Below are 57671 nucleotides of genomic sequence, written 5' to 3' on the forward strand. Positions count from 1 at the left end.
CCGCCCGAAGGCATCACCCACCCCTCGGACACCGCGCCGACAAGGGCGAAGACCGTCACCCCGCCCGCTGTCGCCAGCGCCACCGTCATGGACGGAACCGAGCGCGACATGCGCCGGGTGACAAGGTCACGCACCGTCACACAGGCCACAGCCAGCAGCGCCATGAGGGCGTAATGGTCGAAACCATCGGCATCCGGCCGCACAATCAGCAGCACACCGACGAAACCCACCATGATCGCCAGAAGCCGCCGCCAGCCCACCGGCTCCCGCAGGAACAGGGCGCCTGCCAGCGTGATGGTCAGCGGCAGGGCCTGCAGGATGGCGGTCACATTGGCCAGCGGCATGTTGAACAGCGCCGTAAGAAAGAAATAGGCCGAGCCCGCTTCGGCAAGCACCCTGAGCACGATCAGCACCCGGTCGCGCCGCCCAAGCGTATGGCGCAGCGCACCAAGCCGCCGGGTGATGACAAAGAACACCAGCGTCGTCAGCACCCCGCGCAGGAACATCGCCTGAAACAAGGGCAGTTCAGCCGACACCAGCTTCATCAGCGCGTCATTGATCACAAAGGCAGCCATGGCGCCCATCATCATCAAGGCGCCGCGCGCGTTATCGGTCAGCATGAAACGTCCTATGCAGCGATCCCGGAAGGCAGGAGCGGGGTATGGGAATGTGCCCGGCCCGGCCCGGCCGCAGGGCACAGCGCCCCTGCCCCTTGCGCAAGGGCAGAACGCGTGGCCTGACGGTATCGGGCAGCGCCCCTCCCACCGGGCAGGTTGGCGCATGCGCGCGGGAAAGGGAAGCCAAAGAAAGACCCCCGGCAGAAACTGCCGGGGGTCTGGTTCTTGCAGGCGGCATCGCGGCTTGCGCCACGGTGCCTATGCGGCCGGGGCGTTACGCCTCGGTGCTGTCGCCGCTGTTGAGGGTCACATCAACCTCGACCTGAGGCGCGGCAAGGGCCGCTGCGGCCTCTGCCTCGGCCCGGCGGGCGTCAATGACCGTCTGGTCACGGTCCGTGGCGATCTTCTTCGTCGCGGTGGCAACACCGCCCGTCCCTGCCGGGATCAGACGCCCGACGATGACGTTCTCCTTCAGCCCGACAAGCTTGTCACGCTTGCCCTGAACCGCAGCTTCGGTCAGCACGCGCGTCGTCTCCTGGAACGAAGCCGCCGAGATGAAGGAGCGGGTCTGCAGGCTGGCCTTGGTGATCCCCAGCAGGATCGGCTCGCCGCGCGCCGGACGCAGGCCCATGGCCAGCGCCTTGTCGTTCATCTCGTCGAACTCGAACTTGTCGACGTTTTCGCCCTTGAGCAGCGTGGTTTCCCCGCTGTCCAGGATCTCAAGCTTCTGCAGCATCTGACGCACGATCACTTCGATATGCTTATCGTTGATCTTCACGCCCTGCAGGCGATAGACGTCCTGCACCTCGTCGATGAGGTAGTTCGCCAGCGCCTCGATCCCCAGAATGCGCAGGATGTCATGCGGCGCGGGGTTGCCGTCCATGATGTAATCGCCGCGCTGGACGAAATCGCCCTCCTGCACCGGGATGTGCTTGCCCTTCGGCACCATGTATTCGACCGTTTCAAGGCTTTCATCCACGGGCTCGATAGAGATGCGGCGCTTGTTCTTGTAGTCTTTGCCGAAGCGCACATAGCCGTCGATTTCGCAGATGATGGCGTGGTCCTTGGGCCGGCGGGCCTCGAACAGTTCCGCCACGCGGGGAAGACCCCCGGTGATGTCCTTGGTCTTGGCGCCTTCACGCGGAATACGCGCAACCACATCACCCTGCCGGATCTCCTGCCCGTCTTCGATCGACAGAACAGCATCAACCGACATCTGATAGATGACAGGGTTGCCCGCTTCGTTGCGCATGGGCTCACCGGTTTCGGCGTCCATGATGATGATCTCTGGCTTGAGATCACCGCCCTTGGGCACCGAGCGCCAGTCGGTCACGATCTTCTGGGTCATGCCGGTGGCATCATCGGTCTCGTCACGCACCGACAGACCTGCGACCAGATCCACGAATTTCGCCTTACCCGCCTTCTCGGCGATGATCGGCAGGGTATAGGGGTCCCATTCGTAGAGCTTGTCACCGCGCTTGACCTGCATCCCCTCACGCACGAACAACTTGGTACCGTAGGTCAGCTTGTGGCTGGCCCGCTCAATACCATTCTCGTCGATGATGGCGATCTGCATCGAGCGACCCATGACGATCAAGTCGTCCGAGGCGTTTTCCAGCACGTTGGTATTGCGGAACTCGATCGAGCCGGTCTGCCCGGCCTCCTGGAACGACTGGCTGCCGCCCTGGGCGATCCCGCCGATGTGGAAGGTCCGCATGGTCAGCTGGGTGCCAGGCTCGCCGATCGACTGCGCGGCAATGATGCCCACGGCCTCGCCCTTGTTGACCAGCGTGCCGCGTGCAAGGTCACGCCCGTAGCAGCGGGCGCAGACACCCTCTTCGGCCTCACAGGTCAGCGGCGAGCGGATCTTGATCGACGGAATGCCCGAGGCTTCGATCCGGTCCGCATCGCGCTCGTCGATCAGCGCGTTGCGCGCCATGACCAGTTCACCCGTTGCCGGATGGATGACATCCTCGGCCACGACACGGCCCAGAATGCGCTCTGCCAGGCTGGAGACAACCTCGCCATCGTTCACCGCAGCCGAAGCCGTGATGTAGCGGTCGGTGCCGCAATCGTCCGAACGGACGATGCAGTCCTGTGCCACATCCACCAGACGGCGGGTCAGATAACCCGAGTTGGCGGTTTTCAGCGCGGTATCTGCCAGACCCTTACGCGCACCGTGGGTGGAGTTGAAGTACTCCAGCACGGTCAGGCCTTCCTTGAAGTTCGAGATGATCGGCGTCTCGATGATCTCGCCCGAAGGCTTGGCCATCAGACCGCGCATCCCGCCCAGCTGTTTCATCTGGGCAGGCGAACCCCGCGCGCCCGAATGCGACATCATATAGACCGAGTTTGGCTCAAGTTCGCGGCCCTCGGCGTCGTGACGCACAGCCGAGATTTCGTTCATCATGGCACTCGCCACGGCGTCCGAACATTTCGACCAGGCATCGACCACCTTGTTGTACTTCTCACCCTGGGTGATCAGACCATCAAGATACTGCTGCTCGAATTCCTTCACCTGATCGCGCGTCTCGTTGACCGTGACCCACTTGGAATCCGGGATGAGCATGTCGTCCTTGCCGAACGAGATGCCGGCCTTGAAGGCCTCACGGAAACCCAGACCCATGATCTGGTCGCAGAAAATGACCGATTCTTTCTGACCGCAGTAGCGGTAGACATTGTCGATGACGTTCTGGACGTCCTTCTTGCGCAGCAGCCGGTTGACCAGCTCGAACGGTGCCTTGGCGTTCAGCGGCAAAAGCGCGCCCAGCCGCAGGCGGCCCGGCGTGGTTTCATAGCGCTTCATCACCTCGTTGCCGTGCTCGTCGATCTGGGCAATACGCGCCTGAACCCGCGCATGCAGATGCACTTCGCCCGCAGCCAGCGCATGTTCGACCTCGTCGATATCCGAGAAGATCATGCCCTCGCCGGTCATGCCTTCGCGCTGCATGGTGACATAGTACAGCCCCAGCACCATATCCTGCGACGGAACGATGATCGGCGAGCCGTTCGCGGGGCTGAGGACGTTGTTGGTGGACATCATCAGCACACGCGCCTCAAGCTGGGCTTCCAGCGAGAGGGGAACGTGCACGGCCATCTGGTCGCCGTCAAAGTCGGCGTTGAAGGCCGAGCAGACCAGCGGATGAAGCTGGATCGCCTTGCCCTCGATCAGGATCGGCTCGAATGCCTGAATGCCCAGACGGTGCAGCGTGGGCGCGCGGTTCAGCAGAACCGGGTGCTCGCGGATGACCTCGTCCAGAATATCCCAGACCTCGGGGCGCTCTTTTTCGACCAGTTTCTTGGCCTGTTTCACCGTCGAGGAAAGGCCCTTGGCCTCAAGCCGCGAGTAGATGAAAGGCTTGAACAGCTCCAGCGCCATCTTCTTGGGCAGGCCGCACTGGTGCAGCTTCAGTTCCGGCCCGGTCACAATCACCGAACGGCCCGAAAAGTCGACGCGCTTGCCGAGAAGGTTCTGACGGAACCGGCCCTGCTTGCCCTTGAGCATGTCGGACAGCGATTTCAGCGGGCGCTTGTTGTTGCCCGTGATCACCCGGCCACGACGGCCGTTGTCAAACAGCGCATCGACCGATTCCTGCAGCATGCGTTTCTCGTTGCGCACGATGATATCGGGCGCGCGCAGCTCGATCAGCCGCTTGAGGCGGTTGTTGCGGTTGATGACCCGGCGATACAGATCGTTGAGGTCCGAGGTGGCAAAACGGCCACCATCCAGCGGCACCAGTGGGCGCAGCTCGGGCGGGATAACCGGCAGAACGGTCAGCACCATCCATTCAGGGCGGTTGCCCGATTCCAGGAAGCTTTCGACAACCTTCAGCCGCTTGATGATCTTCTTCGGCTTCAGTTCCCCGGTGGCTTCCTTCAGCTCTTCGCGCAGCTGATCAGCAGTCGCCTGCAGGTCGATATTGGCCAGCATTTCGCGGATCGCTTCGGCACCGATATTGGCGGTGAAAGCGTCAGCGCCATAGGTGTCCTGCGCATCGAGGAACTCTTCCTCGGTCATCAGCTGGCCATAGTGCAGCTCGGTCAGGCCAGGCTCGATCACGACATAGTTCTCGAAATAGAGAACCCGCTCAAGATCGCGCAGCGTCATGTCCAGCATCAGGCCGATGCGCGACGGCAGCGACTTGAGGAACCAGATGTGGGCCACGGGCGCGGCCAGTTCGATATGGCCCATGCGCTCGCGCCGGACCTTCTGCAGCGTCACCTCGACACCACATTTCTCGCAGACGACGCCACGATACTTCATGCGCTTGTACTTGCCGCACAGGCACTCGTAATCCTTGATCGGCCCGAAGATACGGGCGCAGAACAGCCCGTCACGCTCGGGCTTGAAGGTCCGATAGTTGATGGTTTCCGGCTTCTTGATCTCGCCGAAGGACCAGCTGAGAATCCGCTCGGGCGAGGCCAGCGAAACGCGGATCTCGTCAAACGCCTTGGGCGCCGCGATCGGGTTGAACGGGTTGGTGGTCAGTTCCTGGTTCATCTTCAAATCCTTGCAAGCGTTCGGGGAGAGGCGGGGGAAGGCCCTTTTTCAAGGGCCTTCAAGGGCTTTGTGGAAAGCCCCATACCCCTTGGTCAGCCTTCCTCTTCCGAATCCAGGAGTTCCATGTTCAGACCAAGGCCGCGGACTTCCTTCACCAGAACGTTGAAGGATTCGGGCACACCGGCCTCGAAATTGTCCTCGCCCTTGACGATGCTTTCATAGACCTTGGTCCGGCCCGCCACGTCATCCGACTTCACGGTCAGCATCTCCTGCAGGGTATAGGCGGCGCCATAAGCCTCAAGGGCCCAGACCTCCATCTCACCCAGACGCTGGCCACCGAACTGCGCCTTGCCGCCCAGCGGTTGCTGGGTGACCAGGCTGTAAGGCCCGGTGGAACGCGCGTGCAGCTTGTCATCGACGAGGTGGTGCAGCTTGAGCATGTATTTCACACCCACTGTCACCGACCGCGCGAACTGCTCGCCCGAGCGCCCGTCAAAGACAACCGACTGGCCGGACATGTCAAAGCCCGCCCGCACCAGCGCGTCGTTGACATCGGCTTCCTTCGCCCCGTCAAAGACCGGCGTACCGATCGGCACACCGCCGGTAACGGCACCCGCCGCCTCGATCAGGTCTTCCTCGCTCATGCTGGTGAACGCGGCATCATAGACCTCGTCGCCATAGCCGAGGCGCAGCTTCTCGTGCACAGGGGTCAGATCGCCCGAGCGCCGGTATTCCTGCAACGCTTCGTCAATCTGCACACCAAGGCCACGCAGCGCCCAACCCATATGGGTTTCAAGGATCTGACCGACGTTCATCCGCGAGGGCACGCCCAGCGGGTTGAGCACCATGTCGACCGTCGTGCCGTCGGCGAGGAAAGGCATATCCTCGACCGGGACCACCTTGGAGATGACGCCCTTGTTGCCGTGACGCCCGGCCATCTTGTCGCCGGGTTGCAGCTTGCGCTTGATGGCAAGGAAGACCTTGACCATCTTCATCACGCCCGGCGGCAGATCGTCACCACGACGCACCTTTTCGACCTTGTCCTCAAAGCGGTGGTTCAGCGCGCGTTTCTGCTGGTCATAGAGGGCGTTCAGCGCCTCCACTTCCTGCGCACCGGCCTCGTCACCCAGCGCCAGCTGCCACCACTGGCCGCGGCTCAGCGATTCCAGCAGTTCCTCGTTGATTTCCGAGTTCGGGCGCACGCCCTTGGGCCCCTTCACCGCGGTCTTGCCGAGGATCAGTTGCCGCAGACGGGCGTAGATGTTGCGCTCAAGGATCGCCAGCTCATCGTCGCGGTCGCGCGACAGACGTTCGATCTCTTCCCGCTCGATCTGAAGCGCGCGCTCGTCCTTGTCCACACCATGACGGTTGAACACCCGCACTTCCACCACGGTGCCATAAGCACCGGGCGGCAGACGCAGCGAGGTATCGCGCACGTCCGAGGCCTTCTCACCGAAGATGGCGCGCAGCAGCTTTTCTTCCGGCGTCATCGGGCTTTCACCCTTGGGCGTGATCTTGCCCACCAGAATGTCGCCCGCCTGCACTTCAGCCCCGATATAGACGATCCCGGCCTCGTCGAGGTTGCGCAGGGCTTCCTCACCGACGTTGGGAATGTCGCGGGTAATCTCTTCCGGCCCCAGCTTGGTGTCGCGGGCGGCCACTTCATATTCCTCGATATGGATCGAGGTGAAGACGTCATCCTTCAGGATGCGCTCGGAGATCAGGATAGAGTCTTCGTAGTTGTAGCCATTCCACGGCATGAAGGCGACGGTGATGTTCCGGCCGACGGCCAGTTCACCCATGTCGGTGCAGGGGCCATCCGCCACAACCTGATCGCGCTCAACGGTGTCACCCACCTTCACCAGCGGGCGCTGGTTGATGCAGGACGACTGGTTGGAGCGCTTGAACTTGCGCAGGCGGTAGATATCCACCCCCGGCTCGCCCGGTTCCAGCATCTCGGTTGCACGCACAACGATACGCTGGGCATCGACCTGGTCGATGATCCCGGCGCGGCGCGCCATGATCGCCGCGCCCGAATCGCGCGCGACAATCCCCTCAATCCCGGTGCCCACCAGCGGCGCATCGCTTTGCAGCAGCGGCACCGCCTGACGCATCATGTTCGAACCCATCAGCGCGCGGTTGGCGTCATCATTCTCAAGGAAGGGAATGAGCGAGGCCGCGACCGACACCAGCTGTTTGGGAGACACGTCGATCAGGTCGATGACATCGCGCGGGGACAGAACGAAATCGCCCGACCTGCGGGTCGAAACCAGATCGTTCACGAAGCGGCCCTCTTCATCAAGGGTCGCGTTCGCCTGTGCGATGACATGGCGCTGCTCTTCGGTCGCGCTGAGATAGATCACCTCATCGGTGACCTGCCCGTCGATCACCTTGCGGTAGGGCGTTTCGATGAAGCCGTATTTGTTCACGCGGGCATAGGTGGCCAGCGAGTTGATCAGGCCGATGTTCTGGCCCTCCGGCGTTTCAATCGGGCACATGCGGCCGTAGTGGGTGGGGTGAACGTCCCGCACCTCAAAGCCCGCACGCTCACGCGTCAGACCGCCAGGCCCCAGCGCCGAAAGGCGGCGCTTGTGCGTCACCTCGGACAGCGGGTTGGTCTGGTCCATGAACTGCGACAGCTGGCTTGAACCGAAGAATTCACGCACCGCCGCCGCTGCCGGTTTGGCGTTGATCAGATCCTGCGGCATCACGGTGTCGATTTCCACCGAAGACATCCGCTCACGGATTGCACGTTCCATGCGCAGCAGGCCCAGACGATACTGGTTTTCCATCAGCTCGCCGACCGAGCGCACCCGGCGGTTGCCGAGGTGGTCGATATCGTCGATCTCGCCGCGACCATCACGCAGATCGACCAGCGCCTTGATACAGGCGATGATGTCATCGCTGCGCAGCGTCCGCTGGGTGTCAGGCGCATCCAGATTGAGGCGCATGTTCATCTTGACGCGACCCACGGCCGAAAGGTCGTAGCGCTCGCTGTCAAAGAACAGCGTGTCAAACAGCGAAGCGGCGGCGTCAAAGGTGGGGGGCTCACCCGGGCGCATGACGCGATAGATTTCCATCAGCGCGCCTTCACGGTTCCACACCTTGTCAGCGGCCATCGTGTTGCGAATGTAGGGGCCGACATTGACGTTGTCGATATCCAGCACCGGCAGTTCGGTAATGCCCTGATCCAGAAGCACTTTCAGCGAGCCGCCCTTGACTTCGCCGTCCTTGTCCAGATCCCAGGTCAGCTCATCGCCGGACTCAACCCAGATCTCGCCGTTTTCCTCGTTGATGATGTCGCGCGCCACGAAGCGGCCCACGATATTCTCGAACGGGACCAGCAGTTCGGTGACCTTGCCCTCGTCGATCCACTTCTTGACCATCCGCGGCGTGGCCTTGTCGCCCGCCTCAAGGATAACCTCGCCGGTCGCGGCATCGACCAGATCCATGGTCGGACGGGTGCCGCGCACACGCTCGGGGAAGAAGCGCGTGACCCAGCCGCGCCCCTTTTCCAGCCGGTAGGTGACGGTGTCGTAATAGGCATTCATGATCGATTCCTGATTCATGCCAAGGGCATAAAGCAGGGTCGTCACCGGCAGTTTGCGGCGACGGTCGATGCGCGCGAAAACCAGATCCTTGGGATCAAATTCGAAATCAAGCCAGGAACCGCGATAGGGAATGATGCGGCACTGGAACAGAAGCTTGCCCGAGGAATGGGTCTTGCCCTTGTCATGGTCAAAGAACACGCCGGGGGAGCGGTGCATCTGGCTGACCACCACACGTTCGGTGCCGTTGACGATGAAGGTGCCGTTCGGCGTCATGAGCGGCATGTCGCCCATGAACACTTCCTGCTCCTTGATGTCCTTGACCGATTTGCTGCCGGTATCGGGGTCCATATCGAACACGATCAGCCGCAGCGTGACCTTCAGCGGCGCCGAAAAGGTCATGTCGCGGGTCTGACATTCGTCGATATCGTATTTGGGCTTCTCAAGCTCGTATTTGACGAACTCCAGAACGGCGGTTTCGTTGAAATCCTTGATGGGGAACACCGACTGGAACGTGCCCTTCAGCCCCTCGCCATCCAGCGGCGTGTCGCTGTCGCCGGAGCGCAGGAACAGGTCATAGGACGATTTCTGAACCTCGATGAGGTTCGGCATTTCCTGGACTTCACGGATCTTGCCAAACATCCGGCGGATGCGTTTCTGGCCAACGTAGGTCTGAGCCATGCTCGGTATCACCTTTCAATCTTTCGCGGGCGCGCGTGCCGACGGGCCTCGGACGTGCTGCCGCTTGCGAAACAGAAGTGCTGGGCTCCATTCCTGCGGACCGTCCCACCGGTCTGCTCCCGAGCCCTGACTGCCTCTGGGCGAGGTTTCGCATGCGAAACCTCAGCCAGAAACAGCTTTGGCCGGGCCCGGAGCAATGCCGGACCCAGCCATGTCACGCGGTCAGGGTGCGCAGCACCCTGCCAATTACTTCAGCTCGACTTTCGCGCCAGCTTCTTCGAGCTTCTTCTTGATCTCTTCGGCTTCGGCCTTCGGAGCTTGCTCTTTCACGGCCTTGCCACCGGCTTCGACCAGGTCTTTGGCTTCTTTGAGGCCCAGACCGGTGATCGCGCGGACTTCCTTGATCACGTTGATCTTGTTCGCGCCGGCTTCCAGCAGGATGACGTCGAACTCGGTCTTTTCTTCAGCGGCTTCAGCCGGGCCAGCAGCCGGGCCAGCCATCATCACAGCGCCGCCAGCAGCGGGCTCGATGCCATACTCATCCTTGAGGATGGTTTTCAGTTCCTGAGCCTGCAGCAGCGTGAGGTTCACGATTTGCTCGGCAAGTGCTTTAAGATCAGCCATTTTTCAGTTTCCATTCTAACAGGGTGTTTCCGACATGGGACATGTGTCCACATGCGGGCCTTTGGTTGCTCAAGCGGCTTCCCGCTCCTCCAGAGTGGAGAGGATGCCCGCGATGTTCGAAGCAGGTGCGCCAATGGCCCCGGCGATGCTCGATGCAGGTGCGCCGATACACGCCACGACGGAAGCAATAAGCTCCTCGCGCGACGGCATCGATGCCACGGCCTTCACACCATCCGGCGTCAGCGCCGCGCTGCCCATCGCCCCACCAAGAATTTCAATCTTCTTGTTGATTTTGGCGAATTCGTCGATCACCTTCGCCGCAGCGACGGGATCTTCGGAATAGGCAAGCACGGTCATGCCCGTCAGAAGGTCGGCAATGCTTGCGCAGGGCTTTCCTTCAAGGGCGATCTTGGCGAGCTTGTTCTTGGCAACGCGCACGGCTCCGCCCGCTTCACGCATCTTAGCGCGCAGGCCCTGCATCTCAGCAACCGTAAGACCCGCGTAGTGTGCAACGACAACCACGCCAGAGCTTTCGAAGATCTGGCCGAGTTCCTCGACCACTTTCTCTTTTTGGGCTCTATCCACAGGTTTACTCCAAGGTTGGGGGTTGCCCCCCCGGCTCATGTTTGCCCCGATAGTCCGGGGCGTTCGGGTCCGCGAGGGAGCCGAGGCCAAAACCGCCCGAGGTGTTCCCCGGTCAAATTCGTCTCGTTCCCATCTCAGGCAGGAAATTAAGCCCGTCCGGAACAATGTCCATGGGGGCACCCGCCGTCTCGGACAGGACAGGGCGTTTCCGCCCCGCCATTCACCCGGCCCGAAGGCCGGGCAAATCTCAGTTGGCCGTCGCCGAGGCCAGATCGACGCTTACGCCGGGGCCCATGGTCGACGACAGGGATACCTTGCGCATATAGGCACCTTTCGCCCCTGCGGGCTTGGCGCGCGACACGGCATCCACGAAAGCACGGACGTTCTGCGCCAGCGCATCGGCGCTGAACGAGGCCTTGCCGACACCGGCATGGATGATCCCGGCCTTTTCGACCTTGAACTGAACTTCGCCGCCCTTGGCGTTGTTCACGGCCTGCGTCACATCCATCGTCACGGTGCCGACCTTGGGGTTCGGCATCAGGTTGCGCGGGCCCAGGATCTTGCCAAGACGGCCGACGAGAGGCATCATGTCCGGCGTGGCAATGCAGCGATCGAACTCGATCTTGCCGGACTGGATGTCCTGCATCAGGTCTTCGGCGCCAACGATATCGGCCCCGGCTGCCTTGGCTTCATCGGCTTTGGGGCCACGGGCAAAGACAGCCACGCGCACGGTTTTGCCAGTGCCGTTCGGCAGGGTCACAACGCCACGGACCATCTGGTCGGCATGGCGCGGATCGACACCCAGGTTCAGCGAGATTTCGACGGTTTCGTCGAATTTCGCATTGGCGTTGTCCTTGATCAGGGTGAGTGCATCCTCAACGGTGAGGACGGACTTGCCGGCAAAGGCTTCGCGGGCGGCGCGGGTACGTTTTCCAAGCTTGGCCATGGTTTACCCCTTAACCTCGATACCGCAGGACCGGGCCGAACCCAGAATGATCTGCATCGCGCCTTCGATATCGGTGGCGTTCAGATCCTTCATCTTGGCTTCGGCGATCTCGCGCACTTGCTTGACAGTCACGGTGCCCGCGACGGTGCGGCCCGGCTTGTCCGAACCCTTGGCGCGGTTGCGCTTGCCGACCGGCTTCAGCCCGGCCGCCTTTTTCAGGTACCACGAGGCAGGCGAGGTCTTCAGGTCAATGCTGAAAGACTTGTCCTGATAATAGGTGATCACCACCGGAACCGGCGAGCCGGGCTCCAGGTCTGCCGACTTCGCGTTGAAGTCCTTGCAGAACTGCATGATGTTGATCCCGCGCTGACCCAGAGCCGGGCCGACGGGGGGCGAGGGGTTGGCCTGCCCCGCCTTCACTTGCAGCTTCAGGCTGCCGATTACTTTCTTGGCCATCAGGCCTCTCCTTCTGTCACCGCCCCGCCGAGTGGGGCATGCTTAGTGGTCCGGTCTGGCAGCCTGGTGGCAACCGCGCCTCCCACGGACAACGCTCAGGTGTTTTTCTGCACCTGAGTGAATTCCAGCTCGACCGGCGTAGGCCGGCCAAAGATCGACACCATCACCTTGAGGCGATTGTGATCTTCGTCAACTTCCTCGACCATGCCCGAGAAACCCTCGAACGGGCCGTCGGTGACCTTGACCTGCTCGCCGGTTTCGAAGCGGATCAGGTTGCGCGGTGCTTCCTGCCCTTCCTCGACCCGGTTGAGAATCAGGTTCACCTCTTCATCACGCATCGGGCTTGGCTTGCCCTGCTGGCCCAGAAAGCCCGTCACCCGGTTGATCGAATGGATCAGGTGATAGGTGCGGGTGTTCATTTCCATGCGCACAAGAACATAGCCGGGCATGAAGCGCCGCTCGCTGGTAACTTTCTTGCCGCGCCGCACTTCAAGCACTTCTTCGGTAGGCACCAGCACTTCGCTGATCTCGTCCTCCAGCCCGGCTTCGGCCGTGGCCGTGCGGATCTGTTCGGCGACCTTCTTTTCGAAATTCGAGAGCACGCTCACCGAATACCAGCGCATCGCCATCCGTAATAACCTCGCACCAGGCGGAAGCCCCGCCGCTATCTTCATGTTCCCGCCGGTCCGCCAGACTGCCGACCACGATGTTCCGACAAACAAAAAATGTGCGCACCGAATCGGTGCGCGCCATTCTGTCGGAGGTTGATGCTGCGTTTATCGCCCATTCCGCAGTTTTTCAAGTGCGTGAAGCACAAAAACTTGCCGCGCAGGCAGGCCGCCGCCGCCCGGCCCGCTCAGAGGGTCAGCCCACCAGCCCCAGAATACCCGCCAGCCCGGTACGGATCAGCAGATCGACCAGAAAGAAGAAAACCGCCGTCAGGGTAGACAGCACCAGCACCATGATGGTGCTGATCGTCACTTCGCGCCGGTTGGGCCAGACGACCTTTGCGGTCTCCGCACGGACCTGCTGGATGAACGTCAGGGGGTTGGTCATGGCCATCGGGCACCTCTGGGCAACATTGCGGGCGGGGCCCGTTCGCGCTCAGATAGCCGCAAGCGGCCAGGAATTCAAGCCTTGCCGCGCGGCCCTGCGCCCTGAATCCAAAGCGCGCACACCCCGGGCAGCGCCGCAATGCGTGCGCAGTCGAGCGCATAGGCCTCGCCGGCGCGGCGCAGGGTATGGTCATCAAGGGGCTGATAGCCGGGGTGCTGCGCGCCTTTGGGCCAGAGCGCGCGCAGGGCCTTTACCCGCGCCCTGATCGCCTCCTCCCCCTGCACTGCCAGCGCCGGGGCCTCGGCCATCAGAATGCCATGCGCGCGCAGGGAAAGGCCGGGATGCGCCACACCGGGGCCCGGGCGGGCCGCTTTTGCCGCCGGGCCAAGCAGCGTATAAAGAACCTCAGGCGCATTGCCGGGGTAATCCTCATAGCGCCAGACATGGCAGGCGGCACCGGGCAGCGCGGCCTGCAAGCGTTCCAACAGATCCGTCCAGCGCAGGCGGGCGGGGTCAAGGCCCTGCGTATAGTCCATATAGCTTTCCAACTTGCCGCTCATCAGCCGCTGGGCATAGGCCGAGGCCAGAAAACCGGCCGGGTTGCGAATACCCAGCGCCAGCACCACCTGCCCCGGCGGCAGCAGCGCCGCCACCCGGGTCAGCCGCGCGGCGGCACGGTCATAGAGGCGCGCGGTGCGGATCAGCTCGACATTATGGGCATTGCCCAGCAGGTTCTCGTCGCTCAGCACCAGCCGGGCGCAGGGCACGGCAAGGGCGCTGCGGATGCGTTCGCCATGGGCGGTATCTTCGGCCTCAGCGCTCAGGTATTCCGGCACACCCAGCCCGCGGCGGCGCAACTCGTCAGGGCCGAAATAGGCCACCCCCTGCCCCTGCAATAGATCGCGCCCGCGCGCCATGGCCATCTGCAGATGCGTGCTGGCAGTCTTGTGAGCCCCGATATGGAGGATGATCTGCAAATCCCGCGCCCCTTCTCAGACCCCGCCTTTTCGCAAAGGCATGCCACGGATCGACCGGGCAAGGAAGCGCCATGAAAAGGCGCTTGCAACGCGATGAGCAATCGCGTTTGTCCGGCCCCCGGGCGGGCGGATCGCTTGATTCATGCGGTGCGGAAAAGGCCTGGCAGGGGCAGGGGGACTCGAACCCACGACCCTCGGTTTTGGAGACCGATGCTCTACCAACTGAGCTATACCCCTAGGCCTGCGCCGGGGGTTAAGCCAGCAGCGCCGGGAAATCAAGAGGGGTTTTGCGCGCGCCCGCGAATGTTACGCGGCACTCAGGCGGCCACCATCGGCTACCGCCAGCAACTGCCCCCCGGCCTGACCATGGATCTGCGCGGACACAATCCGGCCCTCGGGCTGATCGCAGTCAAACAGCACCTCGGCGAATTGCGCGGTGCGGCCCATGCGCGGGCTTTCCATCAACACCGCATGGCGCTGGCCCAACTGGGCTGCCAGATGCGCCCCCGCCCGCGCCTCACCCGCTGCACGCAACAGCGCCGCGCGGGCGCGGATATCAGCGCCCGCAACCTGCGGCATCCGCGCGGCGGGCGTGCCCTTGCGCGGCGAGAAGGGGAAGACATGCAGCCATGTCAGCCCGCATTCCTCCACCAGCTTCAGCGAATTGGCGAACATGGCGTAAGATTCGGTGGGGAAACCGGCGATGATATCGGCGCCGAACACCATATCCGGGCGCAGCGCGCGGACCTCCGCACAGAAGCGGATCGCGTCATCGCGCAGATGGCGGCGCTTCATACGCTTGAGGATCATGTCATCGCCCGCCTGCAGTGACAGATGCAGATGCGGCATCAGGCGCGGCTCGGTGGCGATGGCCTCCATCAGTGCCGGGTCAGCCTCGATCGAATCGATGGAACTGATCCGCAGGCGCGCAAGGTCCGGCACCAGCCTGAGGATGCGCCGCACCAGATCGCCCAGCCGGGGCGTGGCGGGCAGGTCAGCGCCCCATGAGGTCAGGTCAACGCCGGTCAGCACCACCTCGTTGTAGCCCGCCCCGACAAGCCGCTTGATCTGCTCAACCACCACGCCCGCCGGGACCGAGCGCGAATTGCCCCGGCCATACGGAATGATGCAAAACGTGCAGCGGTGGTCACAACCGTTCTGCACCTGAACATAGGCGCGGCTGCGGGTGCCGAAACCGTCGATCAGATGCCCCGCCGTTTCCTGCACCGACATGATGTCATCGACCTGCACCCGCTCGGTCGCGCCGATCAGATCAGGCACCATCCCCGCCCAGGTTTCCGGCTGCATCTTCTCATGGTTGCCGATGACGCGCGTCACCTCGGGCATGGCGGCGAAGGTTTCCGGCTCGGTCTGGGCGGCGCAGCCGGTGACGATGATCGGCGCATCGGGGTGCTCGCGGCGCAGGCGGCGGATTTCCTGACGGGCCTTGCGCACGGCCTCGGCGGTGACGGCGCAGGTGTTGACGATCACCGCGTTTTCCAGCCCGGCCTGCGTGGCCAGCGCCTTCATCGCCTCGGTCTCATAGGCATTCAGGCGGCAGCCAAGCGTGGTGAACAGGGGCGCGTTCATAGCGCGGCGTCCATCAACGCGGGCGACAAAACGCCCTCGAACACAAAAGCCACCGGGCCCGACAGCCAGACCCCGTCATCGCGCCAGTCCACCCGCAGCACACCGCCATCGACCACCAGATCCACCTGCCGCCCCGTCAACCCCCGCAGATGCGCCGCCACCGCCACCGCACAGGCGCCCGAGCCGCAGGCCAGCGTGATGCCAGTGCCGCGCTCCCACACCCGCATGCGCAGATGGTCCGGCCCCAGCAGGCTGGCGAATTCGACATTGGTGCGTTCAGGGAAAAGCGGGTGGTGTTCAACCCTTGGGCCAAGCGTGTCGAGCGCCACCGCGCCCGCATCGGGCACAAAAAACACGCAATGCGGATTGCCCATGCCGATGGCCGCCGGGTCGCCCTCGATGGGCAGGTGAAGGGTGTCCTGCGTATGGGCCAGCGGCACCTCGCGCCAGTCCGTCAGCGGCGCGCCCATGTTCACCCAGATTGCCCCGCCCCGCCGCTCGGCCCGCAACAGGCCCCGCGTGGTGCGGATGGACACAGTATCGCGGCCGCTCTCACGCATCACCAGATCAGCCACGCAGCGGGTGGCGTTGCCACAGGCCCCGGCGCGCGAACCGTCGCTGTTCCAGAAATCCAGCGTCAGGTCGGCATCGTCGCTGTCGCGCAGTTCGGCCAGCTGGTCATATCCCACGCCGCGATGACGGTCGCCGATGGCACGCGCCAGCGCAGCCGTCACCACCGCCCCGCGTCCGCGCGAGTCGATTACCACGAAATCATTGCCGGCCCCGTGCATCTTGCGAAAGGCCAGACCCTGGGTGCGGCCTGATGTAACCATGCGCGCGGATATAGTCGAATATCGATGCATCTGCCAGTGGCAGCGGCGCGCGATTGTGCACAGGGCCGGAGTAACGGCAGATGCGCGCTCTGGACAGGTGGATTCCCGCAAACTGGCGCTATGTCCGCCCGGCGCGCTGCCCTCAGAGTTGCGCCGTCGCGCAGACAGAAGCCCGATACAGGCCGCTGCGCCGATGGCTTGGCGATTGATCGCTGCATTATCGACAACAGGGAGAATACCATGAACCTTCGCAAGACAACCGCCACCGCCGCTGCCGCGCTCATGCTGTCCGGTACCGCCGCGCTGGCGGTGGATGAACTTACCGTGGCCTATTTCCTCGAATGGCCGACGCCCAACCAGTTTGCACAGGTCGAGGGCCTGTATGACGAGGCGCTTGGCGTGCGCGTCAACTGGCGCGCATTCGAGACCGGGGTGCAGATGTCAGCGGCCATGGCCGGGGGCGCGGTGCAGATCGCCTTCAGCCAGGGCGTGCCGCCCTTTGTCATTGCCGCCTCGGCGGGCATGGATATTGAGCTGGTGGGCGTCGCCGAAACCTATGACGACAATGACAATTGCGTGGTTCATGCCTCCGAAGGAATCACCGCCGCGAATGCCAGCGATCTGGAGGGTAAGCGTGTGGCTGTCCCGCTGGGCACTGCCGCCCATTACGGGATGCTGCGCCAGATGGAACATTTCGGCATCGATACCAGCACGCTTTCCATCGTCGATCTGTCGCCCGCTGACGGCGCGGCGGCAATGGCGCGCGGCGATGTCGCCATGGCCTGCGGCTGGGGCGGCGCGTTGCGGCGGATGATGGAGCATGGCGATGTGCTGATGACCGGCGCCGAGAAGCGCGAAGTCGGCATCCGCATCTTTGACGTGATCTCGGTCGATTCGAATTTTGCGGCTGCCAACCCGAACCTGATCGCCGGTTTCCTGCGGGTGACCGATGATATGAACACCCGCTTCGCCACCGACAGCGAGGCGATGCTGCCGGTGATCGCCGAAGCGGCGGGCATGGACATGGAATCCACCGTGGCAACCATGGACGCCTTCGTTTTCCCGACCATCGAAGAGCAGCTTGGCCCTGAATGGCTGGGCGGCAGCCTGCAGGCCTTTATCAAGGATGTCGCCGATTTCTTTGTTGCGCAGGGCACTATCGATTCGGCGCTCGACAGCTATGAGGGTGTGGTAAACCCCAGCTACCTTCAGGCCGCCGCCGATATGTGAGCAACGCTTCAGGCACCTCCGGCCGCCTGCCGGGGGTGCCCCCTTGACTGACGGCGGAGAATGCATGGCTGATCTGAAAATCAACGCTGTCTCGATGACCTTTTCGCTGCCCAACGGCAGCATCATCGAGGCGCTGAAGGATGTCTCGCTTGACATAGCCGAGGGTGAGCTGGTGTCGGTGCTGGGGCCTTCGGGCTGCGGCAAGACAACCCTCCTTAACATACTGGCAGGTTTTCTGGCGCCGACCGGCGGGCAGATCATGCTGGGCAAGGCCCCGGTCACCGGCCCTGACCGGGCGCGCGGCATGGTGTTCCAGCAGGGCGCGCTTTTTGAATGGATGTCGGTGGCGAAAAACGTGGGCTTCGGCCCGCGCATGGCCGGACGGCCCCGCAGTGAAATTGACGCGCGGGTGAAGGGCCTGCTGCAGTCGGTGGGGTTGCAAGGCTTCGGCGACAAGGCGGTGTATGAGCTGTCCGGCGGGATGCAGCAGCGCGTGGCGCTGGCGCGCTGTCTGGCCAACGACCCCGATGTGATTCTGATGGATGAACCCCTTGGCGCGCTGGATGCCCTGACCCGTGAAAAGATGCAGGGGCTGGTGCTGAAGCTGTGGAAGGAAACCGGCAAGACCATCATCCTCATCACCCATTCGGTGGAAGAAGCCCTGCTGCTGGGGGAGCGGCTGATCGTCATGGCCCCGCGCCCCGGCCGCATTCATGCCGAATACCGCCTGCCCTTTGCAGCGCGCGGCGTGGAAGAAGACCTGCGCGCCGTCAAACGCCTGCCTGAGTTCGCCGCAAGGCGGGAGGAAATTCTGGGGATGATCTGGGAGATGGAAGAGGAAATCATGGGCAAGACCGAGGCCCCGGCATGACCCTCCTTCTGATCTATGTTGCCCTGCTGGTCACGATCTGGGCGCTGACCGCCTGGCTGTCCACCCGCATCCGCAACCGGGACGGGATGGTCGCGCGCAAGACCGTCACCTTTGGCGATGAAAGCGCGGTGCGTCCCAGCCGGCTTGCCTCCATCGCGTCGGTCGCGGTGATCTTCCTGATCTGGGCGGCCTTCACCGGATCAAGCTGGTCCTTCATTCACGCGCCGCTTGACTGGCAGATGCGCCCCATCTGGCTGCCGCCGCCTGAAAACGTCTGGAGACGTCTGCTGGACATCGCCGCCAACGGCTATCGCAACTTTTCGCTGTGGGAGCATCTGTCGATCTCGATCTGGCGGGTGTTTGCCGGGTTCTTCTTTGGCGCGCTGATCGGCATTCCGCTGGGCTTTGCCATGGGGCTGAACAGCTTTCTGCGCGGCTGGTTCGACCCGATTGTCGAATTCATGCGCCCGGTACCGCCGCTGGCGCTGATCCCGCTGGTGATCATCTGGTACGGGATTGACGAAAAGGCCAAGGTCATCCTGCTGTTTCTGGCCGCACTCTGGATCATGGCGATTGCCGCGCGGGCGGGCGTGGCGGGCGTGACGCTCAGCAAGGTGCATGCCGCCTATTCGCTCGGCGCATCGAAATGGCAGCTCTTGCGCCATGTGATCATGCCCAACGCCCTGCCCGATATCTTCACCGGCGCGCGGGTGGCGATGGGGGTCTGCTGGGGCACGGTTGTGGCGGCAGAGCTGGTAGCGGCGGAAAAAGGGGCGGGTTTCACTATCATGGTCGCCTCGCGCTTCATGCAGACCGATATCGTTCTGATGGGGATCATCCTGATCGGCGTGATCGGCTATTCCATCGACGTGGCCATGCGCCTGCTGGAGCGCTGGCTGGTGCCGTGGAAGGGCCGGGGCTGATCTGGCCTTACGTATAGGTTCCGACTGGCCCTAACCAACCGCGTCGCGATTGGCGATTGTTCTGCCATCCGGCCCCGCGCAGGCGGGGCCGCTTTCCCCTGCCCTATTCAAGGAAACCCGCCATGAAGATGACCACCGAAGAAGCCTTTGTCAAAGTTCTGCAACGCCACGGGATTGAGCATGCTTTCGGCATCATCGGTTCGGCCTTCATGCCGATATCCGACCTGTTCCCAAAGGCCGGGATAAAATTCTGGGACTGCGCACATGAGGGTTCGGGCGGGATGATGGCCGACGGCTTCACCCGCGCCTCGGGCAGGATGTCGATGATGATTGCCCAGAACGGCCCCGGCATCACCAATTTCGTGACCGCCGTGAAAACCGCCTACTGGAACCATACGCCGCTTCTGCTGGTCACGCCGCAGGCCGCGAACAAGACCATCGGGCAGGGCGGATTTCAGGAAGTTGAGCAGATGGCACTGTTCAAGGACATGGTCGGCTATCAGGAAGAGGTGCGCGACCCGTCGCGCGTGGCCGAGGTGCTGAACCGTGTGATCATGAACGCCAAGCGCCTGTCAGCGCCCGCGCAGATCAACTTCCCGCGCGATTACTTCACGCAGGTGGTCGATATCACCATCCCCGACCCGGTCGATTTCGAGCGCCCCGCAGGTGGCGCGCAGGCGATCAACGAGGCTGCGAAGCTGCTCTCAACCGCCAAGTTCCCGGTCATCCTGAACGGCGCGGGCGTGGTGATCGGCGGCGCGATCCCGGCGTCCATGGCGCTGGCCGAACGGCTGGATGCCCCGGTCTGCGTGGGCTACCAGCACAACGATGCCTTTCCCGGCTCGCACCCGCTGTTTGCCGGCCCGCTGGGCTACAACGGCTCAAAGGCGGCGATGGAGTTGATTTCGCGGGCGGATGTGGTACTATGTCTGGGCACCCGGCTTAACCCGTTTTCGACGTTGCCGGGCTACGGGCTGGACTACTGGCCGAAAAAGGCCAGAATTATTCAAGTCGACATCAACCCTGATCGGATCGGGTTGACCAAAACTGTGGCTGTTGGCATCGTCGGAGACGCCGGAAGCGTCGCCGAGACGATTTTAGCGCGTTTGTCGGCCGACGCCGGTGACGAGGGCCGCGAAGAGCGCCGCGCCCTGATCGCGCAGAGCAAGTCCGCCTGGGCACAGCAACTTTCCTCGATGGATCACGAAGAGGACGACCCCGGCACCAGCTGGAACCAGCGCGCGCGCGATGACAAGCCGGACTGGATGTCGCCGCGCATGGCCTGGCGGGCGATTCAGGCGGCGCTGCCGAAAGAGGCGATCATCTCCTCCGACATCGGCAACAACTGCGCCATCGGCAATGCCTATCCCAGCTTCGAGGCCGGACGCAAATATCTGGCGCCGGGCCTGTTCGGCCCCTGCGGCTATGGCCTGCCGTCGATCATCGGCGCCAAGATCGGCTGCCCCGATGTGCCGGTGGTGGGCTTTGCCGGTGACGGGGCGTTCGGCATCGCGGTGACCGAGCTGACCGCGATCGGGCGCAAGGAATGGCCCGCCGTTACCATGGTGGTTTTCCGCAACTACCAGTGGGGCGCGGAAAAGCGCAATTCGACGCTGTGGTATGACGACAATTTCGTCGGCACCGAGCTGGATGAGCAGGTCTCTTATGCCGGGATCGCCAGCGCCTGCGGGTTGCAGGGCGTTCAGGCGCGCACGATGGAAGAGCTGACCACTGCCCTGAACAAGGCGGTCGAGGACCAGATGAAGCATGGCAAGACCACGCTGATCGAAGCGCTGATCAATCAGGAACTGGGTGAGCCCTTCCGCCGCGATGCAATGAAAAAGCCCGTGGCTGTCGCCGGGATCGACCCGGCCGACATGCGCCCGCAACGGGGATGACCCTGCCCTTTGAGCTGAGCCCCCTGGCCGCCGTCTGGATGGCGGCGGCCTTCTTTGTCGCGGCCTTCGTGCGCGGCTATTCGGGCTTTGGCTTTGGGGCGCTGGTCATTTCCGCCGGGGCGCTGGTGATGAACCCGCTGCAACTGGTGGCGATTGCCATCATCGGCGATCTGGTTCTGTCGGCGCAGCAATGGCTCGGCGTGCGCCGCCATATCGACTGGCGGCGCGTGCTGACGCTCTTTGGCGGCTCGCTCATAGGGGTGCCGCTGGGCCTCTGGGCGCTGACCACGATATCGGAGGACACCGCGCGCGCCATCATCGCGCTTTATGTGCTGGCGATGTCGCTCGCGCTGCTTCTGGGCTGGACATTGACCCGCCCCGCCGGGCCGAAAACCACCTTTGGCACCGGCCTGTTTTCGGGCGCTGCCAATGCGGCGGGGGTCGGCGGGCTGCCGGTGGTGGTGTTCTTTGCCGCGCAGACCATTGCGCCGGTGGTGTTCCGCGCCACGCTGATTGCCTACTTCACCCTGCTGGATCTGTGGACCATCCCGCTTCTGCTGCATCGCGGGCTGATCTCTGCCGACACGCTGGTCGCCACCGCCATCGCGCTGCCGATCTTCGTATTGGGCACCTGGGCGGGAGGGCGGCGCTTTCTCAGCGCTGAACCAAAGGATTTCCGGCGCTTTGCCATCATCATTCTGATGGTGCTGGCGCTTCTGGGGCTGGGCAAGGCGCTGTTGTAGCCCGCCACGCCGTTTTCGAGGGAGAGAACCGACATGACCGACACCATCAAGATCAACCGTGGCCTGAAAGGCGTCTATTTTGAGCGCTCTGGCGTGTCGGATATCGATGGCCGCGCAGGCACGCTGCATTACCGGGGCTATTCGATCCATGATCTCGCGACGCATGCCACGTTCGAGGAGGTCGCATATCTGCTGATCCACGGTGAACTGCCCGATGCCGCGCAACTGGCCGCCCATGACGCCGCGCTGAAAGAAGCGCGTGCGCTGCCCGGCGCGGTGCATGACATCATCCGCGCCACCGCGCAGGGCCATCCGATGGACGTGCTGCGCACCGCTGTCTCGGCCTTGGCAGCGCTGGAATCTGACAGCCGCGATGCCAGCGAGGAAGGCTTCATCCGCAACGGGCTGCGCCTCACCGCGCAGGTGCCGATGATCGTCGCCGCGCATGAGGCCATCCGCAATGGCCGCAAGCCCGTGGAACCTGACGCCACGCTGGGCCATGCCGCGAACTGGCTGTGGATGCTGAAGGGCGAGAAGCCCTCGGACGATGCCGCGCGGCTGGCTGATGTCGATTTCATCCTGCATGCCGAGCATGGCTCGAACGCATCGGCCTTTGCCGCGCGCGTCACGGTGGGGACAGAGGCCAATCTGCACGGCGCCATCGTCACCGCGCTGGCCACCCTTGCCGGCCCCGCGCATGGCGGAGCCGCCGAGGATGTGATGCGGATGGTCGAAGAGATCGGCAGCCCGGAAAACGCCGCTGCCTATGTCAACGCCAAGCGCGCCGCGAAAGAGGCCGTGACGGGCTTTGGCCACCGCGTTTACCGCGCCGAAGACCCCCGCGCACGCCACATGCGCGACGGGGTGGAGGCGCTGGGGCGCGAGATGGGCCAGCCGCGCTGGTTCGGGATCTTGCAGGCAGTGGTCGAGGCGATGCAGCCCTATGCCCGCCACGGGCTGAACGTGAATGTCGATTTCTGGTCGGGGGCAATCTATCAGCTGCACGGTATTCCGATGGACCTGTATGTGCCGATCTTTGCCATCGGCCGGGTGCCGGGCTGGGTGACGCAATGCGTGGAGCAGAAGCGCTCGAACATCCTGATCCGGCCGCTGACGCTCTATGACGGCCCTGCTCCGCGCGACTGGGTGCCACTGGCTGAACGCGGCTGAGCCGGGCACAAGCGCCTGAAAAGTACATTGAACCCCGCCAGCGAATGGCCGTATCACCCCACAGGGGAACAAGCGGGGGGCACGGCGCATGGCAGAACTGACAACCGCGGGAGCACCCGAACCCCGGAGCCAGCCGCTCAAGGCTGCCCTCTGGATGACCGGCGCGATTGCCTCGTTCACGCTGATGGCCGTCTCAGGTCGCGCGGTTCAGGCAGAGCTGAATACCTTTGAGCTGATGTTCTGGCGCTCGCTGATCGGGCTGGTGATTGTGGTGGCGATCGTCTCGGCCAGCCCGCGCGGGTTGCGGCAGGTCGCCACGCGGGTGCCGGGCCTGCATCTGGCGCGCAATCTTTTCCACTTTGCCGGGCAGAACCTGTGGTTCTACGGCATCATGGTCATCCCCATGGCGCAACTGGTGGCGCTGGAATTCACCCTGCCGATCTGGGTGGTGCTGCTGGCGCCCCTTCTGTTGGGCGAGACGCTGACCCGGCGCAAGCTGATGGTCGCGCTGGTGGGTTTTGTCGGGGTGCTGCTGGTCGCGCAGCCCGGTGTCCAGCCGCTGCATCCGGGCCATCTGGCCGGGCTTCTGGCAGCGGTGGGCTTTGCGCTGAACATCATGCTGACCAAACGGATCATGCGTTATGACGGTGTGCTGTGCGTGCTTTTCTGGATGACCCTGTCGCAGGCCGTCTTCGGGCTGGTGCTGTCGCTGATCACCGGCTTCACATGGCCCAGCGTGGCGCTGATGCCCTGGCTGCTGGTGGTCGGCCTGACCGGGCTGTCAGCACATTTCGCGCTGACCTCGGCGCTGGGGCATGCCCCGGCCTCGATCGTTGCGCCGATGGAGTTCGCCCGCCTGCCGATCATCGCGCTGGTCGGTTTCTGGCTTTATGCCGAGGCGCTGGACCCGCTGGTGTTCATCGGCGCCGCTGTCATCCTTTCGGCCAACTCCCTGAACATGGGGGGCGGCAGGAAGCGGGGCTGATCAGGAATGTGGCGTTTGCCGAAGTTTCGCGCACCACCCGCCGGAAACGCCCCCCGGACACCGCTTTTGCGCGTGGCGAGCGCATGGAAAACTTGACGCTCCGGCCAGGATTCAGGGTTTTCAGGTGATGGGCCCTGTGATTTAACAGGCAGCATCAGCCCCTGCGGGGCTGAATACAATTACCCATGGGAGGAACTACATGGATCGCCGTTCATTTATCCGGACGTCGGCGCTTGGTGGCGCTGCCGCCGCGGCCACGACGCTTGCCGCACCCGCCGTCGCGCAGGGCCGCATGACCTGGCGCATGGTCACCACCTGGCCGCGCAACTTTCCCGGCCTTGGTGTCGGTGCCCAGCGTCTTGCCGACCGTATCACCGCCGCGACCGATGGTCAGCTGACCGTTCAGGTCTTTTCGGCAGGCGAAATGGTGCCGCCGCTTCAGTCGCTGGATGCCGTGATCGACGGCTCGGCAGAAATGAGCCACGGCGCTGCCTATTACTGGCAGAACAAGTCGGTCGGCCTGTCGTTCTTCACCGGCGTTCCGTTCGGCATGACCTCGCGCGAGCTGACGGGCTGGGTGCGCCATCTTGGCGGGCAGGAAATCTGGGATGACATCTATGACCAGTTCGGCGTTCAGGGCTTCCTGTCGGGCGACACCGGCACGCAGACCGGCGGCTGGTTCCGCAACGAGCTGACCGGGCTTTCCGACATTCAGGGCCTGCGCTTCCGCACCCCGGGTCTGGGCGGTCAGGTCTGGCAGAAAATCGGCGCCTCGGTGACCAACATGGCTGCGGGCGAGATCTTTGCCGCGCTGCAGACCGGCTCGCTGGATGCCGCTGAATTCGTCGGCCCGTACAACGATCTGGCGCTCGGCTTCCACCAGATCAACAAGCATTACTACACCTCGTCCTTCGTCGAACCCGGTCTGGCGACCGAGCTGGTTGTGGACAAGGCGAAGTTCCAGGAATTGCCCGCGAACATGCAGGCGATCATCCGTGACGTCTGTCAGGCGGAATACGATCAGGTTGCGTCTGATTTCGCCGCCAACGACCCGCGCGCGCTGGCCACGCTGGTGAATGATCATGGCGTGATCGTCCATCCCAGCTTCCCCGAAGACATTCTGGAAGCCGGGGCGGTCGCCTCCAAGGAGCTTCTGGTCGAAATTCTGGAAAGCGGCGACGAGCTGACCCAGCGCACGGCCCGCAGCTTCATCGACGCGCTCAAGCTGATGCGCACCCGCACGGAAGGGACCGATCAGGTCTTCACCCGCGCCCGTGAGCAGTATTTCGACATTTCGGACCTGTGATGCACGGCCTGGAAACGGGCGGCCCCGCACCACGCGAAAGGGCCGTCTGAACAAGCGTATTTCAAGGCCCGGGGGATTTCCCCGGGCCTCGTCATAGCATAAAGCGACGGATCGGGGGCGGTTTCAGGCAAGTGCCACGCCCCACGAGCCGCAATCACACAGGCCCCGGCCGTTCTGGTCAGGGCAGGTGCCAACAGGGTAAAACGGGGGATACGGTGACAATCCTGTCCTACATCATGCGTGCGATCAACCTGATCAACAGGTTGGTGGGCAACGTCTTCATCTGGCTTTCCGTCGGCATTGTTCTGGTCTGTTTCTGGGTTGTGATCGAGCGCTACATCCTCGGCACCACCCGGCTGTGGATGCAGGATCTTTATCCCTGGATGAACGGCGTCATGTTCACTGCCGTGGCGGGCTATGCGCTGTACCGCAATGACCATGTGCGGGTGGACATCTTTTATCGCCCGGCCTCGACAAAGACCAAGGCGTGGATGGATGCGGTGGGGGTGCTTGCCTTCCTTCTGCCCTTCGCCTGGGTGGTGTGGAGTTATTCCTTCACCTTCGTGCAGCGCTCCTGGGGGCTTGGCGAAGGGTCGGCCAACCCCGGCGGCATGCCGGGCCTGTACATCCTGAAGACCTTCATCCTCGTTTTCGCCGTCACCGTCGCGATTCAGGGCATTGCCATGCTCATCCGCTCGATCCTTCTGATCGCAGGCCGCGAAGATCTGGTGCCGGGTGATTACCGCTACAAATACGATATGGAGTAAGCAGGCATGGATCCCGTACTTCTAGGAGAAATCCTTGCCGGCACGATGTTCCTCGGTGTGATCGGCATGCTGATGCTGGGCTTCCCGGTGGCCTTCACGCTGGCCGGAACCTCGATCATCTTCGCCTATATCGGCCTGTATTTCGGCGTGTTCGACATGTCGAACCTGCGCGCGCTGGCCGGGCGCTACACCGGCTACATGCTCAACGAGGTGCTGGTGGCTGTGCCCCTGTTCATCTTCATGGGCGTGATGCTGGAGCGGTCGAACATCGCCGAGCAGCTTCTGACCACCATGGGCAAGCTGTTTGGCAACATGCGCGGTGGCCTTGGCATCTCGGTCATTCTGGTGGGGGCGCTGCTGGCGGCCTCGACGGGTGTGGTGGGTGCCACCGTGGTTACCATGGGCCTGATCTCACTGCCCGCGATGATGCGCGCGGGCTATGACCCCAAGCTGGCCTGCGGCACAATCTGCGCCAGCGGCACGCTGGGTCAGATCATCCCGCCCTCGACCGTGCTGATCTTCATGGGCGACATGATCGCCGGGATGCACTCTCAGGTCCAGATGAGCATGGGCAACTTCGCCCCGAAAACCGTATCCGTGGGCGATCTGTTTGCGGGCGCGTTCATTCCCGGCCTGCTGCTGGTGGGGCTTTATATCTGCTACATCCTGTTCAAGGCTGTCACCGACCCCGAAAGCTGTCCCGCCACGCCGATCCCCCCGGAAGAACGCAAGGGTATCTGGAAAGAGATCGTCGTGGCGCTGGTGCCGCCGCTGATGCTGATTGCAGCGGTTCTGGGGTCCATCCTGAGCGGCATCGCCACCCCCACCGAGGCCGCATCGGTCGGCGCGGTGGGTGCCACGCTTCTGGCGGCGCTGCGCTGGCGGCTGAACCTGACCGTGCTGGTGGATGTGGTTCGGCGCACGGCCGTGATCACCTCGATGATCTTCATCATCCTCTTCGGTGCTTCGGTCTTTGCCATCGTCTTCCGGCAGATGGGTGGCGACAATCTGGTGCATGAATTCCTCGCCGCCATGCCCGGTGGCGCGATGGGCGCGATGGTCACGGTGATGATCATCATGTTCATTCTGGGCTTCATCCTGGACACGTTCGAGATCATCTTCATCGTTCTGCCGATCACCGCGCCGACGCTTCTGATGCTGGGCATTGATCCGGTCTGGCTGGGCGTGATGATCGGGGTGAACCTGCAGACATCGTTCCTGACGCCGCCCTTCGGCTTCTCGCTGTTCTATCTGCGCGGGGTTGCACCGAACAATGTCTCGACAATGATGATCTATCGCGGCGCGGTGCCCTTCGTGGCGTTGCAGATACTGGCGATCGCGCTTCTGTTCATCTTCCCGGGGCTGGTCACCTGGCTGCCCTCGGTCCTGTTCTGAGCGCCGCTCAGCACTGAGGCAGGCAAACCGGCGCGGGGCCTTCCCTGCGCCGGTTTTGCTTTTCCGGGCTGGCGGCGAAACACGCTCTGGCAAGGGCAGCGCCTCTATGCTAGCGCAACGCAATGCTGGCCGTCTTTCTTCAGACCTTACCCTTCTTTGCCGTGATCGGGCTTGGCTACGGGGCCGGGCGGACAGGCTTTTTCCCGCGTGAAGCCACGGCCTATCTGACGAAATTCGTCTTTTATTTCGCGCTCTCGGCCATGCTGTTCGGCTTTGCCGCCAATATGTCGCTGGGCGATATCTTTGAGCCGCGCGCGGCGGTGGCCTATCTGTGGGGCTGCGGGCTGATTTATCTGATCGCGCTTTCCGTGGCCTTCGCCCGCCGCCGCCCCCTGACCGAAGCCGCGATGGAGGCCCATACCGCCATCATCGGCAACACCGGGTTTCTGGGTGTGCCCATGCTGGTGCTGCTTCTGGGCGATGCCGCAGCGGGCACGATCATTCTGGTGCTGGTGATCGACCTGATCGTGTTTTCCACGCTGCTGACCGTCATCGTCACCCTTTCGCGCGAGGGGCGGGTTTCGCCTGATCTGCCGCGGCTGATCACCATGGGGCTGCTGAAGAACCCGATGATCGTGGCCATGGCGCTGGGTCTGGTATGGTCAGCCACCGGGATGGACCTGCCGCTGCCCGTCAATGCCTTCATGACCCTGCTGGGTGCCGCCGCCACGCCCTGCGCGCTCTTTGCCATCGGTGCCTCGCTGGCCAACAACAAGGCCGAGCGGGTGACGGTCGCGGGCTGGCTGACCTTTGCCAAGCTGGTGCTGCACCCGCTGGCCGTGGCCTTTGCCGCCTTCTTCCTGTTCAGCGTCCCGCACTACACCGCCGGGGTGCTGGTGGCCGCCGCCGCGCTGCCGGTGGCGGGGAACGTTTACATACTGGCGCAGCATTTCAACATCGCCGTGGCCCGCGTCTCGGCCGCGATTCTGATATCCACCGCCATCAGCGTGGCAACCGTGCCGGTCATCATCGCGCTGGTCGCCGGATAAAACAGCCGCAGGGGTGCAATCTGCGCAAATCCGTCACAATTCACGAAGGCGTGACGCTTGCAGCCCCCTGACCCCCTCCCTATATAGCCCTCGACGCCGTCTGGCACCCGGGGACTGAACAAGCCCCGAACCGGACGGATCAGGGATCGGGGCTGCGGAGCCTGATGGGACCGCCGCCCTATAACATCGCCGAAGTAATGAGGTAGTATATCATGGCCAAAGTCATCGGGATCGACCTCGGGACGACCAACAGCTGCGTTGCCATCATGGATGGCTCGCAACCCCGGGTTATCGAAAATTCCGAAGGTGCGCGCACGACGCCTTCGATCGTGGGTTTCACGGAAAGTGAGCGTCTGGTGGGCCAGCCCGCCAAACGTCAGGCCGTCACCAACCCCACCAACACCGTGTTCGCCGTCAAGCGCCTGATCGGCCGCCGTCTGGGCGATGCCGAGGTGGAAAAAGACAAGGGTCTGGTTCCCTACAAGATCGTCGATGGCGGCAACGGCGATGCCTGGGTTGAAGTGCGCGGCGAAAAATACAGCCCCAGCCAGGTTTCGGCCTTCATCCTGCAAAAGATGAAAGAAACCGCCGAAAGCTATCTGGGTGAGCCCGTCACGCAGGCCGTGATCACCGTACCCGCCTATTTCAACGACGCTCAGCGTCAGGCCACCAAGGACGCAGGCAAGATCGCCGGTCTGGAAGTGCTGCGCATCATCAACGAGCCCACGGCGGCGGCGCTGGCCTATGGTCTGGACAAGAAGGAAACCAAGACCATCGCGGTTTATGACCTTGGTGGCGGCACCTTCGACATCACCATTCTGGAAATCGACGACGGCCTTTTTGAGGTGAAATCCACCAACGGCGACACCTTCCTCGGCGGTGAAGATTTCGACATGCGCATCGTCAGCTATCTGGCCGACGAGTTCAAGAAAGAGCATGGCGTCGATCTTACGCTGGACAAGATGGCGCTTCAGCGCCTCAAGGAAGCCGCCGAGAAAGCCAAGATCGAGCTGTCTTCGAGCCAGCAGACCGAGATCAACCAGCCCTTCATCTCGATGGACCGCAACACCGGCCAGCCGCTGCACATGGTGATGAAACTCACCCGCGCCAAGCTGGAATCGCTGGTGGGTGACTTCATCAAGCGCTCGCTGAAGCCCTGTGAAGCCGCGCTGAAAGATGCCGGGCTGTCCAAGGGTGACATCGACGAGGTGATCCTTGTCGGCGGTATGACCCGCATGCCCAAGGTGATCGAAGAGGTCGGCAAATTCTTTGGCAAAGAGCCGCACAAAGGCGTGAACCCTGACGAAGTGGTTGCCATGGGCGCGGCCATTCAGGCCGGGGTTCTGCAAGGCGACGTCAAGGATGTGGTCCTGCTGGACGTCACGCCCCTGTCGCTGGGGATCGAAACGCTGGGCGGTGTATTCACCCGCCTGATCGACCGCAACACCACCATCCCCACCAAGAAAAGCCAGGTGTTCTCCACCGCCGAGGACAACCAGCATGCGGTGACTATCCGGGTGTTCCAGGGTGAGCGCGAAATGGCGCAGGACAACAAGATTCTGGGCCAGTTCAACCTTGAAAACATCCCGCCCGCCCCGCGCGGCATGCCGCAGATCGAAGTGACCTTTGACATCGACGCCAACGGCATCGTCAGCGTCAGTGCCAAGGACAAGGGCACCGGGAAAGAGCAGAAGATCACCATCCAGGCCTCGGGCGGCCTGACCGATGAAGAAATCGAAAAGATGGTGAGGGATGCCGAAGCCAATGCGGATGCCGACAAGTCGCGGCGCGAGCTGGTGGAAACCCGCAACCAGGCAGAAAGCCTGATCCATTCGACCGAGAAGTCGCTTGAGGAATACAAGGACAAGGTCGATCCGACCACGGTTGAGGCGATCGAACTCGCCATTGCCGCGCTCAAGGATACGCTTGAGGGCGAGAATGTCGACAAGATCAAATCGGGGATCAACAATGTCCGCGATGCCTCGATGAAGCTGGGCGAAGCGATCTACAAGGCGCAGGCGGAAGCGGGTGAGGCCGAAGGTGCCTCGGACGAGCCGCGCCCTGTCGATGACGATATCGTGGATGCCGATTTCGAGGATCTCGACGACAACAAGCGCCGCGACAACTGATACGCGGCACGCATGGGGGCCCCGGCCGGTAACGCCGGTCCGGGGCCCCAGCCTTTCAGACGAGGTCAAGAATGGCAAAGCGCGATTTCTACGATGTGCTGGGCGTGACGCGCAGCGCTTCGGCGGACGAGATCAAGAAGGCCTATCGCCAGAAGGCCAAGCAGCTTCACCCCGATCGCAACTCCGACAACCCCAATGCCGAAGCCCAGTTCAAGGAAGTGAACGAGGCCTATGATGCGTTGAAGGACCCTGAGAAGAAGGCGGCCTATGACCGCTTTGGCCACGCCGCCTTTGAGGGTGGTATGGGTGCGGCTGGTCAGCGCGGGGCGCGGGGCGGCATGCATCCGGGCAACGGCGATTTCGGCTCGGCCTTTTCAGATGTCTTCGAAGACCTGTTTGGCGATTTCATGGGTGGCGGCGGTGGCCGGGGCGGGGCGCGCCAGCGCGCCAGCCGCGGCTCGGACCTGCGCTACAACATGCGCATCACGCTTGAAGATGCCTATGCCGGTGTGCAGAAAAGCATCCGTGTGCCGTCACTGGCCAGTTGCGATGCCTGCGACGGCACCGGGGCCGAAGGCGGCGCCGAGCCTGTCACCTGCCCCACCTGCTCAGGCATGGGCAAGGTGCGCGCCCAGCAGGGCTTCTTCACGGTTGAGCGTACCTGCCCCACCTGTGGCGGGCTGGGCCAGATCGTCAAGAACCCCTGCAAGGTCTGCAAGGGTGCAGGCCGGGTTGAGAAAGAGCGCACGCTCAGCGTCAACATCCCCGCCGGGGTCGAAACCGGCACCCGCATCCGCCTGTCGGGCGAAGGTGAGGCCGGGTTGCGCGGCGGGCCTGCGGGCGATCTCTATATCTTCATCGATGTGCGTGAGCATCCGATTTTCCAGCGTGACGGGCATGACCTTTATTGCCGCGTTCCCATCAGCTTTGGCACCGCCACCCTTGGCGGCGAGGTCGAAGTGCCCACGATCGACGGCGGGCGCTCGCGCGTGAAGGTGCCTGCGGGCAGCCAGACCGGCAAACAGATGCGGTTGCGCAGCAAGGGGATGCCCGCCCTGCGCGGCGGCACGCATGGCGATATGCTGATCGAGCTGTCGGTGGAAACGCCGGTCAACCTGACCGCCCGCCAGAAAGAACTGCTGGCCGAGTTTGAATCGCTCAGCGAGCATAACAACCCTGAAGGCCAGAGCTTTTTCAGCAAGGTGAAAAGCTTCTGGGACGGCATGAAGGGCTGACGGCATTCCTTTTGCTATGTCATGAAACGCCCGCCTGCCCCGCGCAGGCGGGCGTTAACCATTTCTTGACCGATTCGGGCACAGTCTGAGGGCATGCCGCGCCATCGCTCCGCCCTTGCCGAACCCGCCTTGCCGCTTTTCACGGCCCAAAGCGCCGTGCCCGTCTCGCCTGATCCGCCCCGCCCGGCCGACCTGACGGCGCCACCCGCCCTCCCCTCCTACCTGCGCGATCACCGCAAACGGCTGCGTGAGCGGTTCCTGCAGGGCGGGGCGCAGGCCATGCCGGATTACGAACTGCTCGAACTGCTGCTGTTCCGCGCCATCCCCCGGCAGGATGTCAAACCACTGGCCCGCCGCCTGCTGGAGGCCTTCGGCGATCTGGCCGCCACCGTCAGCGCCGCGCCCGCCCGCCTGTCGCGCATCGACGGCGTAGGGGAGGCGGTGATACTGGAGCTGAAACTGGCCGAGGCGATGGCGACGCGCCTGTCACGCGCAAGGGTGCTGAACCGGCCCGTCATTTCCAGCTGGCAGGCCCTGCTGGATTATTGCCACACCGCCATGTCCCACCGCGAGACCGAGCATTTTCGTGTGCTCTTCCTGGATCGCAAGAACACCCTGATCGCCGATGAGGAACTGGGGCGCGGCACGGTCGATCATGTGCCGGTCTATCCGCGCGAGGTGCTGCGCCGCGCGCTGGAGCTGAACGCCTCGGCGCTGATCCTCGTCCATAACCACCCCTCAGGCGATCCGACGCCCAGCAGCGCCGATATCGCCATGACCGGGCAGATCCAGACCGCCGCGCAGGCCCTCTCTATCACGTTGCACGATCACCTGATCATCGGCAAATCCCGCGAAAGCAGTTTTCGCGCGCTGGGGCTGTTGTGAGGGGCGGCTCACTCCGCCAGCGGGCGCAGCCAGACCTCGACCCGGCGGTTCAATGCACGGCCCCATTCGGCGGCATTGCAGGCAACCGGCAGCAGGATGCCAACCCCCTGCGCCGACAGAGTCACACGCGTGGTATCGCGCAGCGGCGTGGCCTCTGTCAGCGCCTCGCGCACGGCTTCGGCGCGGCGCAGCGACAGGCGGCGGTTGGCCTCCGCATCGCCCAGAGCGTCGGAAAACCCCACCAGAATAACCTCCTGCCCATCATGCACCCCGGCCTCGATATCGCGCGCAAGCTGCCGGATATTGACCAGCGATGTCGCATCAATCTGCGCGGTGCCGGGCTCAAACCGGAAAGCCAGCGACAATTGCCGCGTTTCCAGCATCAGGTCGCCCACCGCGCGCAGGCTGTCCAGAAATCCCTCCGCCCCGCCGGTATCAGGCAGTCTGAGCGAGCGGATCAGCCGCAAACCCTGCCCGGCCGCGGGGGCCTGCTCTGGGCGCGCTTCGGTGAAACCGGCTGTCTGGATGGCTTTCCCGGCTTCGGGGCTGGCAAAGAATTCCAGCAACTGGCGCAGGCGCAGCGGTAGGCGCTGGCGCAACTGGATCGCATAAAGCGGCTGGGTCAGTGGATAGGCACCTGCCTTCAGCGCAAAGGGGTCAGGCACCACCGGCAGGCCGCAGGCGTCGATCAGTTGCGCATCCGTAAGGGCCTGCGCCTGCGAGCGCAGCGTCATCCCCAGCGCGAAGGGGTCGCGCGCCACTGCCCGCGCAAGGCCGGCATTGCTGCGATGGCGAATCGCCTCTTCCGTCAGGCTGTCGATGCCGATCGCATGCAGCCGCGCACCCAGCGCGTGATGCTCGCCCGAATCAAGGTTGCGCAGATGCAGCGTCAGCTCAGTCGCCGCCTCTTCATTCTCCAGCACCTGACCGCCCTGCGCGTCCTGCAACAGGTCCAGCAGGTCATTCATACCGATGCGGTCGAACACCCCGTTGGGCGACACCACCGGCACAAAGGCATCCAGCGCCAGCACGTGCAAAAGGAAGTCCGGGTCCTGCAACGGGGTCAGCGACAGCGCCAGATCGGTCTCGCCCGAGACCAGCGCCAGCAACCCCGCATCCGACGAACTGGCGCGCAGCCGCAGCCGCATCACCGGCCCCGCAGCATCCGGATCACGCAGATCAAAATGTGTTTCGCCCGTGCCCCGCGTCTCGGTCAGCTCCAGCCCCTGGGCCTGCGCAAAAGCCGCCAGCACCGCCGGAAACAGATGCTCGGCAATGACCTGCGCCCCCTCGATGCTGACCTCGGCCACACCGCCGCTCAGCAGCGGGCAGCCCGGCCCGGCGCATCGCAGGCCCCGCGCATCCAGCGTCAGCGGCCCGAATTCGGTTTGCAGGCGCAAATACTCGCCGTCATAGGCGATCAGATCACCGCTGACCGCAATCGTGCCATCGGCGGACGAAAGCGTCACGTCCTGCGCGCGCGCAACACCCCCGGGCTGAAAAAACAGCGTGGCGACCGCAGCCGCCACGCAAGAAAACCATCGCATTACCTGTCGCCACGCCTTTTTCAGTTCAGCGCGATAGTCAGCTCAGGGAGAAGATTTTTCAACACCAGAAAGCCACCCTGACCATCGCAGGCGGGCATTTCCAGCTGAATTTCGCGCCAGGCAGGGTCAGCACCCGCCAGCGCCTCAAGCGTATCGACGCCCAGCAGCCGTTCGCAGCTTTCGCCGGTGACGCCCACTTCCAGCTCAAGCGCCACCTGACCCGTGCGCGCAGACAGGCCAGTCGGGTAAGAATAGACCTGCACCCGCGCCGTTTCACCCAGTTCCGTCAGGAAGCCCCGCGCCGCATCGCCGGGCGCGGCGGGGTTTGCCGGATGGATATGGTTGTCGCTGCCGAAATCGGCGCCGAATTCATAGGCGTTCAGCCCCAGAACGGCGGCTCCCTGCCACTGGATGGCTACGCGGTCATAAAGACCGGCATCGGGAAGCTCTGTCGCATCGCTGGCGCTGCGGCCATCGTCAAAGCGCACCGTCAGCTCAGCCTGATGCGCCAGCGCAGGCACGCGGAGGGCCAGCTGGCCGTCGCCGTCCATCCGCGCGTCGAAGTTGAGCCCGGCATGGCTGATCTGCACCAGCGCGCCACCGTCGCAGGGCGCGAAAAGGCTCATGTCCATCATCGCACCAACCTCGGGAGTGACCACCAGCCAGACGGCGCAGGCATCCACTTCGGCCAAGAGATCGTTGATCATCGCGGGATCGGTGGCGACGGTTTCCGGTTCAGCTACCAGCGCAGATTCCTGAGGGGTCAATGTCACAGCGGGCAGCAGCGCATCGAGCGCGCGCGGGACGGTTGCCGTCAGCTCTGCGGTGTCTATCATGCCCGGCAGGACGCTGGCCATCGCCACCGGACCCAGCGGCGAGGCAGAAACAGGCTCACTGGCTGAAACGGAAACCGGCGACGCAGAGGTCATCGCGACCGGCTCAACGGGGGCCGCCCCGGCGGCCTCTGCCAGCCCGACAAGCGATATCCCGGCCTGCACCGGCGCGGCGCCGGTCGCCTCCTCAGCCTGCCGCATGGTTTCCTGTTGAAACAACGTCCCCGCACCGACGGCAACGCAAAGCGTTGCCGCGATCAGGGCAACAATTCGCACCCGATTCATCGCACTCTCCGAAATACCTTATTCCAGAGCTGAAACTGCCGCGTGATCTGGGCAGCTTCGTGGCGGCAGAAAGGTCGTTTGGCGACCCTCTTTGCAAGGCAGACGGCGGTCAAGGCAGGGGCCTGTTAAAGCAGGCGCCCGTGGCAATGCTTGAATTTCTTGCCGGAACCACAGGGGCAGAACGCGTTGCGCCCCGGGTTCCCCCATGTCGACGGGTCGCTTTCGTCAAAGCCCGGCAGGGGCACACCGGCGGGGCCATCAGCCTGAGCGTCAGCGGCAGGGCGCGGGCTGAGGCGCGGCAGATCAATCGGGCGCTCCAACCTGCCATCGCCCTCGGCGGCCTGCTGCAACTGCATCTGCGCCATCATCGCCTGCTGCTCTTCGGCGGAAAGCGGGCGGATGCGCGCCAGTTGCCGCGTCACATCCTCGCGCAGCGCGGTGAGCATGTGATCGAAGAGCACGAACGCCTCGGATTTGTATTCGTTGAGCGGATCGCGCTGCGCCAGCCCCCGGAAGTTCACCGCCGAGCGCAGATGCTCCAGCGTAACCAGATGATCGCGCCATTTGGTGTCGATGATCTGCAGCAGAAGCTGCTTCTCGATGTTGCGCATCGTATCAGGCCCGAAACTGGCCTCTTTCTGTGCCATCAGTTCATCGGCAGCCACGGTCAGGCGCTCGCGCACCACTTCCTGATCGACGCCGTCCTCCTCGGCCCAGGCCATGACCGGCTGATCGACATTCAGCTTGTCGATCACTGCGGCATGAAGCCCCTCCACATCCCACTGGTCAGCGTAGCTGTTGGGCGGCAGGTGCAGGCGCACCAGATCCTCGACGACGGAATGGCGCATATCGGCGATGGTTTCCGAAAGATCTTCGGCGCGCAGAATGTCCAGTCGCTGTTCAAAGATCACCCGGCGCTGGTCGTTCATGACGTTATCGAATTTCAGCAGCGTCTTGCGGATATCAAAGTTGCGTGCCTCGACCTTGGCCTGCGCCTTTTCCAGCGACTTGTTGACCCAGGGGTGAACAATGGCCTCGCCTTCCTTCATCCCCAGCGTTGACAGCACCTTTTCCAGCCGTTCAGAGCCGAAGATGCGCATCAGGTCATCTTCCAGCGACAGGAAGAAGACCGAGCGCCCCGGGTCACCCTGACGGCCGGAACGGCCCCGCAGCTGGTTGTCGATCCGGCGGCTTTCATGCCGTTCGGTCGCCAGAACGAACAGCCCGCCTGCATCAAGCACGCGCTGGCGCTCGGCGGCAACTTCGCTCTCCATCCGGGTGCGCACTTCGGCCGGGTCGGCATCGGGGGTTTCGGCCAGCGCGTCGAGCACGCGCATTTCCACGTTGCCGCCCAGCTGAATATCGGTGCCGCGCCCGGCCATGTTGGTGGCGATGGTCACCGCCCCCACGCGCCCGGCCTCGGCGACGATATGCGCCTCCTGCTCATGCTGGCGGGCGTTGAGCACGTTGTGCGGGATACTGGCCTTGGTCAGCATCACCGCCAGTTCCTCGGATTTCTCGATCGAGGTGGTGCCCACCAGAATCGGCTGACCCTTGGCATGCGCCTCGCGGATCGCCTCCATCACGCCTTCGAATTTCTCGCGCGCGGTACGATAGACCTGATCATGCTCGTCCAGACGGGCGATAGGCTTGTTGGTGGGGATTTCCACCACGCCCAGATTGTAGATTTCCTTGAATTCCTCGGCCTCGGTGGTGGCTGTGCCGGTCATGCCCGCCAGCTTGCCGTAAAGGCGGAAATAGTTCTGGAAGGTGACCGAGGCCATGGTCACGGTCTCGGGCTGGATCGGCAGCCCTTCCTTGGCCTCGACGGCCTGATGCAGCCCGTCAGACAACTGGCGGCCGATCATCATGCGGCCGGTGAATTCGTCAATCAGCACGATCTTGTTGTCGCGCACGATATAGTGCTGATCCTTGTGCAGCATCTTGTGGGCGCGCAGCGCCTGATTGATGTGATGCACAATGGTGGTGGATTCGGGGTCATAAAGCGCCTGCCCCTCGGGCAGGATACCGGCGGCATGAAGCTGGTTCTCGATGAACTCCTGCCCGTCGTCGGTATAGTTGATCAGGCGCTGTTTCTCATCGAGGGTGAAATGCTCTTCGGTCACCAGCGGGATCAGCTTGTCGACCCTGACATAAAGATCGGTCCGGTCCTGCGACATGCCAGAGATGATCAGCGGTGTGCGCGCCTCGTCGATCAGGATCGAGTCCACCTCATCGACGATGGCAAAATTGTGCCCACGCTGCATCATCTGGGCCAGTTCGGTCTTCATGTTGTCGCGCAGATAGTCGAAACCCAGCTCGTTGTTGGTGGCATAGGTGACATCGGCCTGGTAGGCGTGGTGCTTCTCGGCATCGGGCTGCTGCGGCACCACCACGCCGGTGGTCATGCCCAGCTTGGTGAAAACCTTGCTCATCCAGCTTGCATCGCGCCGCGCCAGATAATCGTTGACGGTGACGATATGCACGCCCTTGCCGGTCAGCGCGTTCAGATAGGCCGGGAAGGTGGCAACCAGCGTCTTGCCCTCGCCGGTTTTCATTTCAGCGATATTGCCCTGATGCAGGAAAATGCCGCCGATCAGCTGCACGTCAAAGGCGCGCAGGCCCAGAGCCCGGCGCGCGGCTTCGCGGCAATTGGCAAAGGCTTCGGGCAGCAGCTTCTCCAGCGTTTCGCCCTGCTCGAACCGCGCCTTCAGCGCCTCGGTTCTGGCGATCAGCGCAGCATCGTCCATTGCCTGGAATTCGGGCTCAAGCGCGTTGATCTTTTCGACCAGCGGGAGCACGGCTTTCACCTTGCGATCGTTTGCCGTACCGAAAATCTTCCGGCTCAGAGTTCCAAGACCCAACATGTTTTCTCCGCTCGCCTTCGCTGACCATTTCGTGCGCGCCGCGGGGTTGCCCGCCTGCCGGGGCTTCCCTTAGAAAGGGCGCAAGCAGGCCGTTGCCACGCACGCAGGACCGTGAAGCGATGTAAGGGGCGGCTCATATAGTGTCAATCATACGCGCCGAATCCATGCGCATTCTGGAGCTTTCTCATGAAAAAACCCGCCGGTTTCCTCGTCGCGGCCGTCTTTGCGGTCTTTTCACTGCCCCTGGCGGCGCAGGATGCACCTGACGCCGGGACCGTGCTGGCGCGCGTCGGCGGCACCGAAATCACCCTCGGCCATGCCATCGCCCTGCGCGCGGCACTGCCTGACCAGTTTCAGGCCGTACCCAACGAGACGCTTTTTCCCGCCATTGTCGAGCAACTGATCGAGCAGGAACTGCTCAACCAGAACCACGCTGACGCACTGACCCTGCGCGAGCGAATCACGCTTGAGAACGAGGCCCGCAATTTCATCGCCAATGCGGCCCTGATGGGCGTCGCCGCCGAGGCCGCCACCGATGAGAGCGTGCAGATCGCCTATGACGCCTTTGTCGCCGAATTTGGTCAGGGTGAGCCCACCACCGAATATAACGCCGCCCATATCCTTGTGCGCACCGAGGAAGAAATTCAGGCCGTCGTGACCGAGCTGGAATCGGGGCGCGAATTTGCCGATGTCGCGCGCGAATTCTCGCTTGACGGTTCAAGCGCTGCGGGCGGTGATCTGGGCTGGTTCGGCGAAGGCGTGATGATCGAACCCTTTGAGCAGGCTGTGCTGGCGCTGGAACCCGGCGAGGTTTCCGACCCGGTGGAAACCCGCTTTGGCTGGCATGTGATCCTGCTCAATGAGACCCGCGCGGCATCGGTCCCCACGCTGGAGATGGTCCGCGACGATCTTGAGGCACAGATCCAGCGCGAAGCAACCCGCGCGCATCTTGAGGGGCTGCGCGAGGCGGCGGATATCGACAACCGCTCCGATGCCGTTGACCCCACCTATCTTGGCCGCAGCGACCTGCTGGACGAGTGAGCGCGCCCGGCGTAGGTTGGCCGGTATCCGGTCCACGCCCGATTTCAGGGCGTGGCATTTTTTGAACGACAGGATCGTGAGATGGCCAACAAATCCGACGCCGAAAAGCAAAAGGCCAAGGCTAAGAAGTGGAAGAGCGCCGCCAAGGAACTGAAGAACCAGCTTGCCACGGTGCTGGGTGCTGGCAAGGCCATCTGCGTGTCGCCCCTAGCACCCAAACAGGGCTTCCCTGAGCTTCCCGTCATCGACGGGGTAGAGTATTCCGCCGCCGCCGCCGGGGTGCGCTACAAGGGGCGCCTTGACGTGATGCTGGCGCGGCTGGCGCCCGGCTCGGTGGTTACGGGCACGTTCACGCGGTCGAAAACCTCCTCGGCGGCGGTGCGGGATTGTCAGGCCAAGCTTGCGCTCCGCGCCGATGCAGAGACCGGCGCCGCGATTCTGGTGAATGCCGGGAATTCCAACGCTTTCACCGGCGCGCGCGGTCGTGCCTCGGTCGAGGCGCTGTGCGATGCCACTGCCGAACGCCTGAACCTCCCGGCAAGCCGCGTCTTCACCGCCTCCACCGGCGTGATCGGCGAGCCGCTGCCGCATGAGCGCATCATCGAAAGTCTGGATGCGCTGACCGAAGGCCTGAAGCCCGAAGGCATCGGTGAGGCCGCGCGCGCCATCATGACCACCGACACCTTTGCCAAGGGTGCCAAATCCGAAATCATGGTCGATGGGCACCCGATCTGCATTGCCGGTATCGCCAAGGGCTCGGGAATGATCGCGCCGGATATGGCGACCATGCTGGTCTATATCTTTACCGACGCCAAGATCGGCCAGAAGCCGCTTCAAGCGATGGTCAGCCGCCTGACCGAGCGTACCTTCAACTGCATCACCGTCGACAGCGACACCTCCACCTCCGACACGCTGCTGGTGGCTGCGACCGGCAAAAGCCCGGCACCTGCGCTGACCGATATGCGCTCAGCCCCGGCGCGGGCGTTCGAGCGGGCACTGGGCGCGGTCATGCTGGATCTGGCGCATCAGGTGATCTGCGATGGCGAGGGTGCCACGAAATTTGTCGAGGTCACGGTGACCGGCGCCGAAAACAAGGACGACGCCCACCGCTGCGCCATGGCCATCGCCAATTCGCCCCTCGTCAAAACCGCGATCGCGGGCGAAGATCCCAACTGGGGCCGTGTCGTCATGGCCGTAGGGAAATCAGGCGCGAATGCTGACCGTGACCGGCTGTCGATCCGCTTCGGCGATGTGGTCGTCGCCACCAAAGGGCAGGTCGACCCTGACTACAAGGAAGCCGATGGCGCCGCGCATATGCGCAGCAATGACATCATGATCGGCGTCGATCTGGGGCTGGGCAAGGGCAAGGCCACGGTCTGGACCTGTGACCTGACACACCGCTACATCGACATCAACGCCGATTACCGCTCGTGAACACGGCTTCATCTTGCCGGAAATACGCCGGGGGGAGCCGCGCAAAGCGCGGCGGGGGGCAGCGCCCCCCTTCCCCGGCCAGCCACCCGAGCCGCACCTCATGAAAACTGTCCTCGTGTCCGCCGTGGCACTGATCGACACCGACGGGCGCGTGCTGCTGGCGCAGCGCCCGCCGGGAAAATCCATGGCGGGCCTGTGGGAATTTCCCGGCGGCAAGGTCGAGCCCGGCGAAACGCCCGAGGTGGCGCTGATCCGCGAATTGCACGAGGAGCTGGGCATCGAAACCTGGGCCTCATGCCTTGCGCCCCTGACCTTCGCCAGCCATTCCTACCCCGATTTCCACCTGCTCATGCCGCTTTTCGCCTGCCGCCGCTGGCAGGGCATCGCCACCCCGCGCGAAGGGCAGGCGCTGAAATGGGTGCGCGCTGCCGATTTGCGCGACTATCCGATGCCACCTGCCGATATTCCGCTCATTCCCATCCTGCGCGACTGGCTTTAACGGCAGCGGGGCAACCTTCAAGCTTGAAATGTAGCACGCCCCCGCCTAGTCTGCGCCAGCCCTTGCATGAGAATCCGCATGACCACTGATTTCACCAAGACCCGCGCCCTGTTCGATCTGCCCGAAGGGATGATCTATCTGGACGGCAATTCACTGGGCCCGCTGCCCCGCAACGTGGCCGCGCGCGTGGCGAAGACCGTCACCGAAGAATGGGGCCAGATGGTCATCACCGGCTGGAACCGGGCGGGCTGGATGGACCTGCCCAGGCGCGTGGGCGACCGTATCGCCCGTCTGATCGGGGCCGAGCCGGGGCATGTGGTGATGGGCGACACGCTGTCGATCAAGGTCTATCAGGCCCTCGCTTCGGCGCTGGAGATGAACCCGGAGCGCCGGGTGATCCTGTCGGATACCGGTAACTTCCCCTCCGACCTCTATATGGCCGAGGGGCTGTGCAAAACGCTGGGGCCGGAATACCGGCTGCTCACCGTCGCGCCCGAAGACGTGGAAGCGGCGATTGATGACAGCGTGGCGGTGCTGATGCTGACCGAGGTCGATTACCGCACCGGGCGACGCCACGACATGCCCGCGCTGACCGCCAGGGCCCATGCCTCAGGCGCGCTGGCCGTCTGGGATCTGGCGCATTCGGCAGGCGCGACCGATGTGAAGGTCGCGCAGGGCGGCGCCGATTTCGCGGTGGGTTGCAGCTACAAATACCTCAACTCCGGCCCCGGCGGCCCGGCCTTCATCTATGTCGCACCGCGCCATGCCGATGTCGCGCGCCCGGCGCTGTCCGGCTGGCTGGGGCATGAAGCGCCCTTTGCCTTTGACCTGGACTACCGCCCCGGCAGCGGAATTGACCGGATGCGCGTTGGCACCCCGCCGGTGCTGCAACTGGCTGCGCTGGATGCCGCGCTGGATGTCTGGGACGGGGTGGAAATCGCCGATCTGCGCGCCCGTTCGCTGGATCTGACTGATGCGTTCATAAACGGGGTTGAGGCCGCCTGCCCCGGCCTGCAACTTGCCACGCCGCGCGACCATGCCCGGCGTGGCAGTCAGGTGAGCTTTCGTCACCCGGAGGGCTATGCCATCATGCAGGCCCTGATCGCGCGCGGCGTGATCGGCGATTTCCGCGCCCCCGATATCATCCGCTTCGGCTTCACGCCGCTGTTCATCGGCCCGGAAGACGTGGCGCAGGCGGTGGCGATCCTTGCCGAGATCATGGAGACCGGCGCCTGGGACAGACCCGAATTCAAGGCACGGGCGAAAGTGACATGACAAGGCGCGCTCCCGCCCCCCGTCTGCACCCCTTGCGGGGCTTGCCGGGCGTTGGGCCGGGCCGCGCGCCTGCGGCGCGCGGCAGGGGGGCGCTGCCCCCCTCGCCCTTCGGGCTCACCCCCCGGCGTATTTGGAGCAAGATGAAGCTGCTGCCGCCCCTGTGCCGCCCGGCGGGCTGGATGGCGTTGTGGAAGCGGCTGGCAATGGTCGGAATGTTGAATGCGCGGACATCGGGCTGATCCCCGTTTCCTGCCCTTTGACATACCGGAGATTCCCATGACCGAAGCTTATGATCCCACACGGGAAGGCGCGCAGATGGCCTTTGACGGCCGCATGTCCTATACCGATTACCTTGGCCTCGACGCGGTTCTGAGCGCGCAGAAGCCCCGCAGCACCGCGCATGACGAGATGCTGTTCATCATCCAGCATCAGGTGTCCGAGCTGTGGATGCGCCTTGCGCTGCACGAGATCGGCGCGGCGCGCGATGTTCTGGCCGAGGGCCGGATGCGCCCTGCCTTCAAGATGCTCAGCCGTGTGGCGCGGATATTCGAGCAGCTCAACAACGCCTGGGATGTGCTGCGCACCATGACACCGAGCGAGTACACACGCTTTCGTGATGCGCTGGGTGAATCCTCCGGTTTCCAGTCGTGGCAGTACCGGCTGATCGAATTTTCCGTCGGCAACCGCAACCTGTCGATGCTGCGCCCGCATGCCCATCGCGCCGATCTGACCGCCGCGCTGGAGGCCGAACTGGCGAAACCCTCGCTGTATGACGTGGCGATCCGAACGCTGGCCGATGCGGGTTTCGACATTCCCGCGGAGGTGCTGGAGCGCGATCTGCGCCAGCCCTGGAAGGCCCATCCGGCTGTGGAGGCGGCATGGCGCGCCGTCTATGCTGCGCCGGAAACCCATTGGGAGCTGTATGAGCTGGCCGAAAAGCTGGTGGATTTCGAGGATTATTTCCGCCGCTGGCGCTTCAACCATGTCACCACCGTTGAGCGCGTGATCGGCTTCAAGCGCGGCACCGGGGGCACGGCCGGGGTGCAGTATCTGCGCCGGATGCTGGAGGTGGAGTTGTTCCCCGAACTGTGGCATCTGCGCACCAGTCTGTAGCGCGATTGCCAGACGGGCTTGGAACCCGGCGGGACAAAGCGGAGTTAGCCTTGCAGCTTTCCTGACGCAAGGGCCACCATGTCTGTCCTGTCCCGCCGCCTTTTCACCCTTGGCCTTGCCGCCAGCGCCACACTGCCGCTGGCCGCCTGCCTTGAGCCCCTCACCCTTGCCCCTCCGCCAGAGCTGGAGCCGCTTGACTACGCGGCACGCCGCGACGGACCGCATACGATACCGGCCGTGCCGATTGATCAGGTGCCCGCATGGCTACAACGGCAGGTCGTGCGCTATGACACCGAGGAGGCGCCCGGCACCATCGTCATACGGCTGGACCATGCGCTGCTGCATCTGGTCATGCCTGACGGCTATGCCCTGCGCTACGGGCTGAGCGTGGGGCGTGAGGGGCTGGACTGGAGCGGCGAGGCCGAGATCTATCGCACCGCCCATTGGCCGCGCTGGACACCCACGCCCAGCATGATCAGCCGCGATCCCTCGCTTGAACGCTGGGCCGAAGGCCAGCCCGGCGGCCCGCGCAACCCTCTGGGTGCCCGCGCGCTTTATCTGCGCACCCTTGCCACCGGGAATGACGAGGGCATCCGCATCCATGGCACGCCTGAGTGGCGCTCGATCGGGCACCGTGCGTCATCGGGCTGTTTCAGGATGATCAATCATGATGTGATCGACCTTTATGGCCGTGTCGGTCGCGGAACGCGGGTGGTTGTGTTCTGATACTTCCGGAATGCAGGTGTGAAATCCATAAATAGAGGAACATATGTGCTGGTTTCCACGGCATCCGGGGCTGCTCTGCCCCTGACGGATCAGGGCGCGCGCAGGAGTGTCACCCAGGTATCGCCATAGCGGCGCTGATCGAGCAGGGTGAAGCCCTCGGGCGCGATCTGGGGGGTGTTTTCCTCCCAGACCACGGTGGCGGCGGGGGCAAGCCAACCGCCACCCTGCACTGATCTGAGCGCGGGCAGGCCAAGGGCCAGCCCATAGGGCGGGTCAAGAAACACCAGCCCGAAGCCCGGCCCGCGGTTTTCCCCCAGCGCGGTGGCATCGCGGCGGAAAAGCCGGGTGGTGCCCATCGCGCGGGCTTTTTCAATATTGGCCCGGATCAGGGCGCGGGCCGTAGCGCCGTCATCGACAAAGGTCACCTGCACCGCGCCGCGCGACAGCGCCTCAAGCCCCAGCGCGCCGGTTCCCGCGAACAGGTCCAGCACCCGCTGGTCGCGCACCAGATCGCCCTGGCGACCATTGATCAGCAGGTTGAACACCGCCTCGCGCACCCGGTCCGAGGTGGGGCGCAGATGCGCTGCCGCATCACCGGCGCCGACATCGGCCAGTTGCAACCCGCGCATGGAACCCCCGACAATCCGCATGATCAGGCCAGCAGCGTTTTCAGATCGCAGGCCGGATCGGCCACCAGCGCCGGATCGGGCGTGCGCCCGCCCTCCAGCAGGCGTTTGCCCAGCATGAAGGCGCGCGGATCATTCATGGCATCGACCGCCAGAAAGCGGCCGCGTGCATAGTACCAGTGGCTGCGCGCGCCCACGCTCTGACGGATCACCACGCGGTCATAGCCGGTGTTCAGCCCGGCGATCTGCAGCTTGAGATCATACTGATCGGACCAGAACCACGGCAGCGGCGCATAGGGCCTGCCCGCGCCCAGCATGTTCTCTGCCACGCATTCGGCCTGATCAATGGCGTTCTGCACGCTTTCCAGCCGGATCTGCGCCCCCGCCCGGGGAAAGGACGCGCAATCGCCTGCCGCCCACACATGCGGATCAGAGCTGCGGCCCAGCGCGTCAGTGGCGATGCCATTCTCCAGCCGCAGGCCCGCAGCCTCGGCCAGCGCGGTGGCGGGCGTGACGCCGATGCCGACAAGGACGAAATCCACCTCGATCTGGTCGCCATCGGCCAGAAGGGCGGCATTGACGCGCCCGTTGCTGCCCAGAAGGCGCTTCAGCCCGCAGCTTTCGAGGATATGCACGCCCTTTGCGCCATGCAGATCGCGCATGTAATCGGCGGTTTCCGGCGCGGCAACGCGTTGCAGGATGCGCGGTGCGGCCTCAATCAGCGTAACCTCCAGCCCGCGCAGGCGCGCGACCGCCGCCGCTTCCAGCCCGATATAACCGCCACCGACGATCAGAACCCGGCGACCGGGGACAAATTCGGGGGCCATCGCATCAATATCCGCCAGCCTGCGCACGCTATAGACGCCCTCCAGCCCGCCGCCCACCGCCTTTGGCAGGCGCCGCGGCTCAGCCCCGGTGGTGAGGGCAAGCTGGTCATAGGCCAGCGCCTCAGCACCCAGCATCAGATGGCGTGACCCGGTATCGATGCCGGTCACCGCCTCCCCCAGCCGCAAGGTGATCCCCTGTTCGGCATAGAATGACTCAGGGCGCAGAAACAGCCGCTCCTTGGGCAGTTCACCCAGCAGGTATTTCTTGGACAGGGGCGGGCGCTGATAGGGCGGCACCCCCTCGTCGCCGATCAGGGTCAGCGGCCCCGTATAGCCAAGCGCCCGCAGTTTCGCCACCAGCGAGGCCCCGGCCTGCCCCGCACCCACAACCACAATCCCGCTCATTCCCCGCCTTCCGATTTTCTGCCGCGCCGCCTTGCCCGCATCAGGCGACTGGCCAAGACGCTCCTGCAACCCTATATCCTTGCCTGAGGAAAACGCAACGAACGAGGAGCGACCATGGCACTGGAAACCGGCACCCGACTGCCCGATGCAACCCTGCTGAAAATGGGCGAAAAAGGCCCCGAGACGGTCAATCTGGCGGACAAGCTGAAAGGCCGCAAGGTTGTGCTGTTCGCGCTGCCCGGCGCCTATACCGGCACCTGCTCGACAGCGCATGTGCCCAGCTTCGTCCGCTCGATGGATGCGCTGCGCGCCAAAGGCGTCGATGAGGTGATCTGCGTTTCGGTCAACGACCCCTTCGTGATGAAGGCCTGGGGCGAGGCGACCGGCGCCACCGACGCCGGAATCACCTTTCTGGGCGATGCCGACGGCGCCTTCACCCGCGCGGCCGGGATGGATTTCACCGCACCGCCGGCAGGGCTGATCGGGCGCTCCAAGCGCTATGCGGTTCTGGCCGAGGACGGGGTGGTCAAGTTGCTGCACCTTGAGGAGTCGCCCGGCGTCTGTGAGGTTTCGGGCGGTGAGGCAATGGTCGCGGCCATGGGCTGACTGCCGGTTTCATCCGGGCGGGGTTAAACCGGCACTGGCGCGCGCGCGCCACCCCCATCGAGGGGGCGGCGCGCGCCGGGGGCGGGCTGTGGCCGCCCCCGAAGCCCCTGCCCGGCCCCAGCTGTCGGACCATTAAGGCCGCTCAACCCGCCGCAAGCGCATCCATCCGCTCAGCCAGTTTCAGGTCCAGCGCGGTCAGCCCGCCCACATCATGGGTGCTCAGCACAACCTCGACCCGGTTATAGACATTGCGCCATTCCGGGTGGTGATCCAGCTTTTCTGCCACCAGCGCGACCTTGGCCATCCAGCCGAAGGCCTGCACGAAATCGGCGAAGCGGTAGTTCTTGGCAACAGCATCCCGCGCCGCATCGTGGCGCCAGCCGCGCAGCTCCAGCCCCGCCAGCGCCTCAGCGCGTTCTGCCCCGTCCAGCTTTTCCGGCCTCATTGGCTTCCCCTCCCCTGTCAACTGCTTGCGCTTTCAGCTGCCCCCGGCCTTGCGGAAAGGGGCGAATTGTCCCAGCCAGTCCATTTCCTGCCGCACCGCCGACCCTTCGGATTTCAGGTAATCGGCCACGGCGCGCATAAAGCCCGGGTCGCTGAACCAGTAAAGCGCATGCACCGGCACCGGCAGATAGCCGCGCGCCAGCTTGTGTTCGCCCTGCGCCCCGGCCTCGACCCGCTTCATTCCCTGCGCCAGCGCGTAATCAATCGCCTGATAATAGCACAGTTCGAAATGCAGACAGGGATGATCTTCGACACAACCCCAATACCGTCCGTAAAGCGTGTCGCGCCCGATGAAATTGAGGGCGCCCGCCACCGGCTCCCCGTCGCGCTCGGCCAGAACCAGCAGGATATCGTCGCGCATGCTGGCCTGTATCTGGTCAAAAAACGCCCGGGTCAGGTAAGGCGTGCCCCATTTGCGCGCGCCCGTATCCTGATAGAAGGCCCAGAAGGCATCCCAATGCGCGGGCTGGATCGCGTCGCCGGTCAGCGCCCGGATTTCGCCGCCAAAGGCCTGCGCGGTGGCACGCTCCTTGCGGATCGCCTTGCGCTTGCGCGAGGAAAGCGCGGCCAGAAACCCGTCGAAACTGCCGAAATCCCGGTTCTCCCAGTGGTATTGCTGGGTGACGCGGTGCAGGAACCCTTCAGTCACGCCAAGCGCGGCCACATCCTCGGTGCAGAAGGTGATGTGAACCGAGGACAGATCGTTCTGCCCGACAATCTCGCGCATGGCGCGCAGCAGAAGGGGGCGCAGCGGCTCAGGGCCCAGCAGGCGCTGGCCGGTCGCGGGGGTAAAGGGCACGGCGCATTGCAGCTTGGGGTAATAACGCCCGCCTGCGCGCTGCCAGGCTTCGGCAAACGCATGGTCAAAGATGTATTCGCCCTGACTGTTGCCCTTGACGTAGAAGGGCGCGGCGGCCAGCAGCCTGCCACCCTCGCGGATCACCAGATGCTGCGGTTGCCAGCCTGTCCCCGGCCCGACCGAACCTGACCGCTCCAGCGCGGCCAGAAAGCGGTGGGTGGTGAACGGGTCCGGCGCCCGCCCGCCGTCAAGAGCAAGCAGAGCATCCCAGTCACCGGGGGCGATCTGGTCGATGGAGTCGATAACGGCAATATCCACGCGGCGCTTCCTTTGTCCCACCCGCAAAACTGGGTGGCGCGGCGGCGCTGTCAAGGGGATAGCGGCACTGCGCGCTCAGGCGGCGGGCTTACGCACCACAAGGCGGCGATAGGTGACGCCGGGAAGCGAGGCTTTCTCACCCTCAACCCCCTCGAACAGATAGGGCATCAGCAGCGCGGTCACGGCATTGCGCTGCCCCAGCGACGATACGATCCGCGCCTGCAGCCGCACCTTCCAGTCGTTGTAGAACTTGAGCGAGTATTCCTGAAGCTTGCGCAGATTGGGCAGGATATAGGGCGTCTCGTCATGGTCCCAATGCAGCTCCAGCCCCGCGCGGCGGAAGGAATCCACCCATTGCTGCGGCGTGCGATAGCCCTGTGAGATGCCCCAGCCAACCTCCAGCAGGCGGGTGGCGAGCCGCATTTCGTCGCTCTGGCCCTGCGCCTCATGGTTCAGGAAGCAATCATAGATCACCACCCGCCCCCCCGGCCTGAGTGCCTGCGCGAGTGACTGGCAGACCAGATCGAGATCAACGGCATAGCACAGGGTTTCCACCCCGAAGGCGATGTCAAAGCCCGTCAGATCCTGCGGCAGCGGCTCGTAACTGCCCTGCACGAAACGCGTGTTCGGCAGCTCGGTCGCACGGTCGCGGCCTTTTTCGACGTGTTCGTGCAGCAGATCCAGCCCGGTGAACTGCGCATCCGGATGGGTCTGCGCCAGACGGATCGTGTTCAGGCCCTTGCCGCAGCCGACCTCCAGCACCTTGCTGGCCCCGCCCATCCGCTCCATCTGCTTCGAGACACCACGCGCCTGCCCGTAAAAACCGTTCCGGTCAAAGACGCCGTCATAGTTGAGGGCGAAATGCATACAGCCGGGGACCGAGATGTATTTCTCATAGAACTGCTCATAGACCAGCACCGACTGCTGGTAATACGGCTCGGTCAGCTGGGTGCCCTCATCCTTGAGCATCTTGTCGATGTCAAAGACCTTGTCGACCATGCCGATGGCCTCGGACAGGGAAAAGGGCAAGGGGCCAAGCGGCGGCAAAGGCTGCGCCTCAACAGGTTTTCTTGCCTTTTTCGCCATGTGCTTACCCCAACTGATCGCTAAATTTACAGCCCCGAGAGGGGCCTGCCTGCGGCGCGGACCATATAATGCACCCCCCGGCGGCGCAAGCGCCCGGATTGCGGCTTGCGGCAGGGGGCGCTTGGTTCCAGACAGGGCGCAGCAACAGCGCCAGAGACGCCGCACATGCCCGGGAGAAAACCATGAGCTTCGCCGCCGCCATGCTGATCGCGCTGGCGATTGACGCCGCACTGGGCTGGCCGGACCGACTGTACCGCCGCATCGGCCATCCGGTGACATGGGCGGGCCGCCTGATCGCCGGGCTGGATCAACGGCTGAACCGGGCGGGCGACAGCCCGGCGCGGCGCCGGGCGCTGGGGGTGCTGGCGGCATTGGGGGTAATCGGGCTGGCGGCGGGGATTGGTGCGGCGGTGCAGGCGGCAATTCAGGCGACTTTGCCGGGCGGCTGGGGGGGAACGGTGCTGGCCGGGGTGATGGCATGGCCCCTGCTGGCCGCGCGCTCGATGCATGATCATGTGCGCGCGGTGGCGGTGCCGCTGGCGGCGGGCGATGTTGCGGGCGCGCGCGTGGCCGTGTCGATGATTGTGGGCCGCGACCCGGCGCAGCTGGACACCCCGGCCATCGCCCGCGCAGCGACCGAGTCACTGGCCGAAAACACCTCGGACGGAATTGTCGCGCCGCTTTTCTGGGGGTTGGTTCTGGGCCTGCCGGGCATCGCCGCCTACAAGGCGATCAACACACTGGACTCGATGATCGGCCACCGGACAGAGCGGCACGAAGCCTTTGGTTGGGCCTCGGCGCGGATCGATGATCTGGCAAACCTGCTGCCCGCGCGGCTGACAGGGCTGTTGTTCGCGCTGACTTCGGCACGGCCCCGCGCGGCGCTTGCCTGCATGCTCCGCGACGCACAAAACCACCGCTCCCCCAACGCGGGCTGGCCTGAGGCGGCAATGGCCGGGGCGCTTGGCATCCGCCTGTCCGGCCCCCGGATTTACGCGGAAAAGGTCACGCCGGAGCCCTGGCTGAACGCCGGCGCGCCTGACCCTGCCGCCGCTGATCTTTCCCGCGCGCTGGCGCTCTATCGCCGCGCGCTGCTCGCGCTGGCGGCCTGCGTTCTGCTGCTGACGCTGGTGTCAGGCTGGTAGCGGTGCGGGTTCAGGTGCCGCAAAAGGTGGTATAGGGGCCGAAACCGGCGGGGGCACTCTGCTCAAAGGCTTCCAGCCCTGGGCGGCGGGTGAAGGGCTGGCTGAGCACCTCCAGCAATTGCCGCGTCGGCGCCAGATCGCCGGAATGCGCCGCACTCAGCGCCGCTTCAACCAGGTGGTTGCGCGGAATATAGACCGGATTGACCGCCGCCATCCGCCCGGCTGCTGCCCCGGCCCCGCCATCCTCGGCCTCAAGGCGTTCGCGCCACGCAACCAGCCATTCCGACAGCCCCGCCGCATCCTTCAGGCAGTCGCGCAGTGCCGCCTCCTTACCCTGCGCGGCATCCGCCAGCGCGGCAAAGCTGCGGGTGAAATCAGCCTCCTGCGCAGCGAGATGCGACAGGAAGCCCGTGATCAGCCCCTCATCCGCCGCGCTGCACTGCGTCAGGCCCAGCTTTGCACCCATCCGCGCCCGCCATTCCAGCGCATAGATTTCCGGCGCCTCTTCGATCACCTCCTGCACCATGGGCAGCGCGGCCTCCGGGTTCTCAGGGTTGATCAGCGGCAACATGGCCTCAGCCAGCCGGGCAAGGTTCCACTGCGCCAGCACCGGCTGGCGGTCATAGGCATAGCGGCCCTGCCGGTCAATGGAGCTGAAAACCGCGCGGGGATCATAGGCATCGAGAAAGGCGCAGGGGCCATAATCAATGGTCTCGCCCGAGATCGCGCAATTGTCGGTATTCATCACGCCATGCACGAAACCCACGGCCATCCACTGTGCAACCAGCGCCATCTGCCGGGCGATCACAGCGCGCAGAAAGGCCAGATCGCGGTCGCCCTGCCCCTCAAGCTCAGGGAAATGGCGGTGGATCGCGTAATCAGTCAGGCGCCGCAACCGCGCGGTCTCGCCCCGCGCGAGGAAGAACTGAAACGTGCCGACCCGCAGATGGCTGGACGCCACCCTTGCCAGCACCGCACCGGGCAAAGGCCCCTCGCGCAGAACGCTTTCGCCGGTCGCCACAGCGGCCAGCGCGCGGGTAGTGGGAATGCCCAGCGCCTGCATCGCCTCGCCCAGAATATACTCGCGCAGCACCGGCCCCAGCGCCGCCTTGCCGTCACCGCCACGCGAAAACGGTGTCTTGCCTGAGCCCTTCAGATGGATGTCGCGCCGCTGCCCCTGCCGGTCAATCACCTCGCCCACCAGTATCGCGCGCCCGTCGCCAAGCTGCGCGGAAAAGCCGCCGAACTGATGCCCGGCATAGGCCATCGCCAAAGGCTCGGCCCCTTCGGGCATGGCGCTGGCGCTCAGCATCGCCAGCCCGGCGGGGCCTGCCAGCGCGTCAGGGTCCAGCCCCAGCTCCTGCGCCAGCGCGGTGTTGAGCAAAAGCAACTTCGGCGCGGGTGCCTGCGCGCCGTGCCAGGGGATATACATCCCCTCAAGCTCACGCGCATAGCTGTTGTCAAAGCGGATGGTCAGCATATTTTCTCCGGTGTTTCGCACCACAGGTAGTGCGCCAGCGCAGCAGGCCAAGCCCGTTTCACGCGATGGTCAACCGCCCGCCGGGCCCGCGCGCACCAGCCCGATGACCGGCCCCATCGGCCGCCCCCAGTCTGAGCGGCCCTGCCCGGGCACATGCAGCCTTGAGACATTTCCATCGAAATACAGCGCCTGCGGCAGCGCCAGATGATCGCGGAACAACCGGCCAAACTGATGGAATGTGACCGGCCGGTTGGAAATGGCAAAGACCGCGCGCTGCCCGTCGGCACTGACCCCCACGCCGTTGCGCAGCAGGGTCGAGTCCGAATCCGGCAGAAAGCGCGGATGCAGTTCGCCGTCGATCACCAGCATCGGGCCGGATTGCGTGGCGTGAAGGCAGGCGGGCGCTGCTGCGGCAAAGGCGCGGCTTTCGATCACCGCGAACCCCGCCTCGCGGATGCAGAACACGCCGTTGGGCAGCATCCCGAAGTTTCCCGGCCCGGCGCTGGTGACGATCCCGCGCAGCTCCTCCCCGTCCTGAACATACAGCCCGACAGGGCGACGGTCAGGGTGGTACATGCCCGCGTTCATGGCAAAGACCAGCACCTCGCCACGCGCCGCCAGCGCGGCCTCGATACGCGCGAAAGAGCCATGCACCGCACCATCCTCGCCATTCAGGAACAGGCGCAGATCGTCGCCCGCCGCGACATCGCACAGCGTGAAGGGAATGGCATCAAAGGTGATATCGGTGCAATCGGCCCGTGCAAGGCCGGGCAGAAGCGCAAGCGCCGCCCCGGCGATCAGGCTGAAAAGGCCGTCAGCCGCGCGCATCGTCGTCAGGGGCGCGCTCAGGCGGGCCGTTTTCCCCGCCGTCATCCGCTGCATCCTGCTCAGGGGCTTCGACATCGGCGCGCACCCGGGCATCGGAAAACAGGCGGCGGGTCTCATCTATCTGGTCAAAGGTGGCGTCCAGCTCGAAGCGCAGATCGGGCGCGAATTTCAGCGTCAGATCCTTGGCCACCAGATGGCGCAGCTCCGCCTTGTTGCGCCGCAGCGCCGCCAGCGCCGCCTCGGCCTCGCGCCCGCCCAGCGGCATGACATAGGCGGTCGCAACCTTCAGATCGGTTGAGCTGCGCACCTCGGATACCGTGATCGAAAACCGGTTGAGCTCAGGGTCATGCACATCCCCGCGCAACAACACGTCTGACAGCCGGCGGCGGATAACCTCGCCCACGCGAAGCTGCCGTTGCCTGGAACCCGTTGAGATGCTTTTCTTTGCCATGCGCCCTGCATAAGAGATTCGCGCGCCACCCGCAACGCGCAGCGCAGCCGCTGACACGTTTTTACCACAAAGGTGATGAAATCCGGTTTCCCCGCGCCCCGCAGAAGATTATGCAAAGGCAAAATGGAGGGCTGGATCATGTCAGAACGTCCCGCAATCGTGGTGAACGGGGTATCGGGGCGCATGGGCCGGATGCTGGTGCAGGTTATCAGCCAGAGCGGTACCGCGCGCCTCGCGGGCGGGCTGGAGCGGCCGGGCCATGCCTGGGTCGGGCAGGATCTGGGCACGGCCATGGGCGGTGCCGCGCTTGGCGTCAGCGTGCATGATGACCCGGCGACGGCGCTGCGCGGCGCGCAGGCGGTCATCGACTTCACCACCCCCGCCGCCAGCCTCGCACTGGCCCCGCTGGCCGCGCGGCTCGGGGTGGTCCATGTGATCGGCACCACCGGCTTTGACGATGATGACCTGACAGCCATCACGGAGGCCGCGAAAACCGGGGTGATCGTGCGCGCCGGAAACATGAGCCTCGGTGTCAATCTCCTGATGGCGCTGACCCGCCGCGTCGCCGCCGCGCTGGATGCCGATTACGATATCGAAATTCTTGAGGCCCATCACCGGCACAAGGTCGATGCCCCTTCAGGCACCGCGCTGATGCTGGGCGAGGCTGCGGCGGCAGGGCGGGGCGTCAGCCTCGGCAATGCCAGCGACCGCGCACGCGACGGTATCACCGGGCCGCGCCAGCGGGGACATATCGGCTTCTCGGTGGTGCGCGGCGGTGACATCGTGGGCGAGCATGATGTGATCTTTGCCACTGAGGGCGAACGCATCGTGCTGCGCCACATCGCCACCGACCGCGCCGTCTTTGCCCGTGGCGCGCTCAAGGCCGCGCTCTGGGCTCAGGGGCGCGCGCCGGGCGAATATGACATGATCTCCGTCCTCGGCCTCGACCGCTGAGCACCCGCACACTGCGCCTGATTTCACCTGTTCAAAAAATATCCTGGGGGTGAATTGGCGCAGCCAAGAGGGGGCAAAGCCCCCTGTCTTCCCTGCAAAAGGTCCCTCAGGCGACCAGCGCCTCGGCGCGTTTGAGATCGACGCTGACAAGCTGGCTCACTCCCTGCTCGGCCATCGTCACCCCGAACAGACGATCCATCCGCGCCATGGTCAGCGCATTGTGGGTGATGATCAGAAACCGCGTCTCGGTGCGCCGCGTCATCTCATCGAGCAGGTCACAGAAGCGCACCACATTGGCGTCATCGAGCGGCGCATCCACCTCATCCAGCACACAGATCGGCGCGGGATTCGCCAGAAACACGCCAAAGATCAGCGCAAGCGCGGTCAGCGTCTGCTCGCCCCCGGACAGCAGGCTGAGCGAGGACAGCTTCTTGCCCGGCGGCTGGCACAGAATTTCCAACCCCGCCTCAAGCGGATCATCGGATTCGACCAACACCAGCCGCGCCTCCCCGCCGCCGAACAGATGGGTGAACAGCGTGGCGAAATTGGCGTTGACCTGATCGAACGCCGCCAGCAGCCGCTCGCGCCCCTCGCGGTTGAGCGCGGCGATACCGGCGCGCAGCTTGGTAATGGCGGCTTCCAGATCGGCCTTTTCGCGCTCAAGCGTGTCATGTTCCTCCTGCACGGCGCGGGCGTCTTCCTCGGCACGCAGGTTGACCGCACCCAAAGCATCACGGGCGCGTCGCAGCCGGGCGATTTCCAGTTCCAGATCGGCGGCAGAGGGCATGGTTTCCGGCTCGGTGTTCAGCCGGGCGAGCAGTTCCTGAGGCGTGGTCTCAAGGTCTTCGCCGATCCGCGCGGCAGCCAGTGATACGGCCTCGGCGGCGGCATCGACGCGGGCTTCGGCGCGGGCGCGGGCCTCGCGGGCCTCGCCCGCCGCGCGCTCGGACGCGCGCTCGGCCTCCTGCGCCTGACGCAGGGCGCTCTCGGTTGCCAGCAGCGCCTCGATGGCCGCGGTGCGCCGGGTTTCAGCCTCGGCGATGGCGTCGGAGAGTTCCTCGCGCTTGGCCATGATCTCTTCGGGTGCGGCGCTCGCTTCCTCAAGGGCCGCCGTCGCCTCGTCGGCGCGCTCTTCCAGATCGCGGATACGGGCGCTGGCGGTGTCCTTGCGGTTCTTCCAGCCCTCGACCTCGCGCGCGACTTCCTGCGCGCGTTTCAGACGGGCCGATCCGTCGCGGCGCAGCTCATCCTGCGCCGCGCGGCGCGACATCATGGCAATGCGCGCCGCCTCAACCTGCGTGCGTATCACCTCCAGCCCGGCGCGCGCGCTTTCCAGATCATCCAGCCCGGCAAGCTGGCCCTCGGCCTCGGCCAGCCGGGCCTGCGCCGCCGTGGCATCTTCCTCGATACGCCGCAGCGCCTGCCCGGCAGCTTCGCGGCGGGCCAGCGCGCGGCTGGCGTCAGATTCAGCGCGGCTCAGGGCGCGGCTGGCTTCCGTAAGGTGCTGATCGGCTGCACGTCGGGCCTCGCGGGCGGTGCGGTCGGCCTCGGTCGCGCGGGTCAGGGCGGCCTGCTGCAGGTGATGCCCCTCCTGCGCCGCGATCTGCCGGGCATTGACCTCCTCCAGCTCGGTGCGCAACTGCTCCAGCCGGTTCATCTGCACCAGCCGCAGCGCGGCGGTGCTGGAGGCATCCTCGCCGCGCAACATCAGCCCGTCCCAGCGCCACAGATCGCCATCGACCGTCACCAGCCGCTGGCCGGGTTGCAACAGCGGATGCAGCGCGGGCGCGGCGGCGTCGGTGACAAGGCCGATCTGCGACAGGCGGCGCGCCAGCTCGGACGGAGCGGTGACATGGGCGGAAAGCGGCTCTGCCCCCTCGGGCAGCGGGGCGGCGGCATCGGGATAGGGCGGCAGCGCATGCCAGCCGGTGCCCTGCGCCACGACGGGGGCGCGCAGATCATCGGCAAGCGCGGCACCCAGCGCCTGCTCATAGCCCGGCGCAACGCGGATCGCGTCCAGCACCTGCCCGCCGTCCACCGCATCGCGCGCCATCAGCCGCTCAAGCGCCGCAAGTTCCGCCCCCAGCGCACTGACCTCGCCCTCGGCCTCGGCCCGCGCGGCGCGGGCCTCCACCTCAGCCGCCTGAGCGTCAGCGCGGGCGGCCTCGGTTTCCAGCAACGCCTCCTCGGCGGCCTCCAGTGCCTCGCGCGCGGCCTCCTGCCCTTCCTCGGCGGCGATCTGGGTGGCGGCGGCGGTCTCCAGCGTATCGGTCGCCGCTTCGGCCTCGTCGCGCGCCGCAGCGGCGGCGGCCTCGGCGCGGGCCAGTTCGCTGGCGGCATCCTGCGCCTGACGCTGGACAGACTGATGCCGCGCCGCCAGCCGGGCCATATCCTCGGTCGCCTCGGACAGCAGCGCTTCGCAGTCGCTGAGCACGTCTCCGGCCTCGCGCGCCGCTTCGGTGGCTTCAGTCAGCCGCGCCTCATGCCCCTCACCCGCGCGGGCAAGCTGCTCCTCTTCCCACACCAGCCGGGCGATGGTTTCATCGGCATCCGAGGCCAACCCGGCCTCGCGCTGCGCATCCTGGCGCAACTGCTCAATCCGGGTGCTGAGCATGGCAATGGTTTCGCGCGCGCGGCTTTCCTGATCGCTGAGCGTGTCGCGCTGCACCTGAAGGCGTTGCAGAATAGCCCCGGCGATGGCCTCTTCCTCGCGCCGCGGCGGCAGCGCGTCTTCTGCGGTTTCGCGCTGGCTGCGGGCCTCGCGGGCGTCGCGCTCCGCCTGCGCTGAAAGGCGCGTGGCCTCCAGCAACAGCGCCTGCATCTGGGTGCGCGCCTCTTCGGCCTCGCGCCAGCGGCGATACAGGATCATCCCCTCGGCGCGGCGCAGGTCGGTGCCGATCTCGCGGTAGCGCGCGGCCTGCCGGGCCTGCCGGGCCAGCACCACAAGCTGCTGCGCCATCTGCTCAACCGTATCGCCGATCCGCGCCAGATTGGTCTCGGTCGCGTTCAGGCGCAGCTCGGC

General features: G+C 64.5%; 47 protein-coding genes and 1 tRNA gene (1 of these 48 running past the window's edge). 23 read left to right on the forward strand and 25 right to left on the reverse strand.

Translation table 11 applies throughout. From position 1 onward, the window contains the following. From V7Q53_RS08175 to dapF, 13 genes are all read right to left on the reverse strand, one after another. On the reverse strand, positions 1 to 620 hold a 620-nt coding region (locus V7Q53_RS08175), incomplete at its 3' end, for a DMT family transporter (protein ID WP_333828042.1). 271 nt (positions 621 to 891) lie between these two features. Further along, a complete protein-coding gene (gene rpoC / locus V7Q53_RS08180; protein ID WP_333828043.1) occupies positions 892 to 5118 on the reverse strand; it encodes a DNA-directed RNA polymerase subunit beta' in 4227 nt (1408 codons plus the stop codon). 92 nt (positions 5119 to 5210) lie between these two features. Further along, the gene (gene rpoB, locus V7Q53_RS08185) at positions 5211 to 9347 is read right to left on the reverse strand and encodes a DNA-directed RNA polymerase subunit beta (protein WP_333828044.1); all 4137 of its coding nucleotides are present in this window, start codon (positions 9345 to 9347) and stop codon (positions 5211 to 5213) included. Between the two features lie 246 nt (positions 9348 to 9593). After that, complete coding sequence (gene rplL / locus V7Q53_RS08190; RefSeq protein WP_333828045.1) at positions 9594 to 9971, reverse strand: 50S ribosomal protein L7/L12; 378 nt, start codon at positions 9969 to 9971, stop codon at positions 9594 to 9596. 69 nt (positions 9972 to 10040) lie between these two features. Further along, positions 10041 to 10556, reverse strand: a complete 516-nt coding sequence (gene rplJ / locus V7Q53_RS08195) for a 50S ribosomal protein L10 (RefSeq protein ID WP_333828046.1) — start codon at positions 10554 to 10556, stop codon at positions 10041 to 10043. Between the two features lie 247 nt (positions 10557 to 10803). Continuing rightward, the gene (gene rplA, locus V7Q53_RS08200) at positions 10804 to 11502 is read right to left on the reverse strand and encodes a 50S ribosomal protein L1 (protein WP_333828047.1); all 699 of its coding nucleotides are present in this window, start codon (positions 11500 to 11502) and stop codon (positions 10804 to 10806) included. Between the two features lie 3 nt (positions 11503 to 11505). Further along, complete coding sequence (gene rplK / locus V7Q53_RS08205; RefSeq protein WP_333828048.1) at positions 11506 to 11958, reverse strand: 50S ribosomal protein L11; 453 nt, start codon at positions 11956 to 11958, stop codon at positions 11506 to 11508. A 95-nt stretch (positions 11959 to 12053) separates the two neighbouring features. Further along, positions 12054 to 12587: a transcription termination/antitermination protein NusG gene (nusG, locus tag V7Q53_RS08210; RefSeq protein ID WP_333828049.1), complete on the reverse strand. Its 534-nt coding sequence runs from the start codon at positions 12585 to 12587 to the stop codon at positions 12054 to 12056. A 235-nt stretch (positions 12588 to 12822) separates the two neighbouring features. Next, positions 12823 to 13020 carry a preprotein translocase subunit SecE gene (secE, locus tag V7Q53_RS08215; protein WP_333828050.1) on the reverse strand — a complete coding sequence of 66 codons (198 nt, stop codon included), beginning with the start codon at positions 13018 to 13020 and terminating at the stop codon, positions 12823 to 12825. A gap of 68 nt (positions 13021 to 13088) precedes the next feature. Beyond that, the gene (locus V7Q53_RS08220) at positions 13089 to 13991 is read right to left on the reverse strand and encodes a hypothetical protein (protein ID WP_333828051.1); all 903 of its coding nucleotides are present in this window, start codon (positions 13989 to 13991) and stop codon (positions 13089 to 13091) included. A 161-nt stretch (positions 13992 to 14152) separates the two neighbouring features. Beyond that, positions 14153 to 14228 (reverse strand) — tRNA-Trp (locus tag V7Q53_RS08225). A 69-nt stretch (positions 14229 to 14297) separates the two neighbouring features. Further along, entirely contained in the window at positions 14298 to 15581 is a 1284-nt protein-coding gene (mtaB, locus tag V7Q53_RS08230; RefSeq protein WP_333828052.1) for a tRNA (N(6)-L-threonylcarbamoyladenosine(37)-C(2))-methylthiotransferase MtaB, read from the reverse strand. After that, the gene (gene dapF / locus V7Q53_RS08235) at positions 15578 to 16414 is read right to left on the reverse strand and encodes a diaminopimelate epimerase (protein WP_333828053.1); all 837 of its coding nucleotides are present in this window, start codon (positions 16412 to 16414) and stop codon (positions 15578 to 15580) included. The genes mtaB and dapF overlap by 4 nt, the downstream gene beginning before the upstream one ends. Positions 16415 to 16654: 240 nt before the next feature. Here dapF and V7Q53_RS08240 point away from each other — a divergent pair, with 240 nt between their 5' ends. The 14 genes from V7Q53_RS08240 (at position 16655) to radC (ending at position 33000) form a co-directional block, all read left to right on the forward strand. Then, positions 16655 to 17644 (forward strand): taurine ABC transporter substrate-binding protein, encoded by a 990-nt coding sequence (locus V7Q53_RS08240; RefSeq protein WP_333828054.1) that lies wholly within the window; start codon positions 16655 to 16657, stop codon positions 17642 to 17644. A gap of 64 nt (positions 17645 to 17708) precedes the next feature. Beyond that, positions 17709 to 18515 carry a taurine ABC transporter ATP-binding protein gene (locus V7Q53_RS08245; RefSeq protein ID WP_333828055.1) on the forward strand — a complete coding sequence of 269 codons (807 nt, stop codon included), beginning with the start codon at positions 17709 to 17711 and terminating at the stop codon, positions 18513 to 18515. Next, positions 18512 to 19438 (forward strand): ABC transporter permease, encoded by a 927-nt coding sequence (locus tag V7Q53_RS08250; RefSeq protein ID WP_333828056.1) that lies wholly within the window; start codon positions 18512 to 18514, stop codon positions 19436 to 19438. Before V7Q53_RS08245 ends, V7Q53_RS08250 begins: the two co-directional genes overlap by 4 nt. 122 nt (positions 19439 to 19560) lie before the next feature. Next, on the forward strand, positions 19561 to 21336 hold the full coding sequence (xsc, locus tag V7Q53_RS08255) for a sulfoacetaldehyde acetyltransferase (RefSeq protein WP_333828057.1): 1776 nt from the start codon (positions 19561 to 19563) through the stop codon (positions 21334 to 21336). Next, on the forward strand, positions 21333 to 22079 hold the full coding sequence (locus V7Q53_RS08260) for a sulfite exporter TauE/SafE family protein (protein WP_333828058.1): 747 nt from the start codon (positions 21333 to 21335) through the stop codon (positions 22077 to 22079). The genes xsc and V7Q53_RS08260 overlap by 4 nt, the downstream gene beginning before the upstream one ends. A gap of 33 nt (positions 22080 to 22112) precedes the next feature. Further along, the gene (locus V7Q53_RS08265) at positions 22113 to 23249 is read left to right on the forward strand and encodes a citrate/2-methylcitrate synthase (RefSeq protein ID WP_333828059.1); all 1137 of its coding nucleotides are present in this window, start codon (positions 22113 to 22115) and stop codon (positions 23247 to 23249) included. Between the two features lie 88 nt (positions 23250 to 23337). Further along, positions 23338 to 24234 carry a DMT family transporter gene (locus tag V7Q53_RS08270; RefSeq protein WP_333828060.1) on the forward strand — a complete coding sequence of 299 codons (897 nt, stop codon included), beginning with the start codon at positions 23338 to 23340 and terminating at the stop codon, positions 24232 to 24234. A gap of 199 nt (positions 24235 to 24433) precedes the next feature. Beyond that, positions 24434 to 25540 carry a TRAP transporter substrate-binding protein gene (locus V7Q53_RS08275; RefSeq protein ID WP_333828061.1) on the forward strand — a complete coding sequence of 369 codons (1107 nt, stop codon included), beginning with the start codon at positions 24434 to 24436 and terminating at the stop codon, positions 25538 to 25540. 215 nt (positions 25541 to 25755) lie between these two features. Next, positions 25756 to 26307, forward strand: a complete 552-nt coding sequence (locus V7Q53_RS08280) for a TRAP transporter small permease subunit (RefSeq protein ID WP_333828062.1) — start codon at positions 25756 to 25758, stop codon at positions 26305 to 26307. Between the two features lie 6 nt (positions 26308 to 26313). Beyond that, the gene (locus V7Q53_RS08285; protein WP_333828063.1) at positions 26314 to 27702 is read left to right on the forward strand and encodes a TRAP transporter large permease; all 1389 of its coding nucleotides are present in this window, start codon (positions 26314 to 26316) and stop codon (positions 27700 to 27702) included. A gap of 122 nt (positions 27703 to 27824) precedes the next feature. After that, positions 27825 to 28751, forward strand: coding sequence for an AEC family transporter (locus tag V7Q53_RS08290; protein ID WP_333828064.1), 927 nt, complete (start codon positions 27825 to 27827; stop codon positions 28749 to 28751). A gap of 212 nt (positions 28752 to 28963) precedes the next feature. Further along, entirely contained in the window at positions 28964 to 30880 is a 1917-nt protein-coding gene (dnaK, locus tag V7Q53_RS08295; protein WP_333828065.1) for a molecular chaperone DnaK, read from the forward strand. Between the two features lie 71 nt (positions 30881 to 30951). After that, positions 30952 to 32115: a molecular chaperone DnaJ gene (gene dnaJ, locus V7Q53_RS08300; protein WP_333828066.1), complete on the forward strand. Its 1164-nt coding sequence runs from the start codon at positions 30952 to 30954 to the stop codon at positions 32113 to 32115. A gap of 93 nt (positions 32116 to 32208) precedes the next feature. Next, entirely contained in the window at positions 32209 to 33000 is a 792-nt protein-coding gene (gene radC, locus V7Q53_RS08305; protein ID WP_333828067.1) for a RadC family protein, read from the forward strand. Positions 33001 to 33008: 8 nt separating this feature from the next. Here radC and V7Q53_RS08310 read toward each other — a convergent pair whose 3' ends face one another. From V7Q53_RS08310 to secA, 3 genes are all read right to left on the reverse strand, one after another. Further along, positions 33009 to 34547 carry a phosphate ABC transporter substrate-binding/OmpA family protein gene (locus V7Q53_RS08310; RefSeq protein ID WP_333828068.1) on the reverse strand — a complete coding sequence of 513 codons (1539 nt, stop codon included), beginning with the start codon at positions 34545 to 34547 and terminating at the stop codon, positions 33009 to 33011. A 20-nt stretch (positions 34548 to 34567) separates the two neighbouring features. Then, on the reverse strand, positions 34568 to 35665 hold the full coding sequence (locus V7Q53_RS08315) for a hypothetical protein (RefSeq protein ID WP_333828069.1): 1098 nt from the start codon (positions 35663 to 35665) through the stop codon (positions 34568 to 34570). Positions 35666 to 35790: 125 nt separating this feature from the next. Continuing rightward, positions 35791 to 38532, reverse strand: coding sequence for a preprotein translocase subunit SecA (gene secA / locus V7Q53_RS08320; RefSeq protein ID WP_333828070.1), 2742 nt, complete (start codon positions 38530 to 38532; stop codon positions 35791 to 35793). Between the two features lie 186 nt (positions 38533 to 38718). Between secA and V7Q53_RS08325 the strand changes: the two genes are divergently transcribed. From V7Q53_RS08325 to V7Q53_RS08350, 6 genes are all read left to right on the forward strand, one after another. After that, positions 38719 to 39573 (forward strand): peptidylprolyl isomerase, encoded by an 855-nt coding sequence (locus tag V7Q53_RS08325; protein ID WP_333828071.1) that lies wholly within the window; start codon positions 38719 to 38721, stop codon positions 39571 to 39573. Positions 39574 to 39654: 81 nt separating this feature from the next. Continuing rightward, entirely contained in the window at positions 39655 to 41007 is a 1353-nt protein-coding gene (gene argJ / locus V7Q53_RS08330) for a bifunctional glutamate N-acetyltransferase/amino-acid acetyltransferase ArgJ (protein ID WP_333828072.1), read from the forward strand. A 100-nt stretch (positions 41008 to 41107) separates the two neighbouring features. Beyond that, positions 41108 to 41506 carry an 8-oxo-dGTP diphosphatase MutT gene (gene mutT, locus V7Q53_RS08335; protein ID WP_333828073.1) on the forward strand — a complete coding sequence of 133 codons (399 nt, stop codon included), beginning with the start codon at positions 41108 to 41110 and terminating at the stop codon, positions 41504 to 41506. Between the two features lie 78 nt (positions 41507 to 41584). Continuing rightward, a complete protein-coding gene (gene kynU / locus V7Q53_RS08340; protein ID WP_333828074.1) occupies positions 41585 to 42781 on the forward strand; it encodes a kynureninase in 1197 nt (398 codons plus the stop codon). Between the two features lie 276 nt (positions 42782 to 43057). Further along, complete coding sequence (kynA, locus tag V7Q53_RS08345; protein WP_333828075.1) at positions 43058 to 43894, forward strand: tryptophan 2,3-dioxygenase; 837 nt, start codon at positions 43058 to 43060, stop codon at positions 43892 to 43894. Positions 43895 to 43972: 78 nt separating this feature from the next. Then, positions 43973 to 44620 carry a L,D-transpeptidase gene (locus V7Q53_RS08350; RefSeq protein WP_333828076.1) on the forward strand — a complete coding sequence of 216 codons (648 nt, stop codon included), beginning with the start codon at positions 43973 to 43975 and terminating at the stop codon, positions 44618 to 44620. Between the two features lie 89 nt (positions 44621 to 44709). Here V7Q53_RS08350 and rsmD read toward each other — a convergent pair whose 3' ends face one another. Then, positions 44710 to 45270 (reverse strand): 16S rRNA (guanine(966)-N(2))-methyltransferase RsmD, encoded by a 561-nt coding sequence (rsmD, locus tag V7Q53_RS08355; protein WP_333828077.1) that lies wholly within the window; start codon positions 45268 to 45270, stop codon positions 44710 to 44712. 2 nt (positions 45271 to 45272) lie between these two features. Continuing rightward, on the reverse strand, positions 45273 to 46478 hold the full coding sequence (locus tag V7Q53_RS08360) for an NAD(P)/FAD-dependent oxidoreductase (protein WP_333828078.1): 1206 nt from the start codon (positions 46476 to 46478) through the stop codon (positions 45273 to 45275). A gap of 114 nt (positions 46479 to 46592) precedes the next feature. On the opposite strand from V7Q53_RS08360, the gene V7Q53_RS08365 reads away from it, so the two are divergent. Then, positions 46593 to 47084 carry a peroxiredoxin gene (locus V7Q53_RS08365; RefSeq protein WP_333828079.1) on the forward strand — a complete coding sequence of 164 codons (492 nt, stop codon included), beginning with the start codon at positions 46593 to 46595 and terminating at the stop codon, positions 47082 to 47084. 142 nt (positions 47085 to 47226) lie between these two features. On the opposite strand, the gene V7Q53_RS08370 is transcribed toward V7Q53_RS08365, so the two are convergent. From V7Q53_RS08370 to V7Q53_RS08380, 3 genes are all read right to left on the reverse strand, one after another. After that, positions 47227 to 47529, reverse strand: coding sequence for a 4a-hydroxytetrahydrobiopterin dehydratase (locus tag V7Q53_RS08370; protein ID WP_333828080.1), 303 nt, complete (start codon positions 47527 to 47529; stop codon positions 47227 to 47229). Between the two features lie 33 nt (positions 47530 to 47562). Beyond that, a complete protein-coding gene (locus V7Q53_RS08375; RefSeq protein WP_333828081.1) occupies positions 47563 to 48705 on the reverse strand; it encodes a GNAT family N-acetyltransferase in 1143 nt (380 codons plus the stop codon). A 75-nt stretch (positions 48706 to 48780) separates the two neighbouring features. Continuing rightward, positions 48781 to 49791, reverse strand: a complete 1011-nt coding sequence (locus V7Q53_RS08380; RefSeq protein ID WP_333828082.1) for a class I SAM-dependent methyltransferase — start codon at positions 49789 to 49791, stop codon at positions 48781 to 48783. 182 nt (positions 49792 to 49973) lie between these two features. On the opposite strand from V7Q53_RS08380, the gene cbiB reads away from it, so the two are divergent. Beyond that, positions 49974 to 50936, forward strand: coding sequence for an adenosylcobinamide-phosphate synthase CbiB (gene cbiB / locus V7Q53_RS08385; protein WP_333828083.1), 963 nt, complete (start codon positions 49974 to 49976; stop codon positions 50934 to 50936). Between the two features lie 10 nt (positions 50937 to 50946). Here the strand turns inward: cbiB and V7Q53_RS08390 are convergent, their stop codons facing one another. The 3 genes from V7Q53_RS08390 to rbfA form a co-directional block, all read right to left on the reverse strand. Beyond that, positions 50947 to 52413 carry a protein adenylyltransferase SelO gene (locus V7Q53_RS08390; RefSeq protein ID WP_333828095.1) on the reverse strand — a complete coding sequence of 489 codons (1467 nt, stop codon included), beginning with the start codon at positions 52411 to 52413 and terminating at the stop codon, positions 50947 to 50949. 72 nt (positions 52414 to 52485) lie between these two features. Further along, positions 52486 to 53244, reverse strand: a complete 759-nt coding sequence (locus tag V7Q53_RS08395) for a phosphodiester glycosidase family protein (RefSeq protein WP_442954423.1) — start codon at positions 53242 to 53244, stop codon at positions 52486 to 52488. Next, on the reverse strand, positions 53231 to 53695 hold the full coding sequence (gene rbfA / locus V7Q53_RS08400; protein ID WP_333828085.1) for a 30S ribosome-binding factor RbfA: 465 nt from the start codon (positions 53693 to 53695) through the stop codon (positions 53231 to 53233). The genes V7Q53_RS08395 and rbfA overlap by 14 nt, the downstream gene beginning before the upstream one ends. Positions 53696 to 53833: 138 nt before the next feature. On the opposite strand from rbfA, the gene dapB reads away from it, so the two are divergent. Beyond that, positions 53834 to 54649, forward strand: coding sequence for a 4-hydroxy-tetrahydrodipicolinate reductase (gene dapB / locus V7Q53_RS08405; protein ID WP_333828086.1), 816 nt, complete (start codon positions 53834 to 53836; stop codon positions 54647 to 54649). Positions 54650 to 54755: 106 nt separating this feature from the next. On the opposite strand, the gene V7Q53_RS08410 is transcribed toward dapB, so the two are convergent. Continuing rightward, positions 54756 to 57671, reverse strand: partial view of a chromosome segregation SMC family protein gene (locus tag V7Q53_RS08410; RefSeq protein ID WP_333828087.1) — the 3' portion only. The gene runs 537 nt beyond the window's last position; 2916 of the gene's 3453 nt are visible here — the last part of the coding sequence; its start codon lies beyond the right edge, outside the window — the gene reads right to left on this strand; its stop codon occupies positions 54756 to 54758.

Origin of the sequence: Pararhodobacter sp., from assembly GCF_036802785.1 — a bacterium.
In the GTDB taxonomy this organism is placed as follows: domain Bacteria; phylum Pseudomonadota; class Alphaproteobacteria; order Rhodobacterales; family Rhodobacteraceae; genus Pararhodobacter.

Excerpts from the sequence above, each read along its gene's own strand:
- V7Q53_RS08265 (WP_333828059.1), top strand. The coding sequence starts at position 22,113 with ATGACCGACACCATCAAGATCAACCGTGGCCTGAAAGGCGTCTATTTT.
- V7Q53_RS08370 (WP_333828080.1), bottom strand. The coding sequence starts at position 47,529 with ATGAGGCCGGAAAAGCTGGACGGGGCAGAACGCGCTGAGGCGCTGGCG.
- dapF (WP_333828053.1), bottom strand. The coding sequence starts at position 16,414 with ATGGTTACATCAGGCCGCACCCAGGGTCTGGCCTTTCGCAAGATGCAC.
- xsc (WP_333828057.1), top strand. The coding sequence starts at position 19,561 with ATGAAGATGACCACCGAAGAAGCCTTTGTCAAAGTTCTGCAACGCCAC.
- cbiB (WP_333828083.1), top strand. The coding sequence starts at position 49,974 with ATGAGCTTCGCCGCCGCCATGCTGATCGCGCTGGCGATTGACGCCGCA.
- rpoC (WP_333828043.1), bottom strand. The coding sequence starts at position 5,118 with ATGAACCAGGAACTGACCACCAACCCGTTCAACCCGATCGCGGCGCCC.
- kynU (WP_333828074.1), top strand. The coding sequence starts at position 41,585 with ATGACCACTGATTTCACCAAGACCCGCGCCCTGTTCGATCTGCCCGAA.
- V7Q53_RS08250 (WP_333828056.1), top strand. The coding sequence starts at position 18,512 with ATGACCCTCCTTCTGATCTATGTTGCCCTGCTGGTCACGATCTGGGCG.
- secA (WP_333828070.1), bottom strand. The coding sequence starts at position 38,532 with ATGTTGGGTCTTGGAACTCTGAGCCGGAAGATTTTCGGTACGGCAAAC.
- V7Q53_RS08285 (WP_333828063.1), top strand. The coding sequence starts at position 26,314 with ATGGATCCCGTACTTCTAGGAGAAATCCTTGCCGGCACGATGTTCCTC.
- V7Q53_RS08395 (WP_442954423.1), bottom strand. The coding sequence starts at position 53,244 with ATGCGCGCGGCTGACGGCCTTTTCAGCCTGATCGCCGGGGCGGCGCTT.
- nusG (WP_333828049.1), bottom strand. The coding sequence starts at position 12,587 with ATGGCGATGCGCTGGTATTCGGTGAGCGTGCTCTCGAATTTCGAAAAG.
- V7Q53_RS08310 (WP_333828068.1), bottom strand. The coding sequence starts at position 34,547 with ATGCGATGGTTTTCTTGCGTGGCGGCTGCGGTCGCCACGCTGTTTTTT.
- V7Q53_RS08350 (WP_333828076.1), top strand. The coding sequence starts at position 43,973 with ATGTCTGTCCTGTCCCGCCGCCTTTTCACCCTTGGCCTTGCCGCCAGC.
- V7Q53_RS08245 (WP_333828055.1), top strand. The coding sequence starts at position 17,709 with ATGGCTGATCTGAAAATCAACGCTGTCTCGATGACCTTTTCGCTGCCC.
- rplL (WP_333828045.1), bottom strand. The coding sequence starts at position 9,971 with ATGGCTGATCTTAAAGCACTTGCCGAGCAAATCGTGAACCTCACGCTG.
- radC (WP_333828067.1), top strand. The coding sequence starts at position 32,209 with ATGCCGCGCCATCGCTCCGCCCTTGCCGAACCCGCCTTGCCGCTTTTC.
- V7Q53_RS08325 (WP_333828071.1), top strand. The coding sequence starts at position 38,719 with ATGAAAAAACCCGCCGGTTTCCTCGTCGCGGCCGTCTTTGCGGTCTTT.
- rsmD (WP_333828077.1), bottom strand. The coding sequence starts at position 45,270 with ATGCGGATTGTCGGGGGTTCCATGCGCGGGTTGCAACTGGCCGATGTC.
- V7Q53_RS08290 (WP_333828064.1), top strand. The coding sequence starts at position 27,825 with ATGCTGGCCGTCTTTCTTCAGACCTTACCCTTCTTTGCCGTGATCGGG.
- dnaK (WP_333828065.1), top strand. The coding sequence starts at position 28,964 with ATGGCCAAAGTCATCGGGATCGACCTCGGGACGACCAACAGCTGCGTT.
- V7Q53_RS08260 (WP_333828058.1), top strand. The coding sequence starts at position 21,333 with ATGACCCTGCCCTTTGAGCTGAGCCCCCTGGCCGCCGTCTGGATGGCG.
- kynA (WP_333828075.1), top strand. The coding sequence starts at position 43,058 with ATGACCGAAGCTTATGATCCCACACGGGAAGGCGCGCAGATGGCCTTT.
- V7Q53_RS08270 (WP_333828060.1), top strand. The coding sequence starts at position 23,338 with ATGGCAGAACTGACAACCGCGGGAGCACCCGAACCCCGGAGCCAGCCG.
- V7Q53_RS08275 (WP_333828061.1), top strand. The coding sequence starts at position 24,434 with ATGGATCGCCGTTCATTTATCCGGACGTCGGCGCTTGGTGGCGCTGCC.
- V7Q53_RS08360 (WP_333828078.1), bottom strand. The coding sequence starts at position 46,478 with ATGAGCGGGATTGTGGTTGTGGGTGCGGGGCAGGCCGGGGCCTCGCTG.
- rplA (WP_333828047.1), bottom strand. The coding sequence starts at position 11,502 with ATGGCCAAGCTTGGAAAACGTACCCGCGCCGCCCGCGAAGCCTTTGCC.
- rplK (WP_333828048.1), bottom strand. The coding sequence starts at position 11,958 with ATGGCCAAGAAAGTAATCGGCAGCCTGAAGCTGCAAGTGAAGGCGGGG.
- mutT (WP_333828073.1), top strand. The coding sequence starts at position 41,108 with ATGAAAACTGTCCTCGTGTCCGCCGTGGCACTGATCGACACCGACGGG.
- secE (WP_333828050.1), bottom strand. The coding sequence starts at position 13,020 with ATGGCCATGACCAACCCCCTGACGTTCATCCAGCAGGTCCGTGCGGAG.
- dapB (WP_333828086.1), top strand. The coding sequence starts at position 53,834 with ATGTCAGAACGTCCCGCAATCGTGGTGAACGGGGTATCGGGGCGCATG.
- rpoB (WP_333828044.1), bottom strand. The coding sequence starts at position 9,347 with ATGGCTCAGACCTACGTTGGCCAGAAACGCATCCGCCGGATGTTTGGC.
- mtaB (WP_333828052.1), bottom strand. The coding sequence starts at position 15,581 with ATGAACGCGCCCCTGTTCACCACGCTTGGCTGCCGCCTGAATGCCTAT.
- argJ (WP_333828072.1), top strand. The coding sequence starts at position 39,655 with ATGGCCAACAAATCCGACGCCGAAAAGCAAAAGGCCAAGGCTAAGAAG.
- V7Q53_RS08240 (WP_333828054.1), top strand. The coding sequence starts at position 16,655 with ATGAACCTTCGCAAGACAACCGCCACCGCCGCTGCCGCGCTCATGCTG.
- V7Q53_RS08365 (WP_333828079.1), top strand. The coding sequence starts at position 46,593 with ATGGCACTGGAAACCGGCACCCGACTGCCCGATGCAACCCTGCTGAAA.
- V7Q53_RS08315 (WP_333828069.1), bottom strand. The coding sequence starts at position 35,665 with ATGAATCGGGTGCGAATTGTTGCCCTGATCGCGGCAACGCTTTGCGTT.
- rbfA (WP_333828085.1), bottom strand. The coding sequence starts at position 53,695 with ATGGCAAAGAAAAGCATCTCAACGGGTTCCAGGCAACGGCAGCTTCGC.
- dnaJ (WP_333828066.1), top strand. The coding sequence starts at position 30,952 with ATGGCAAAGCGCGATTTCTACGATGTGCTGGGCGTGACGCGCAGCGCT.
- V7Q53_RS08380 (WP_333828082.1), bottom strand. The coding sequence starts at position 49,791 with ATGGCGAAAAAGGCAAGAAAACCTGTTGAGGCGCAGCCTTTGCCGCCG.